The organism is Stenotrophomonas sp. CASM106 (assembly GCF_049384825.1).
Classification (GTDB): domain Bacteria; phylum Pseudomonadota; class Gammaproteobacteria; order Xanthomonadales; family Xanthomonadaceae; genus Stenotrophomonas; species Stenotrophomonas muris.
This window is the reverse complement of record NZ_JBMRFS010000005.1, coordinates 1-53,681: the sequence shown is the minus strand read 5'-3', so window position 1 is coordinate 53,681 and position 53,681 is coordinate 1. Positions and strand designations below refer to the sequence as shown.

Genomic DNA, 53,681 nt, shown 5'->3' with positions numbered 1-53,681 from the left:
GGGCACGTACTCGACCCCTGCCGGCGCGGAGACGAAACTCGGCTGCATCGCCGAGGACCATCCATCAAATTGTGTCTTGTGGCGCATCACGGGCGCAGCACTCCCTTGCTGGCACCGTATGGCGCCAGGTCAGCTGGTGGTGGAAGGGGAAATGGCGGTCAGGAGACGGGCGGGGCGCCGCATTCCTGCTGATTGCATTCGGTGGCTTCGATCCAGTCGATCTGCGCATCACCGAGTTCCTGGCGCCAGCGTTGCTGCAGCAACGAACGCTCATAGCCGGGCGTCGGCGGTAGCTCGCATGCCGGGGCATTGGGCAGGCCGCTGGGGCTGGCGATGCTGGTCAGTTCCGACATGCCCGTGTAAGTCGCGCCGCACATGGGGTTCTGGCACACGTACGCATCGGTCCGCAGGTGACGGTGCTGCAAGGCGCTGGTGCGCTTCGTCAACGGCGTGCCGCAGGCGTCGCAGGTGAAGACGGCGCGTTTTCCGACAGGCCCGCTCATGCCTTGGCCCTGCGCTTGGCTGCGGTCGCGACAGCCTTCGCCGTCGCCGAGGCCGTACCCCGCGCGGTCTTGGTGGTGCGAATCCGGGCGGATTTGGGCGATTCTGTGTGAGAATCAGGGGCGGCTTTCATGCCGAGGGCTACAGCGGCTGCGTGGGTCTTGCCGATCCGGCACTTGCTGTCGATGCGCAAGGCGTTGTTCACCGCATGGCGGCTCAACCCGTTGGCTTCTGCGAAGGCAGCAACCGACAGGCCGTTGTCGACAAGCCACTGGCGCGCCTGCTCAGCGGTGCGCAGCTTGGATGCGGTAGTCCGTCGTTTGGCGTTCATTCCGTTTCCCCTGTGTATTTCTGGGTGAAATGGTGGTGAAGTTAACTGCACCTGTCAAGGGGAATTTGCGTGTCTGTAGGTATTCGCCTGAAAGAAGAACGGAAGCGGCTGGGTCTGACCCAGGAGGCCATGGGATTGGCCTGCGGTGTTGCCAAGCGCACGCAGATCCTGTTCGAGCAAGATGCCCACCTGCCCGGTGGTGCCTACTTCGTCGCCGCTGATGAACTCGGCGTCGATGTGACCTATGTGCTGGTGGGCAGGCGCGAGCGTCTGGCCGAGGCTGATGCCGACCTGCTCGATGCGTGGCGCAGTGCGTCGGCTTCGGCACGTGCCGCCGTAATGGCCGCGCTGCGCGGCGTGGCGCCGGCGTCGACCACAAGCGCGCCTCGAACCTCCTTCGAGAACACCAGCATCGGCCAGCAGATCAGCGGCGATGTTGATCTGCGCGGGCAAAAGATCGTTGTCAAGGCTCCGAAAGGATCGAAGAAAGCCGCCCGCTGAGGCTCACCCCACATCGCATTCAGGCCGCTAACTCGCCCGTACAGGGCGCCGGTGGGGCGCGGTTTTCGATGTGAGGGAATATGGGTTGCAGCAGTGATGTGAAGCGTGGCGAGGTGGTGTGCGTGTGCGGCGGGCCCACCGTGTTCGAGGGGGCCGTGATTGGCCAGGTGTTTACCGGCGACGTGCAGATGCAGTGTCCCCATGCGCACCACCACGGCGCGCAAGCCAATGAACGCGAACGGGCGCCCACGGAGACGGGGCGCCCGTTGTCGACAGCGTTGATCGCGCTGGCGATCTGGCAGGCGACTTATCCGGCGGCAGCGGTTGCAGATGACTGCGGATCATCGCTCGCGCATGCAGCCATGTTCTTCGCCGCAGGCGCGCTCACGCGCTACTTCAAGCCGAGACTTCTGCGCTGGATTCGCCGCCGCGCTCAAGCTCCAGCGCGGTAACAAATCCGCCGCCGCCGTCGACGGTGTGCGTAGCCTTGGACACCAGCCAATCGGTGCCATCGATTTCCGGTTTGAAGCCGCTCACCGTCACCGTCTGTTCTGGATAGATATCGGCGCGGCCGAGCGCGAGGCGGTAGCTGAGCTGGGCGGTGCCGCGATCAAGCCGTTTGAACTCCGCCTCAGCATGCTGGCGCGCCTCCTCCGCAGTGGCATACGTGGGCTGCAGCTTCTTCTCGTTCTCTGACGTGCCCACCAGTACACCGGTGCGACGCGCTGCCTTGCGGTCGCCCCAGTAGGCCCGCACGCCCGTGTACTTCTCGCGGTCAGCGACGGTGTAGCGGTGTTGATCGCCGGATGCGCGAGTGATCTGGACACCGGGCAGCGGCTGGCCGCTGGCGGTAGTGCCGGCGCCGATAGGCGCGAAGATCAGCGCGCCGGCTTTCACCGTGGCCACCGCATCAAAACGCTTCCCCAAGCGCGTCAGGAGATTGATATCGCTCTCGTTGGCCTGGTCAAGATGGGGGATGCGGACGGACGCAAGGTTTGCGGCAATGGACGGGCGCAACGAATGCTCGGCGGCGATTGTGCCGAGAATGTCGCCCAGGGTGGCGTCATGCCAGCTGCGTTCGCGGCGGCTGCGGACAGCACCGGTCAGATCCGCCGAGCGCGCCCGGATGGAGACGATGTCGGGAGCGCCGCTGTGCTCCACGTCATCGACCACGAACGTGCCCTTATCGAACAATCCGCTCTCGCGCCAGCCGATGGCCACCTGCAGCGTGACGCCACGTCGCGGTAGCCCCACGCGCCCATCATGGTCGTGCAAGCGCAGGTTCAGTTCGTCGGCTTCGTCGCCCCGGCTCTCCGTCAGCGACAGGTCCAGCAGTCGCGGGGCGAGGCGGTCGGTCAGGTCCTGGCCGTCCAGCACCACGCGCCATGCGGGGATCGGGTACGGTGCCGCCCTCATGCGACCGCCTCGGTGGCGCCGTCGTCGTCGCGCTCCAACTGCATCTGAAATTCGATCAGGCGCGGCGTGCCGTCGGGAAAGAACTCCTTGCGCGTCTCGCTCAGGCTGACCAGCAGATAGGCGCCATATACGCGGCCACTGCCCTCGACCAGCGCCTGTGGCTTGCCCTGGTCGCCCAGCTCCCGCAGCGTGTCGAGTACCTGCAGATCGCCTACCAGCTCGGCGGCGATGGTGCCCTGCAGGGTGATGGTGTCGTCGCCGGGACCGACGTACTGACGGGCCGGCCGTGCGCCAAGCCGCTCGCTGCTGGCGTGGCGCCACGTCATCTGCCGTTGCAGCTGCTCGTAAGCAGCTGTTGAGAGGGAAAACACAAACGTGCCGTAGGTCATCATCATGGCGGTGGGCCTCAATCGCTCAGGCGGGAGCCACGGCGGCTGGCCCGCTCGCGCTCGATGGTTTCAATGGTCTGGCGGACCAGGTCGGCGATGGCCTGGCCGTCGCTGCCCGGTGCCGCTGTGATCTGGATCGTGTAGCTGTTGCCGCCTGCGGCACCCGTGGCGGCCTGCGCGGCACCCGGCGCCACTACCGGGCCGGCACTGGCCATGACGGGCAGCGCAGCGGCGCCCAGGGCGATCCCTGCGCCTGCCTGCTTCATCCGGTCGCCCAGGGTGGCCACCTGCGACAGCGGCTCGCCCTGGCTGCGGTCGAGACCCCCGGCCAGGCCCTGCATGGTGAAGTCACCGAACTGCGCGAACACCCGCGATGGGCTGTGGATGCCGAGCATGCCCTTGAACTTGCCCACCACGCCCGAGGCGACGCCGGCGACGGCATCCATGGCCGCGCTGCCTTTGGACACGATGCCGTTGACCAGGCCCTGCACCATGTCGATGCCGGCCTGCATCATCTGCGCCGGCCAGCCGAGCAGGATCTGATTGACGCCTGCCCACATCGCGCTCAGGCCAGAGCGGATCTTGTCGCCGTTGCCGGTAAACAGGCCCACGATCAGATTCCACGCGCCCTGCAGGTACGTCCACGCACCGCCTACAGCGTTCTGGATCACCGGCAGGATGGTGGTAAAGGCGCTGACCAGCCAGCCGATGGCCTTCACCGCCATGCGCAGGTTCACCGTCAGCACGGTGCCCAGGATCTGGCCGAACCCGCGCCCGGCATCGGTGGCGCCCTGCAGCTGCTCGCTGGTGGCCTCGAACGGGGCGAACAGCTTCATCACCCAGCCCCACGCCTGGCTCATCGCCGAGGACACCATGTCCCACACCGGGCCGAGCGGTTCGAGCGCGGTGGCCAGCTCCGCCATGATCGGATTGACCACGTCGACAATGCCCTGCCAGGTGCCGATCATGAATGCCTTGATCGGCTCCCAGTATTTCCACACCAGCGCTGCCACCACGCCGATGGCGGCGCCAATGGCCAGCACCGGCAGGCTGATGCCCCCGAGCAGCGGCAGCAGCATGCGGCCAACATTGAACAGCATCGGGAACGCCCGGCCGCCCAAGGAAAACACCTGGCCCACCAGCTTGCCCAAGCCGCCGCCACCGCTGAGCAGCATCACGGCCTTGTGGATCTGCGTCAGCGCCATCGCGCCGACCCCACCTGCGACAACCAAACCGCCGAGCGCAGCAGCCAGCGCGGTGCCGCCGATGGCCAGCTTGGCGATGGTGGCGACCATCTGAGGGTTGCTCTTGACCCACTCGGCCATGCGGTCGGCGACCTTGGCCACGCGCGCAGCCAGTTCCTTCACCGTGGGCAACAGGGTCTTGCCGATGCGCTGGGACAGCACGATGGCGCTGTTCTTGAGCAGGATCAGGCCATTCTCGGCCGTGCCGACACGGGCGGCGTACTCGGCGTTCATCGAACCGCCGTACTTCTGCTCATCGGCGACCTTGCCAAAGTTCTCCTTCAGCAAATCGAGGTTGGTCAGCAGCGGCGCGATCGCGCCGATGGACTCGCGACCAAACAGCTGCGTCATGGTCGCAGCCTGCTCGGCCTTGGGCAGCTTCTTGAGCTTCTCCAACACATCCAGAATGGCGCCGCCGGCGTCCTTCTGCATGGCTTGGGCCAGATCGCCAGAGCTGAGGCCCAGCTTTTTGAACGACTCCACCTGCCGCTTCGTTGCAGCATCGCCCGAGGACAGGGTGAGCAGCATGTTCTTGATGCCGGTGGCAGACACCTCCGACTCGATGCCCATGCCGGCGACGGTGGCGCCCAGCGCCGCCAGCGGGCCGCTACCGAGGCCGGCGACCTCGCCGAGGGCACCGATGCGGTTCACCACCTCGCTGATCTTCTGGACGCTGGCCGGGCCAGTGTTGCCCAGGTAGTTGATCTTGTCGGCCAGCACGACAACGTCATCCTGGCCCATGCGGAACGCGGTGCGCCAAGTCGCCATCGTCTGGCCAGCGTCTTCGGCGGTGGTGTCGAACGCCACACCCATCTTCGCCGCGTCCTCGGCGAAACGGGTCAGCTCGTTGCTGGCGATGCCGGCCTGACCGGCAGCGGCGACGATCTTGGCAATGTCGGTGGGCACCATTGGCAGGCGCCGCGACAGCTCCTGAATATCGTTGCCCATCTTCTCGAAGCCGTCCGGCGTATCGAAGTCCACTACCTTCTTCACGTCGGCCATTGCCGACTCGAAGTCCATGGCCTGAGCGATGGGCAGCACCTGGGCGCGCAGCGCGCCAAATGCGGCCAGTGCGACACCCGCACCGTGGGCTGCTGCGTTCATGCCGGCGCTGTGGATCTTCTGGCTTCGGGCCTTTGCTGCGTCCAGCGCGGTCAGGCGAGCGCGCTGCTGCTCCATCTGCTGCGACGCTGCGGCGATATCCGTGCGCAGCTTGCGCTCATGCGCACCGAGCTGGCGCGTGCTGATGCCGGCCCGATCCAGTCCCGAGCGCAGCCGCTGCAGCTCCACCTGCTGCTGTTTCTGCTGGGCGCTCAGCTGGGCGGCGGCCGTCTTGGCCTGGCCGAACTCGCGGCTCAGCTTGCGGGTGGGGGTGCCAGCCTCCTTCATCTGGCGGGCCAGCGCCGCCACGCGCGCCTGCGCCTGTTGGTAGCTCTGCTCGGTACCACGCAGCGCCTGCTGCTGCTGGCGGTAAGCGCTCACATCGCGCTGGGCGTTGTTCAGGCGCCGGAGGGTGGCCTGCTGCGCCTGCAGGGCCGAAGCAAGCCCCTTGCTGCCGGCCATGACTTTGCGGAAGGGAGCGGTGGCCTGATCGAGAGCCTGCAGCACCACCTGCAGGCGAAGGTTGCCGCCGCTCATGCGACGACAACCGCTGTGCCGGCTACGGCTACGCCGAGGGCGTGTCGGTCGGTGAGGACACCAGCGCCGCCAGCAGGCGGCACAGCGCGCTCAATGCCCAGACCAGCAACCCGCCGACCGAAGCCAGCAGGAGCAGCGCAACAGCGATGGCGATCAAGGTGGCCATGGGCGAAAGGTATCACGGCTCGGCTCCACTTCTTACACGGGCGCGCTCGCGCCATTCGATCAGTTCAAACAGCGAGAGGGCCGATAGCTCGGTGAGGGTGAATGGAAAGATCACCGCGATATCGGCCATGAAGTCCTCTACGCGCTGAGGAATTCCCGCTGCGCCTTCGGCACAAAAAAACCAGCGGCGAGGGTGCCGATGGCGACCAGGTCGGCAGGGTCCAGCTTGTTCACGTCGGCAGCCGTCAGCGTCGGCTCGGTGATGCGCGGCAGCAGCGCGGCCACCGCGCTCACGTCGATCTGCAGCAGGTCCACCAGCTTGATGCCGCGCAGCTCCCCGGCGTTGGGCTTGCGCAGCTTGATGGTGGCGATGACCTGCTCGCCGCGCTGGATTGGGTAGTCGAGGGTGACCGTGTTGGCGTCGATGGCTTCGGCGCCGGCGGTGGTGGTGGCTTTGTCAGTCATGTCGTGGGTCTCTCAGGGCAGAGGTGGGCCGGGCCGCTGAGGCAGCCCGGTGATGTGGGTCAGGCGCCGATGGCGCGTCGCTGGCCGGCAAGCTGGTCCACGCCGTTGACGATGAACACCATGCCGACCATGTCGATTTCGATCTCGGTACGGCCGTTGATGCTCAGCTTGTAGTAGCTGGCGGTGGTCTTCACGCTGAACTCGGTGTCGTCACCGACCTTGCCGGTGCCGGGGTCAATCTCGCTGTGGCGGCCGCGGATGACGATCTCCACCGCATCCACGTCGGCGCTGTCTTCGCGCTGGTATGCGCCAGCGAAGCGCAGCTGCACGGCGTTGTGGGCGATGGCGCCGTACTGGCGCAGCACGTCGCGCATCAGTCCGCCGCACTTCCATTCCAGTTCGATCTTTTCCTGGCCGAGGTCGATATCGATGGGGCCGAGCATGCCGCCGGCGCGGTATTCCTCCATCTTGCGGGTCAAGGTCGGCAGCTTGACCTCGGTGACCTGGCCCAGGTAGCTGAGGCCGTCATTGAACAGGTTGAGATTCTTGAGCTTGCTGGGCATGGACATGGGAATGGTTCCTCAGTACGGCATCAGCCGTTGATACGGGCCGGGAAGTCGGCGAAGTAGCGGTCGGTGATGCGCTGGTTCAGTACCAGGTTCTCCAGCGGCGGTACCGGCGTGTAGTCGTAATCGATGGTCACCCGGCCGGCCTTCAGCTGGCTGGGCTCGTTGGCGGCTTCGTCGTACCAGGCCGATGCACCCAGCACATAGCCCGCGTTCACCAGCTCGCGAAATTTGGCATTGATGCTCTCCAGCATGTCGCGGATGAGCGACGGATGCTCGGGCTTGTCGATGTAGACCATCTGCGCCTCTGCAATGGTGTCGGCCAGGATCTGCGCGGTGCGCGTGGCCGTCTCGAAGGCGAACAGCGGGTCGTCGCTGCAGGTTCGCGAACCCCAGAACTTGTAGCCGTTGGAGTTGATGAGGGTGGTGATGTCGGCGGCGTTCAGCAGACCAGCGTCGGTCGCCGGATCTTGCAGGTCCCAGTGCACGTCGCGGCTGATGCCGGTCACGCCGGCGACGGCCACATTGGAGATCGACTTGTGCCAGCCCTGCTGCTCATCGATCATCGCGCGCAGGCCCAGGGCGCGGGCGGTCGCGAACGCCATGCTGGTGGTGGCGTCGGCAGTGTTGAACGCGACGAAGTCGGGATAGATCAGCATCAGCTCGCGCTGGCTGAACTGCTCGCGATAGGCGATGGCTTCGCTGACCGAGGCACTGGCGGCACAGCTCACGTAGGCCATCGCGCGCAGCTTCTTGGCGATGACCGCCAGCGCGGCCGAAACCGGCTGGGTGTCCAGACCGGGTGCGCCCAGGATGCGCGGACGCACGCCTACCTGCGCCTCAGCCACCAGCAGCGCCTGCATGCCGGTGAAGGTGGCGCCGTCCTTCTTGCCGATCACGTTGGCGGTGGTGGCGCTATCGTCGGAACCTTCGGCGACGCGCACCACCACGGTAATGGCGTTGGCCTGGTCGGCAATGGCCTGCAGCGTGGCGCGCAGCGTGCCGCTGGTGCCGGCCTTACCGACGGCGCCCAGCACGTCGGTCAGCAGCACCGGTCGGTCGAGGGGGAACAGCGTGGCGTCAGCGTCCTGCGCGGTGCAGACGACGCCGACAACAGCGGTGGCAACAGTGCGGATCGGACGCACGCCGCCGTTGATTTCGATGACGCGTACGCCGTGGTGGTAGTCGGTGGCCATGAGGGAACTCCTGCGGTTATGGGGTGCGGAAGCGAAGCGGGACAGAGAGACGGGTGGTGCTGGAGGCGCCGGCGGGCACCGTGCGCTGGCCATCCAGATCCAGTACGAACGTGCCTGGCTCCTGACCACGCGAGAGGGTGATGCGGCTGAGGCGCAGGCGTGGCTCCCAACGCATCAGCGCCGTTGCAGTAGCGCCATACAGGCGCAACCGCGTGGCTTCGTTGAACGGCTGGTCGATCAGCTCCGGCAGCAGCGAGCCGTAATCGCGGCGCTGGATGCGCGAGCCGATTGGAGTGGTGAGAATGTCGGCAATGGACTGCCGCAGATGCGCGGTGTCGTCTTTGAATGTGCCCGCCTGACCGTCCATGCCGATCATGCCGGCGGTCCCGACGTGCCGCTGCCCGGCTGTACCGCGCCGTGCTTATGCTGCTTGAGGCTGATGCCGCCGCCCACAACGTCCTCGGACGCCTCAGCCTTGCCGTTGATGGTGACCTGGCCGGTGATGCTGGTATCGCCGTTGATGGTGACCGGCCCGTTGATCGTGACGCCACCATCTGCGGTGATTGTGGCAATGCCACCGCTGGGCAGGATGGCTGCGAGCGCATGTGATGCGCTGTCGTAGCTGACGACCGCGCCATCGCTGAACTTGACCATGACCAGATCCGCATTGTCGGACGGGGCGGGGTACTGATCGCAGTACAGGCCGCGCAGGACGACCGCATTGGCCAGGTCTCCGTCGCTGCACACCAGCGTCACCTGCTCGCCGACGCCCGGCGGCGCCCACACCGCGAGGGTGCCGGCGGCGGATGCCAGCCACGGGATGTAGTCGGTATGGGCCTCGCCCGTGCGGACACGACACAGCGCACGCGAATGATCGACCGTCGTCACCACTCCCTGGCGCAGCAGGTTGTTGATCTGTTGGGGCTGGGCGCTATCCATGCGCCCATGTTGTGCCGTGCCCCTCGCGCGCGCACGTAATGGCACGCGTAGATCGACGCGCTACAAAGCTGCGGTTACCACCAGCCGGCTGCGCCTACGCTGGCCACCATGATGGAACGGCTGACGTTCCCGCCGGCCCTTCGCATGAGGCAGTGGAACTCCACATCCGCGCGCACGTTCTGGCCCGAAGCGCTGGGAACGCTGACCTGGGCCGAGCACGACTGCGAAGCGCTGGCATTGCGCCAGTCCGGCGCCGTACTGCCAACGTTCGCCGCGCCGGCGTTTGCGAACTCAAAGCGCACGTCGTACTCGCCAGCGCCGCCGTTACGCAGCCACATCCCGCGCTCAGCCACGCGGCTGGAGTTATTGCCGCCGCCGTTGGTCGACACCCAGACCTCGTAGGCGCCATCGGCGTTGATGCGCAGCTCCACCTGCGCCGAGGTGTTGCCCTGCGCGTTGGTGTCGGACTGGTTGTGCGCGGAGAAGCCCTTGCCGTGAAACGGCAGCACGTAGGTTGCTGTGCCCTTTGCAGCCCACAGGTTCGATACGTCGACGCCGCCGGAGCGATAGCCCACATCGCCGCGCTTCTGCCCGTACTGGATGTGGGCATAGCGCAAAGGCTGCCCGCTCTGCCGGTATCCGCTGGCAGTCGGGCCATCGCCCATCACATCGGCGTCGAACAGGTCGTCGAAGTCCACGCCGGCGCTTCGATATCCGCTCGCCATGTCAGCAGCCCTCCTTCAGCGCGGCGACTTCCGCGAGCAGTTGGTCCACCAGGTCGGCGAGTTGAGCAATGGCCCGGTATGCCGGTGGCATCACCTGATCCAGCTTCATGGATGCAACTCGCTCGCCACCGAACTCGATGCTCTCAGCATCAACAGCTTCCGGCATGACGGTGGCGAACTGCTCTGCGTCGAAGAACAGACGTTTGCGCCCGTCTGGGTTGTACTCCGACTTGTATCGGCCAATCAGGGTCGCAATGCGACGGACTTCCGCAAGGCCATAGGGCATCGGGCCGTCAACGTCTTTGAGTTTGCGCGATGAGCCGAAGTCGAAGCCGCCGGCCGTCCACAGCGCTCCGTTGCGGCCAACACCCATCACGCGAGCAAGTCCGGCGCTTGCGCTAGGCCTGACGTAGAAGTGGTGCCCGCCAGTGCCGCCGCCATAGTTGCAGATGTACTCAGAGCAACCGTAACCGTTCGTTTCGCCAGCAGCGTTCCAGAAAATCTGCGTCCCTTGGGTGTTCTGGTCGCCACCGATGAAGGCTTGCTCCCCCGCAAAGAGACTGGCGTAGATCCCGCCGCTGCCATTGATAAGCACAACGCGATTGCCTGACGAATTGCGGAATTCGTGTGAAACAGCGCGGTAGTAGGCGGTGGCGTCGGGCAGCGCGCCATCATAGCTGCTGCGGCTGTCCCAGTAGACGACGCCGGCGGAACTGAAGACGCGGCAAACAGCGTTGCCGGGATAGCCGACACGAAGACCGACGGTGGTCAAGTCACCCGTCATCGTATCGCCGGCTTTGTTCAGCTTCTTGGCAGGATCAAAGTTGCCGCTGGTCCAGATGGTGCCGCCGGCCGAAAGGGTGGCGGTATACCCGCCCGCCGAGTTGGTGAAGTCGAAGTAGGCCCCGTTTTTAACGATGGAGGAGCCGGTATCACCCAGCACCAGCATTCCGTTACTGGCTACGCCGTTCCATCCGTAAGAACGCAGCATGGCCCCATTCACTGCCAGTGGCCCGGTGAAGGTGTCTCCGGCACGGTTGGCTTTGCCGTCGAGCGCGGGCTGAAGGCCGTCGACCTCGTCGATGGGATGCGTGTGGGGAGCCGGCGTGAACCTGTTCGGCACGCCGGTGAAGTTCTTCCAGTCCAGGTAGTAATCGCCGTGCGCGCCGTCGAGCAGGTCCGCGTTGAGGCCGTTCCCATGGCCCTCATCGCGCAGCGCAGCGGACTTCAGGCCCAGCTCGACGCGGAACATGGCAGCGGTGGCCAAGCCGAGCAGCGTCTTGACGAAGGTGGAAGGCGCCCCGGTTCCGAAGCGGTTGTTGATGTATCGGGCCAGGCCGCGCGGGGTGATCGCCGTGACGTGATCGCTGCCGGCGTCTGCCTCCTGCTCGGTGGCCAACCGCACTACACCCATCTGCGTGGTCGTCGCCGGCGGATTGATGAAGTCGATATCGCCGACCTCGATGCTGGTGGCGTTGATCTTGGCGAACCGAATGTCCGTGGCCAGCAACAGGGTTGCGGCCGCTGCCTTTTCCATGACGGGCGTGGACTGCGAATAGACGGCAAACAGCGTGCCGTCCTGCAGGTACAGGCCAAAGCCGCGCAGCGTGTAGGTGTCGGTACCGTCGTCGCGCACGTTCAGGTGCAGCGTGTCGTCGGCAACGGCCTTGCCACCGAAGGTGGTCAGGCGCTTGAACTCCGCCGGCACGGATGCGCCCACGGTGCCCACATCGAAGTGCTGAGCAGTCAAGCCGACCTGTGTGACCTTGACCGGCGCGGTACCCGTGTTCTCTGCGTTGACGATGGCGGCAAAGCCTGCCGGCGTAATGGTGATCTGGGGGATGGGCATGGGTATGTCCTACGGTTCGCTGGCGGCCAGCTGCAGGCGGGTAGAGGTAAGCACGCGGGCCACGCCCAGGACGCCGATGGCGCCCTCGGCGTTGATGCCCTGAGTGAAGGAGTAGTGCGAACGCACGGGCTTGGCGCGGTCCACCGCAGCCATCACTTGGTCGATAAAGTCGGCGGTGGCGTCTTGCCCACCTTGACCGCTGAGGGTCAGCAGCAGCTCGAAGGTGTGGGGCTGGCCAGGCGGGTCCATCTGCCACCACTCGCGCAGCTGCACCTGTCCGCCGAAGCTGGCCACCACGTCGGCAATGCTCTGCGCGGTGCCCTTGTGCCGTTGGATCTGGAACGAGCTGGCGATGCGCGCGCGCTTGATCTGTTCCGGCCACTCGCTGTCCCAGGTGTCCACCGACACCGTCCACGCCAGGAACGGCAGAAACTCCGCCGGGCACGTCCACGGGTTCCACAGCAGGTGGTGAACCATCGGGATGCCCATCAGCTGCGCATCGGCGCCCTCCACGGCCCGTTCCAGCGTGGTGGCATTGGGGGGCAGCAGGGTGCGCACCTCAGTCATTGGTGCCCACGTGTTCGATCACCACAGCGGTGCAGTACGCCGCGCTCTGCGGACTGACCGTGATATCTGCGGCGGGACTGTCCAGCTGCACGCGCTGCACGCCCTCGACATGCAGGGCCGAATACAGCGCCGAGAGAGGAACGTCACGGCCCAGCCGCTGCGACTGGCTCAGGAAAAGCCGCATGCGGCGGTTGGCCTCGGCAATGACCAGGGCGCTGTCAGGTCCGTTGAAGGTGGTCAGCTGCGCGCGGACTTCGTACGGCTCAATGGTGGCTGCCGCCACAGTCACGTGGTCGGTGAGGGGGCGCACGTTCCCGTTGAGCAGGGCCGATTCCACCGCAGCCAGCAGCTGCGCGGAGGGCGTGCCATCGCCCTCCCGCGAAAGCACGGTCACCACGACTTCACCGGGCGAAGGGCTGGCCACGCTGGCGTCGAGTACGGCCACGTCGGCCGAAAGGGTGTGGAAGATGTAGGCACCTTCGGGGCCGGCAACCGATAGACCCTCCGGTGCCAGCTGGATGCGGCGCCGGAAATCGGAATCGCTCTCGTAGACCGCCGGTGTGCCCGTCTCGGGATCGGCGGGGGTCAGCAGCTTTCGCTGAACCCCGTACGGCACAGCCAGGTTGTCGAGGTCGCCGCGCTGGGCGTACGGAAGAAGGAGGCCGCGAGCGCGCTGGTTGAACTGCTCGCGCAGCAGCACCTCTCGGTACGCACTGGCCTGCAGGATCTTCACCACCGGATCGGATTCGACCACGGCGGTGTACTCCGGGCAAAGACGGCGGAACTCAGCCAGACGCTCGGCGTAGATCGACTCGAACGAGCGCTGCTCGAAGATGTCGGGCGCCGGCAGCTTGTCGACTTCGATGGCGGTAAATGTGGACACGACAGCGCCGATTCGGGGATGCGTTTCAGCATCCCATCGCGCGCGCGCGTGCCTATCGGCTACGCCATGTAGGGGGGGCGATTACGCTACAGACCTTCCAGATGGTCGAGGATCAGATCGCGCACAAGCCGTTCGTCGGCTGGCGAGAAGCCCAGCAGGCGCCGACGTGCATAGGTAACGCGGGGACCGCCCTTGCTGACCGCATCGCTGCGGCCCTCCTGATGGATCAGTGCAATGCGCGATACACGGCCGGTGAAGCCGACGGCCACCTCATTTGGGGTCACGCGTACGCGAAGGTGCCGCGCCTGCCGGATCTTGGCGAACATTGCGCCGCGCTTGATGCGCCCGGCCTTGGCCCGACGCAGGGGCGCGGCACGGCGCGCCGCGTACGGCGTGCCATCCGGGTTCTTCTGCGTTGCGATGCGCTGCTGTTGTGCCCGGCGCAGCGCGGTACCGACCTTGCGCGCCAGCTTGCCGCGTTCGGCCGGCTGCAGACGCCGCAGCAGGGGCGCGGCCCAGGCTTCCAGTCGCTGTAGATCCTCGCTCACTGCGTAATCGTCGGCAGGGTGGCGATCTGGACACCGTCTGCGACCAGGGCGCCGCCGGCCAGCGTGTCGGCGTGGGCATCCTCTGCAGGCGGCTCGGGCAGGTGCTGCAGCTGCACGCTGCCATCAGCGGCGCGGGTGACCAACACCCGTTCGGTGAGCGGCATCTTGATGGCCAGATCCACCAGGCTGTCGCCCAGCACGTCCACCTCAAAGGTCAGCTTCTCACGATTGGCAGGGTTGGCCAGTAGTTCGGGCTGGTGACGGGTCAGCCATTGCAGCAGAGGCACCATGACAGCCTCGGGTGCGCTGCCAAAGTCGGTCAGCACCAGGTCCAGGGTGTAGCGGTACTCGAACGCCAGGCCCGGCCGGTAGGTACCGGCCAGGCCGCCACCGTCGACAAAGATCAGCAGCTTGTCGGGGTCGCTGGCCAGTGCCGGGACGGCGGCGACCAAGTGGTCGCGCAGCAGCTGCGGCTTCTTCATGGCGTACCTGCCTGCCGTTCAAGCTCGGCGTGCAGCTCGCGGGCCAGTTCCTGCAAGGCCACTACCTGCTCGGCGGTTGCGTGGCAGGTGGCGTAGTTGCTGGCGACGGTTTCGGCGACCGCAGAGAGCGGAGTGGCGGCGGCGGGCGCATCAGGATTTCCGGCAGGGCCGGCGGTGGGGCTGCCGCTCGCGGCGGTGTCGTGGAGCTGCACGAAGCCAGCAGGAACAACACAGGCAGCATCAGCGTTCGCGGTGACATAGATGGGAACCTCTTTGACGATGGTGTCGCCGCGCTCGTGCACCAGCTGTACGCGGTCCACGTACTCGGTCACGACGCGGGTGGTACCTTCGGCCAGCTTGAGGCTGCTGGCCAGGGCGGCGTTGTCGGCGACCGCCTTGGCCAAGGCCGCGTTGGCCTTGTCCAGCGCGATGGTGGCGCGGCTGACGCGCGACTGCTGGCAGCTGAAGAGGCCGGCTGTGGCCAGCACCAGGGCCGCCAGTGCGAGGGCGCGGTAGAGCATCAGCGTGCCCCCAGCGCGGCCAGGGCGCGCATGGTGCGGGCGGTACGGTCTGCCATGCCATTGGGCGTGGCGCGGCTGCGGGCGTTACCCAGGTTGATGACGCGGCTGACGGTCAGCACGTCGCGCTGATCGGCGTAGGAGTTGAGGCCGTTCTCTTTCCAGAACGCAGCCGCCGCCATGGCGCCGATCTCCGGCTCGATCAGCAGGCCCGGCTGTTCTTCCAGCGGCTGGCCGATCAGCTGCCCCATGCGGCGGTAATTGCCCCGGCCGGTATGCTGCAGCGGGCCACGGCCGCGGAACAGATAGCCGTCGCCGCTGGCCTCGCTACCGTTGCCGTTGCGGTTGGCGTAGACGCGGTTGCCGAGCTTTGCCGGCTGATGAACGAACCCGGCGGCCTCGGCCGGCGAGATGTACCGGCCGAACACTTCGAGCAGGCGTTCGCGGCTGTAGCTGAGCGACTCTTCGACACGCGACAGGCTCAGGCTCTCGTGGCCGATCTGTGCCAGGAAGTAGGCCGCGCGCACCGGCGTGTTGATGCCGAAGCGCCTCATGGCCGCGTTCAGCGCCTCGGCCCAGCGCTGTGCGCGCTGCAGCGGGCACTGCATGATCTGAGCGAGCAGAGCAGGGGTCAGCATGTCAGTTGCTCCCGAACAGGTGGGCCACGTTCCCACGCGCCCGATAGACCGCCACCAGCAGCACCACCAACAGTGCCAGCTGCCAAGCGGTGACGCGGGCGCCGGCGCCCTGCAGGATGATCTGCAGGGCCTGCCCACCAGTGCTGGCAATCAGCAGCCAGGCGCACCAGGCGATGCCGTGGCGATGGTTGGCGTTGGGCGCCGGCCGGTAGGTCAGCAGGCGCACGCAGATGGCCACGCAGCACAGCAGCGTGGCGGTGGTCAGTAGTTCAGCCATCGGAGCCTCCGCGCGGCAGGCGGCTCGGATCGGCGCTGCGGCTGCGCTCGATCAGTGCCAGGGTAAGGGTGATGATGGTGGCCGCACACAGGAACGCGGCCAGGCCGCTGGACGCCACGTCAAACCGGCGCATGACCTCCGTGCCGCCCATGTAGCCGGCCACCACGCTGATGGCCAAGTAGATCAGCCGCTTCCAGAGCGACAGATCCTTGGCCGATACGACGAACAGTGTGGCACCGGCGAACGCGCCGATGAATGCGTCCGTCTCGATGCCCGGCAGCAGCGAGGCGAGGCCGACGCCGGTGGCCAGTGCGGCCATGCTGCCGGTGGAAGTTGGTTCGGTCATCTTCAATCCCATAGCTGGACAAGGGGACGCATCACTGCGCCGGTTGAGGGTGTCGGTACGTCCGGCAGTTCCACCACGGTGCCCATGGGCAGGACAGGGCCATGCAGGCTGATTCCATAGTTCAGCGCCATCACCCTCTCGACCATGCCGGCGGTGGTTCCGAGGTGCCGATGACACAGCGCGTCGATGGTGTCGCCCTGTAGTGAGCGGACGCGCATCAGATCAACTCCACCGTGACCCGGCGCAGCCCTTGCAGATCGCTGATGGCGTTGCGGTGATCGCGCCGCAGTTCATCAATGGTCGGGGTCAGATCGTCGGCGCGTTGATTGCCCTGGGCGGTAGCGTCATAGGACCGGTAGCGCTCGTGCAGCTCCACGGCGGTGCAGCACTGCACTGCGCGCCGGTACAGCTGCAGCAGCACCGACTCTCCGTCGATCTGCTGCGCCGGTATGTCTGCCAGCGCAGCAAAGCCGTCCGCTTCCTTGCGGGCCTGCCACAACGCCAGCTCCCGCGTCACTGAGGCCACGGCCACCACCACGGTGTTGCGCAGCCGCGCCGCCAGCACATCACCCGGCACCCGGATGGCTTCGCGCAGCGCCTCCACGTCGATCTCCGGCCAGAATGCACCGGCGGTGACGGGGGCGAGCTTGGGTGCAGGCGATGCGTTGGCGGTGAATGCGCTCATGGTGTGTCCGTAGGTCGCCGGTGGTCGGGGCGTCACACCAAGGGAGAGAGGTCTTGGTGATCGGCCCCGAGCCGGCGGGGTCGCGGGGTACGCTCGGTGTGAGGTCAGTCGTTGGACTGGCTGTCCTCGAACTTCTTCTTCAGGCGCTCGGCGCGCTTGAGGTCTTCCTTGCCGCCGCAGCTGTCATGCAGCTGGATGGCGGTGCGCAGGTCCTCGATGGCCTGGGCGACTGCGTCGGCGCTCAGCGGCGCAGCCTCGGTATCGGTGGCCAGCAGGCTGCGTCCACGCGCCAGCAGCAGACGGGCGCGCACTTCGTCGGGCATGTCCTGGCCGTCGGTGAGCGTGGCCGCCCGGTCGATCACATTCAGGTCGAACGGGGCGCTGGTCTTGAGCGCGTTCAGCGCGGCCAACCCGATCTCCTCAGCCACCACGCAGGCCGCTGTGCGCTTGTGGGTGTCCGGCATATCCAGACCGTGGGTCAGGACGTACCGCGCAATGTCGAGGCCGGCATCGAACAGCCCGGCATCGAAGTGCCACAGCATCAGCGTAGAGACGATATCGTCCTTGCCGCCGGCGTCCGCCGAAAGCACACCCTGCAGATATGGGGCATAGGACGGCAGCAGTGCAGCCTTGAGCTGAGCCTTGCCCTGCGTGGACTGGATCTGTTTCAGGCGGGCGCGGTCGGAAGCCAGGCGCACCTGCATCTGCTGGTAGATCGTGGTCCCTTCCATCAGGTTGCTGCCGGCGGTGCGCGCCGCCTCCTTCGAGGCGAGCGCACGCTTTACATGGCGGCTGGCGGGGGTGTCGGCCATTGTCAGATCCCGAACTCGATGTTCTCGGCCACCGCGCCCAGGCCGTAGTCCTCCACCACGTAGTCATCGTTGGACGACTCGAAGTTGGCGACGCGGTTCTTGTTCGGCTGCTCGATGATGTGACGGCGGCGCGAGGCAATCTGCCAGTACAGCGACAGGTTGCTCAGGCTGGTCACCATCAGCGACTTGGCCGGGAAGAACGGCACGATGACCGGCTGCAGGCCACCGATGCGCTTGGCGCCCAGGATCAGTTCGGCCGCGACCTTCTCGGTGGGGGCGTTGTCACGGTTGATGATCGGGAAATACTTGTCGTGCACCAGCTGGCGGCCGCAGATCACCACCAGGCTCGGATCTTCCTGATGCCACGGGTCGATCATGTTGGCGACCAGGTCCATCACCAGGGCATCGATGTTGCCGTAGTCAGCGTCGGTACCGCCCACCTTGATCTTGCCACTGCCATCAACGCCTTCGGTCATGACGCGCTCGGGCGCATGCTCGCGGTACTTCTGCAGCCAGCCCTTGTTCACATCCTGCAGCATCGGATTGGCGACGCGGTTGGTGTTGATGGCAATGCTGGTGCCGTGCCAACCGATCATGATCCGGTCCAGTGCCTGGCGCTGGATGATCGCGTCCCGGATCAGGGTCTGGAATTCGGGGCGATGTGCCCAGGCGTCCAGACGGGCATAGGGCAGGGCGGTGTCAAAGTCGGTCTTCTGGCACTCGTAGGTGTTGGACACCAGCGAGGTCGGATCGGACGGGTTGCGCTCGCCATCGCCGCTGGTGTCAGTGCGGCCGGCAATGGTGCCGGTGATGCCAACGCCAACCTTCTGGCCCTTCAGTTCGTTCACGCCGACCATGTTGATCGCCTGCAGGAAGGAACTGCTTTCCTGCATGCGGGCTTCGAGGCTCTGCTGCACGGTCGGCTCGACAGAGAAGGTGTTGGCCACACCGCTGACGTTGTTCAGCGTGGCAACCTGCTGGGTGTAGCCCTCGAACAGGCGGCGGGTTTCGGTACGCATGGGGTAGCTCCGGAATGGTGAGAGAGGGTCCGATCAGCAATCGGTGATGTTGGCGGCGTCCACATCCTTGCCACCCGGAACAACCGGACGCTGGGTGAATGCCTGCGGGGTGTCGTCCAGCCTCTTGCGCAGGCCAGCAACCTGAGTGGACAGCGCCTGCACCTGCTCGCGCAGTGCGCGGTTGTCCTGGCCGAGCTTGGCCATGGCCGCATCCTGTTCACCCACCGCGCCGAGCAGCTGATCGGCGAACTCGGCCACGTTGAACTCGGGATCTTCCTTGGCAGGCGCCGGCGCGGCCTTCTTGCCCAGGCCGAGGCTCGAAAGGAGCGCGGCGACCGGGCCGGGGCGACCCTCCGGCTCATCCTCGGCGGTGAACTTGATGACCGTCTCGGTGGCCTCGGTGAACAGGTTCTCCGGGGCCTGCTTGCGGTCCTTGAGCGGGCTGCTCTCCGGGTGCTGGGCCGAGAACGCGAGCATGCTGGTGCCCAGGCTGGCGGGGGAGTCCGTCACGGCCAAGCCGAACAGGTATGCCTTGCCGCTGTCGGCGAACTCCGGGGAAATCTCGATGCTGGTAAAGACCTTTTGCTTACGGTTGTTGACGATCTCCACCAGGTCGTCAGTTGGCTCCACCTGCGCAAACAGGGCGAGCTTCTTCTTGCCGGCGATATCGACCTCCTCGGCCTTGACTGCCAGCACGTCACCGTAGGCGCGGAAGGGACTATCCGGCAGCGAGCTGCGGATATGCTCCATCCAGATCCGGGCGCCATAGACCTCCGGGTTGTACGTCTCGGCGATCTCGGCAATCTGCTGCCGCTCGATCACGCGGCCATCGGTGGTGGCGCCTTCGACGGCAACACGAAAGAACTCGGAACGCTTCTTGGTTTTGCTGGCCATCTCGCCCTCTGCTGGTGTCGTTGCGCATCGGTTCTCGATGCGATGACCCATGGTCGAATGAGGGCGCTGTAGCGGCAACGCGGTCAGTTTGTAAGCCGCTGTTCTACGTGGGTTTTTCGTGTCGCGCGCGCGTGGCGGCGGGCAACCTGTTCACGTGACCAGCGTAGCCGAAAAACTCCACGTCGATCCACGACGCCAAGCCAAGTTCCTGTACTGGATGGGTTGGCGCGTGTGCGATATCGCCTCGCTGATCGGCGAAAAGGAAAAGACGGTCCACAGCTGGAAGGCGCGAGACGAATGGGACCGCGCAGACACCGTCGAGCGCATCGGCGGCGCATTGGAGGCACGCCTGGCCATCCTGATCCACAAGGAAGGCAAGACCGGCGGTGACTTCAAAGAGATTGATCTGCTGCACCGCCAGTTGGAACGGCAGGCGCGCATTCAACGGTACCAGGGCGGTGGCAACGAGGCTGACCTCAATCCGGCGGTGGCCAACCGCAACGCGGCTCCCAAGAAGAAGGCGCGCAAGAACGAGTTCAGCGAGGAAGAGATCGAGCGCCTGCAGGCGGCATTCGTGGATGGCTGTTTCGACTACCAGCGCGATTGGTACCGGGCGGGGAACGAACGCACACGCATCATCCTGAAGTCGCGCCAGATCGGTGCCACCTACTACTTCGCCCGCGAGGCGCTGATCGACGCGCTGACCACCGGCCGCAATCAGATTTTCCTGAGCGCATCCAAGAGCCAGGCGCACATCTTCCTCGGCTACATGCGGGGCTTCGTGCGTGAGGTGCTGGACCGTGACCTGACCGGCGACCCGATCACCCTGGCTAATGGCGCCGAGCTGTTCTTCCTGGGCACCAACGCCCGCACCGCACAGGGCTACCACGGCAATTTCTACTTTGACGAGTTCTTCTGGACCTACGGTTTCAACCAGCTGAACAAGGTCGCCAGCGGCATGGCGATGCACAAGAAGTGGCGCAAGACCTACTTCAGCACGCCGTCCACCATGGCGCATGAAGCCTTCGATTTCTGGACCGGCGAGCGCTTCAACAAGGGACGCTCGGTGTCCCAGCAGATCCAGCTGGATGTGAGCCACGCGCGCCTGATGGGTGGCCGGCGTTGTGAGGACGCGATCTGGCGCCAGATCGTGACCGTTCTCGATGCGGCGGGCCGTGGCTGTGACCTGTTCGACATCGAGGAACTACGCCGCGACTACAGCGCCGAGGAATTCGCCAATCTGCTGATGTGCGAGTTCGTGGATGACAGCGCCAGCGTGTTCCCGCTAACCATGCTGCAGCCCTGCCAGGTCGATAGCTGGGTCGAGTGGGCGGACGACTACAAGCCGTTTGCCGTCCGTCCCTACGGCGACCGCGCCGTGTGGATCGGCTACGACCCGGCCGAGACCGGCGACAGCGCGGGCATTGTGGTGGTGGCCCCGCCGCTGATGTCCGGGGGCAAGTTCCGCGTGCTGGAACGGCACCAGTTCAAGGGCATGGAGTTCAAGGACCAAGCCGCGTTCATCGAGCAGATCACCAAGCGCTATTGGGTGACCTACATCGGCGTTGATGCGACCGGCATGGGCACCGGCGTTGCACAGCTGGTGCGCCAGTTCTTCCCCGGCGTGACCGTCTTCAACTACTCGCCCGAGGTGAAAACGCGGCTGGTGCTGAAAGCCTACGACGTAATCAATGACGAACGGCTGGAGTACGACGCCGGCTGGACCGACCTCACGCAGTCGCTGCTGGCGATCCAGAAAACCATCACCCCGAGCGGGCGCCAGGTGACCTACACCGCCGGGCGCTCGCGTACCACTGGCCATGCCGACTTGGCCTGGGCACTCATGCACGCGCTGCAGAATGAACCGCTGGAAGGCGGACAGGCTGCGCGCGGCACCATGGAGATTTTCTGATGACCGACACTGACCACGGCGCACCCAGCGCGCCGCCGGCGAGTATCGAGGCGTTCACCTTTGGCGAGGCCAGCCCGGTGCTGGAATCGCGTGGCTTCCTTGACTACCTCGAATGCTGGCGCAATGGCCGCTACTTCGAGCCGCCGGTGGATCTGCAAGGGCTGTCGCGCACCACGCGCTCCAACCCGTACCTGCACAGTGGCCTGACGTTCAAACGCAACATGCTGGTGCGCACGTTCCGGCCGCACCGGCTGCTGACCCGCGAGGCGTTCTCGCAGCTGGCGCTGGATTACACCACCTTCGGCATGGGGTATGTCGAGCGGCGCCGCGCCATGTCTGGTGCGGCACACAGCCTGGCCGTGCCGCTGGCGCAGTACGTGCGCCGTGGCGTGCAGCCCGGTGAGTTCTTTCAGGTGCGCGCCGGGCGGGTAGAGCATGAGTTTCCAGCCGGTGAGGTGTTCCAGCTGCGGGAGGCGGATGCCGATCAGGAAATCTACGGCCTGCCGGAATGGATGCCGGCCGTGCAGGCCGCGCTGCTCAACGAGTCGGCCACGCTGTTCCGGCGGAAGTATTACAACAACGGCTCGCACGCCGGCTACATCCTCTACATGACCGACCCCCAGCCCGAGGGCATGGACGTGGATGCGCTGCGGGACGCGCTTCGGCAGTCGCGCGGGCCGGGCAACTTCAAAAACCTGTTCGTGCACTCGCCCAACGGCAAGAAGGACGGCCTGCAGGTGATCCCGGTCAGCGAGGTCGCGGCCAGGGATGAGTTCACCGGTATCAAGAGCGTGACCCGTGACGACATGCTGGCCGCGCTACGGGTACCGCCGCAGCTGCTCGGTATCGTCCCGCAGAACAGCGGCGGCTTTGGCTCGATCCGGGACGCAGCGGCGGTGTGGGCGGCGATGGAACTTGCCCCACTGCAGACGCGCATGACCGCGATCAACGAGTGGCTCGGGCAGGAGGTGATCCGCTTCGACGCCTTCGAGCTGGGAGCGGCAGCAGCATGAATCAAGCCCGACAGAACCTGCGCTGCGGCGCCTGTGCGCGCCTGTTGGCCAAAGCGGCTGGCGATTACGACCTACAGATGAAGTGCCCCCGGTGTGGGGACATGAACCACATGAAGGCCCAGAGCCTCTCCATGGATCGCCGCGAGCGACACCACGAAGAAGGCTCTACCCATGAAGAACGAACTGATCCACGGCGATGCGCTGACCGTCCTGCCGACCCTGCCGGCCAACAGCTTCGACGCCCTCATCACTGATCCGCCATACGCCAGCGGCGGCACGCATGCCTCCGCCCGTCAGCGCAGTCCGAACGAGAAGTACATGCAGAGCGGTGGCCCGCACCTGCATGCCGACTTCCCCAGCGACGAACGCGACCAGCGTTCGCACCTGGCGTGGATGCACCTGTGGCTGGCGCAGTGCCACCGCGTTCTGCGGGATGGCGCGCCCGTGTTGCTCTTCACCGACTGGCGGCAGCTACCCCTGACCACCGACGCGCTGCAATGCGCCGGCTTCACATGGCGCGGTGTGGCGGTGTGGGACAAGACGGGTGGCGTGCGACCGCAGCGTGGCCGCTTCTCCAATCAGGCCGAGTACGTTGTGTGGGGCAGCAAGGGCGGAATGCCGCTGGGCCGGGCGGCACCCACGCTGCCGGGTGTGTTCCGCGAGGCCGTGCGTAGAGCCGACAAGCACCACCTCACGGGCAAGCCGACCGATCTCATGCGCCAGCTTGTGCGCATCTGTGAGCAGGGCGGCCGCATCCTCGACCCGTTCGCCGGTTCTGGCACCACCCTGGTGGCCGCGGATGCCGAGGGGTACAACTGGACCGGCATTGAGATGACGGCGCACTATCTCGATGTAGCCAGGTCGCGCCTGGCCGCACGGTAAGCCATCCGCACCACAGCCCACCACAAGCCGCCTTCGGGCGGCTTTCTTCATTGCCTACGCCAACCTATCCCGCTGGATTTGAGGCCATCGTGCTTGGAATGAGCGGACTCGTTCGGTAAGGCTGGCTTGGAGGGGCTCAATCTCCGCGCGCCTGCCTTCGTCTACGGATAGGTTCAGGCCGACCAGCCCGATCAGGCACGCGACGACTGCGACCCGGTTAACTATGACCGCCATGTCGTCTGGGCCGACCTGCGATTGAAGCGTGTCCCCGCCGTCATACAGGTCAACAACGATGTTGCCGCCATGCACGAGGCCGTGCCAGTCCTTCACCTCAGCGCCCAGGTCATTCAGCAAGTCCGGTTCGTCCGGGCAGATCGTCGGGCCGACAAGACCCGCGATCAGTCGCGGGCTGAAATCTCTTGGGTCTTTCGGATTGCGCCGAGGAAGCTTCCCCTTTTGGAGGAACGCCGCTACCTCGTCGTCGGTCGCTTCCAATGCGAAGAATGCCGCACGCAGCCAGACCTCCAGCAAAGGGCGCCACAGGGTGAGCACCACGATGTGCGTGCGCACCGGGTCCGTGCGCAGCAGGTGACAGGCCGACCATGCGATGTCCAGAGCGTAAACCAGCAGGCCACCGGCAGCCATGCGCCGCTCCGTCCGAGGGCCGCCAGCACCATCTGCCATTGCCGCGCGGGTGGCGTCGATGACCTGCTGGGCATCGGAAGCCAAGGCAATCAACGATTCGCGGGGAAGGGAGCGTCGCTGCGAGTCCTGGCGGCGCATCTCTGCGAGCGCGCGGTCCATTGCGTCCTTGAGTAGATCCACGTGCCTTGCTCCTGATAGGGGGCAGCAGCATAGCGCCGGGCGGGCGCGACACCGGCTGCCCCAACCCACCTACCGCCGCTGACCTGGGCGCGCGCACTCGTCTCCCCGCCACGCCTGCGCACTTCGTAGGGTGCTTTTTCTGCACTCCCCGCAGCAAAGCCCAGCCCCGGCCCTGTATGGCGTTCTCCGGGGTTTCCAGCCAATGCCCGGCCCTGCGGTTCCCTGCGCGAGAGGGGCGTCTGCGAGGCCCTCTGCGGGCGTTTCCTGGCCCTTCTCGACAGGCCCGATTTTTCAGGTGACCACGGGAAGGAGGTAACCAGGTAACACGCAGCCTCGGACAGGGCCTAAGCCTTTGATTGCAAAAGCATAAAGGTGGTTACCTTTTGAGGTGATGGGAGGTAATTTTCTGCCTCCTACAAAGTAATGTCATTGATTCATAAGGAATTTTTCCCCTGCCGATGTTACCTCCCCAAAAGGTAATCGGGTTACTCGAAGGTTACCCTATTGTTACCTTCATAAAGATCGTATAAGTAATTGATTTTAAACGTTAAGGCGCCGAATTCGAGGGGCTGATTACCTTTGTTACCTCTTTCCCGTGGTCACCTCAAAAATTGCTCTCTATCGCGCGTAAGGGGGCCATCCGCTTCCCTGCCGCCGCACGCGTTCACGCCTGCAGCCCGCGCCCTTGTCGCAGCGTTTGCGACGCCCAGCCGTATCCTGCCGGCCATGCCGCTGCCCCCCGACTTCTACTGGACGACGCGCTCTGCCAGCCTCCCGGACGATGCCCCCACGGTCATCGCTTGCAGCGGCGTGTGGGTGGTCGTACTGATGCAACGGGTGAACGACGGGATCTGGATCGCCAGTCTCGACCGGCACCGGCATGGTCCCGGCGGGCCGTTCCGCTGGTGTACCAGCTACGAGCAGGGGCGGGCCGGCGCCGAGATGTGGGTGACCAGGCACGAGACCCGCCTGCGCGAGGATGTGGCCAAGATCGAGGCCTATCGAGAGGCGGTGCGGGCGAACAGGCTGAAGAAGCTGCACATCAAGCCACCCTTCGGATGGGAGGGGTAGACGCCTGCCGGCATACGCTCAGGCTACGGGCTGCAGGAGCTGCTCGGTGTTGTTGCGTGGGGTGTTCACAGCCCGGCTCACGCGGTAAGCCTGCATAGCGGGCGGCTCGGAAGCCAGCAGCATCGCCATCGCTTCCTCCGGCTCAGCCGTGAGCCACGCGTCGAGCTGGCCAGGGTCGATCCAGACAGGCATCCGGTCGTGGATATCGGCCGACACGCCGCTGCTGTCGCCGGTGATGATGGTGAAGGTGCCCAGGTTGCCGTCAGGCAGCAACGGGCTGGTGTCCTCCCACAGCCCTGCAGCCCAAAGTGGGCCGGCTGCGTGGATGAACCAGGGGTCTTTCTTGCCGTCCACCTCGCTGATCGACCACTCGTAGTAGCCGGCCATCGGCACTAGGCATCTGCGCTTCTTGAACGCGGCCCGGAAGCTGTTCTTGGTGGCCACCGTCTCGATGCGTGCATTGATGGTCGAACCCTGCAGGTTCTTGGCCTTGGCCCAGAACGGCAACAGGCCCCACGCTAGCCGAGACAGCTGCCTGCCTGTTCCTCGATCGAGGATGACCGACGCCCGCTGGGTGGGCGCAGGTTGTAGCTCGGCGGGATCTCGGCCAACGCCGGCGCGAGGTCGACCAGCGACGGCATGCCGAAGTCTAGAACCGGGCGTTGGACGAAGCGGCCGCACATGGGGCACAGCCTAGCCGTTGCTGCCGTGCGCGGAGCGTGTAAGCGGTGCCTGCAGCTCCGGGACACCCCCTAAGCCACCGGGAAAATTCAACCATGCGACCACGAACCACAGGCGTTCCACGAACCGCCACCGGGAAAAAGACGGCACATAAGTGGATGATTTCATTGGTTAATCCAACTATCTTGTAAACAGTAGGTCATCCGTTCGATTCGGATAAGCGGCACCATCCCCATGAGTCAGTGCCTCTTTGCGCTGCTCCAGGTACTCGCCCAGTGGTTCGAAAGGCGGTACACCCGGTGCCTCGGCAGTACTACCTTGAGAATGATGGTCCGTCCTGCGCATGGACCTGCTGCGCTGACTGCTGTTCAAGATTTGCTGCCAATGAATCAGCGCGATGAAGTGACTCTGCTTCAGGCGCGCGGAGCGCGTCCATCGTATTCATGGTTCCACGGCGTTGGGCAGGATCGTCCATCGCTCCCTCGACGATGAATACTCTCTCGCCACGTGCAAGGGACTCTGTCGGGTTGTTCACTACAACGTGGTCAACTCTTGAAAGCCCTTGCTCCTTCGCGAGCACCAGCAAACTCGCGGACATGCGTTGACTCGACTCATCCCACTGCTTCCCGCTCTCGGCATCCAGGCGTTCCACACCCGCTCTTATCTGCTTATAGAGAGAACGGTCAGCATCGCAGAGTTCAGCTACTGAGAAGGTAGCTCGTTGCAGCGAAAGTGAGTCGTCGGCGACCACGGCGACTCTTTCCGCAGCCGAAGTGCGCTCGGCGTCAAGTTCTGGCTCGGGCCTACGTCGACGCTGCGTGGGTCCTATGTGCTGATCATAGTGCGCGCCATAGTAAAGCTCGTATGTCGCATGAGGACCAACAGAAGGAGCCTCTGTTTTGAACACTTCAGCGATCTGTCCAAGCGCTTGGTTTCGATTGATCCGCCCGGCCTGGAGTTCAACGGCAATAGCTCCATACTGTTGTGGACGATTACCCGTGCCGGACACACCAATGTCCGGCCCACCAGCTGCAATGAGTTCACGCTGGACCTGGACATTACTGAGCGTCGCAGCTGCTTCTCCGCGTAGCAGGGTGTTTACATAGGATTGCTTGGACGTCGGATCGGGACGTTCAGTGAAGAGATGGTGCCCCACTTCATGGGAAAGAGAGCGCGCGATTCTGGGGCCTTGCCCAACGGCGTTCTCGTCAATAACGATCTTCTCACCGGGAACAAGATAGGTGCCCCTACCGGCTTGTCCCCAGACAACATCCACATCGTCGCGCTCGGCCTGTGCGAGACCCGCCCGAAGTGTTGGGGATTTCGCCAGAAGCGGCGCCAACGAAGGGTCAGCCAACGGGGACTCCGGCCGACGTACGGGTCCTGGGCGAGGCCCCTCCTGCGGCTGCGGCAGTTCAGAGTCTTCAGTACGTTCCATGTTCGAGCTCCTGCCCAGGGGGTCAACGCTGACTGATCAATACGTGGGTCAATGTCGCATTGTCAGGGGCCAGAGTGAGTACAACCTCAGCACCGTTGACCGGCGCGGTCCAGTAAGGGAGGGAGTCAGGGGCATCAGGCCGAGGTGGATACTGCGCCGTTCCCTCCCAGATGACTTCTTTGAGCGCGACGCTCGGTGGCGCGACATCGAAGGTCAGCTTCGCCTGCGCAGGATTATCGACAGCACTTCTCAGTGTGATGTTCCGAACTTCAAGGCCGCCCAACATTCCACGTTCTGCGGTTCGCTCGTCTCTCAGGCCCTGCCGAGCCGGTTTTCCAAGATGCGTGTGAAGCTGTTCGTTCAATGCATCGATATCGCCAAAACGCACATTGGACAATCGCTCGATGCTGTTCTTGAATCGCTCCATACCAGCTTCACTCCCTGATTTGATGGCCTGTCTTTGATTCACATGATCTGATGGGGGCGACGTCGCGGCGCTCGAACATGCTGTCAGCACAAGCGCCGGAATAACGATCGCGAGGCGACGACGCGCTGCGATCCAGAGGCGGCGCCGACGTCCGCGTTTTGATGAAGAATCGCATTTCTCGACCCACGCATCCATGAAAGCATCTCTCGCGCCAATGTCACGCTCTTGAATCTAGCACAGCGTTTTGTGAGTACGGATCGGGTTCCCGTGAAAAATGAGCTACTGAAAACGCACCCGGTTCCACTTTCCAGTTTGAAAAACGGGGCGTCAGCTGCGAGGGAGGAAACATCAGACGGAAGGCCGAGCACACCTCCATGCGGGCAATCCGATAGTTGAAAGACTGTAGCCGGTAGGCTACAGTCCTCCATGAAGATCCAGCGTACCCGTCAGTTCGCGACATGGATTGACGCTCTCAAGGACGTAACTGCACGCGCTCGCATCCTGGCTCGCATCGGTCGGCTCGCCGAAGGCCAGCCGGGTGATCACCGCTATCTGGGGGACGGTATTTCCGAACTGCGTATCGATGCAGGGCCGGGCTACCGCCTGTACTACACCCAGCGCGGCAGGCAGTTGCTGATTCTTTTGGTCGGAGGTGACAAAAGCTCACAGCAACGCGATATCGAAAAGGCCAGGGAGATTGCATTTGCCCTGTGAGCTTCGAACCGGCTGTAGTCGAAACGAATCAATACCGAAGTACTGGAGCTGTTCCATCATGGCCACTAAGAAAAAAGTCGAACTCAAAGCATTTGATGTGGCCGAACATCTTCGGACACCCGAAGAAATGGCCGCCTATCTCGACGCCTGCATCGACGAAAGCGACGGCGATTCCGCGTTCATCGCCAAGGCGCTCGGCGACATCGCGCGCGCTCAGGGCATGAGCAAGGTTGCGCGTGCGGCAGGCCTGTCGCGCGAGAGTCTGTATCGCGCACTGTCCGGCGAGCGCAGCCCTGATTTCGCGACCATCCTGAAAGTGACCCGGGCCCTGGGTGTGCGATTGCACGCCAGCGCAGCATAAGCGCATGCGCCGATCATGATGCGTCGGCACCGCGTCGGTCGAAGGCGGTGGAACGAAAATGAAGGAACCGCCTTTCGCCAGTTTTCTCGCCCCAACCCGCTGAGCCAGCTCAATGCATGACGTGGGCAAATCCATCGATCAACGCCGCACAGACACTGCGACCGCCGCAGCCTCAGCTACGCACCTGCAACGCCACATACTCCGCCAGCCCCCGGCAGGCCAGCATCAGTCCTTCGCGCGTGCCATCGCCGATATCGTCCTTCTCTTCCCCGTCCACGCGCACGCGTTCGGCGGCGTGATACAGCTCCAACAACGACACCAGACCCACCGCAGCGCGATCCCGGCGTGCGGCGGCCACGGCCTGGCCGGGTGTGCTGGCGGGCCCCGTCCACGGCTGTCCATCGGCGGCATCACCGGCGCGGATGCGCTGCAGGCAGCTGGGAAGATTGATCGGCGCGGCTGCCTCGTTGGCGGCGGCGAAAGCGGCTTCCAACGGCTGCGCCAGTTCGGGCGGCAGGCGCAGGGCGGCCTCGCCCAGGGTGGCGGTCAGGTAGGGGTGGTGGGTTCTGGACATGCGGGCATCCTCGTCAGGAACAGAGGTGCCACCGGAGAAGGGTGGCGGGCGATACGTGGTTTCCAATCCCGGGACTGAATGAGCCGGTGGGCACGAGGCCCCCACGCACCGCCCGCCGTCGATCGGCGAACGGATTGCCAGCCGGCGCCGCTTTTGAGAAGTCGACGCCGGCTGGCAAGCGTATACAGCTTTCAGTCTTCGGGTTGGAAATCCCGGCCACCCCGCTGAAGGTGGCAATTCATCATGCGCATGCGAAATCACCGCCTGCCAGTCGTTTGTTTCGATGGCATCGGGTGATCTGAAAGGAAAAATGAATTATCGCGTTTGGCCTGTTTCGAGCAGTGCAATGCCAGAAGCGACAGTTCGCGCAGTGCCGCGAACCACGATACATCCGGCTGCGCCATTGCTGTCGCACGGCCCATCGCGGCCCACGACGTAAAGCTGGCTTAACCGCCCCGGCAGGGCTCCAGGAACACCGTATCAGACCTGAATCCCCGCGCGCGCCGCCGGGTTCTTGATAGTCCTCACGGACAGGCCGCAGCGCCCCACCGCATACTGCCGCTACACGCCCACCCTGGGCCCCTTCGGGATCCGCACATGCGTCGCCATGCCCTGTCGCTCACCGTCGCACTGGTGTCCACCGCTTTCGTGGCCCCGGCCATGGCCGCGGTGCCGTTCTTCAACGCCAGCTGCCCGGGCGGTATCGATGTGCACGCCGACGAAGCCGGCCCCGTTTACGTGCAGGGCCGCGAGGCGGCGCTGAAACGCTTCAACGACCGCTACGTCGAAGCGCGCGATGCCAGCAGTGGCATCACGTTGTCGATCAGCCGCAGCGACGATGGCACGCCGCAGATCAGCTATACCGGCCGTGGCGGCGCCAATGGCATCTGCCAGGTCACTGCCAGCGGAACGCCCGCGCCGGCAGAGCATCGCGACCGCCGTCGCCACGATGAAGACAACGATGCGGCGCTGCCACGCGAGGTGACCTGCGAATCCACCGGCCAGCAGCAGGTGTCGTGCGACATGGATACGCGCGGCAACGTGGAGATGGTGCGCCAGCTGAGCCACACCCGCTGCGAACAAGGGCAGAACTGGGGCCTGTCGCGGCACTCGGTATGGGTGAACGGCGGGTGCCGGGCGGTGTTCCACAATGTGTCCAAGGTGGCGTACAGCGCGCCGGCGGGCGATACCGCGCTGGGTTCCTGCAACATGCGCAAGGGCGCGCAGGGCACGCTGGTGACCCAGATGCCGGTGGGCAGCGATTACCAGGAACTGATCATCGATTATCCCGATGGCCGCTTCCTGTGCATGATGCGCAACAACGGCCAGGTGCAGAGCCTGACGCCGGTTCGTCGCCGCGGCGGTTGAGGTGCCGCGGCGGCAAACCCGCCGTCGGCCGCGTGTCTGAAGGGGGCAATGCGGCACGCGTTGCCCCCGTCCCGTTACTGCTGGTTTACCGGGTCATTTCCCTTCTTGTAGGTGTACCCGGTGACATCCCAGCCGCCGCCATGGCCGGACGAGGGTTCCACCCAGGTGAATTCCCACGTCTGCAGGGAGCCGTCGGGAAGCAGGTTCTCCACCCGGTAGATCTCACCGGGAATGCCCTGCTCCGGCAGCTTGCCGGGAATCGATTCATCCGAGCGTGCAGACGCGCGCCCTACGGAGAACGCACGCCGTTCCACCTGTACGTTGCCGTAGCCCTGTGGGGCGAACGACGGCTTTACCCGCTGCGCCACCCAGTCGAGCACCTGGCGTGCGCTCGCCGTCTGCATGGGATACGCGTCGGTGGTCACCGTATGCGTGATGCGTTGCGAGGAGGCATTGGCAGCTGCCGGAAACAGTCCGCCCAGGGCAATTGCCAGTACCGCAAATCCATTGAGTGCATGTTTCATGTGCGTCGTTCTCCAGGGTTGGGGAAATGAAGCCGCACCGTCCGGGTGCCGACGCAGGGTGGACACAAGGACCGCCGTGGGTAAGAGGCGATGCCGACTCGGGTGTGAAGTGGATCAAGGAAGGGCGGATTTCTGATCGCTCAGCGCTGGAATGCCTGACGGGGGCGCCTTTGTGCTCGCGGCGATCCGGGCATTGCCCTGCTGCACCGCCGCGAGTGGTGTCACACAGCTCTGGCTAGACTGTGCTTCTTTTTCCCCACCGCAGGAGGCACCCATGGCCCATCCCATCTCCGTATCCCTGATTGGCGTTCCCACCGACGTCGGTGCGGGCCATCGCGGTGCACGGCTGGGGCCGGAGGCGCTGCGCGTGGCGGGCCTGCCGGAGGCGCTGGAAGCGCGTGGTGTGGACGTGCGTGACGTGGGCAATCTGGATGGCCCGCGCAACCCGTGGACCGCGCCGGTGGAAGGCTACCGCCATCTGGATGAAGTGGTGGCGTGGAACCATGCACTGATGGAAGCCAGCTACGCCGAGCTGCAGGCCGGCCGCATGCCCATCATGCTCGGCGGCGACCACTGCCTGGGGATCGGTTCGATCACCGCCGTCGCGCGCTGGTGCCGCGAGCAGGGCAAGACCCTGCGCGTGCTGTGGCTGGATGCGCACTCGGATTTCAACACCAGCGATGTCACCCCGTCGGGCAACATCCACGGCATGCCGGTGGCCTGCCTGTGCGGCCTCGGCCCGGAGGCGCTGACCCACCTGGGCGGCAGCGCACCGGCGATCACCCCGGCGCAGATGCACCAGATCGGCATCCGCTCGGTGGACCCTGAGGAGAAGCGCCTGATCAAGACCCACAAGGTGGATGTGTACGACATGCGCTACATCGATGAGAACGGCATGAAGCGCGCGGTGGAGGCGGCGCTGGCCGGCATCGATGAGAACACTCACCTGCATGTCAGCTTCGATGTGGACTTCCTCGACCCGAGCATCGCGCCGGGCGTGGGCACCACGGTGCCGGGTGGGGTGAACTACCGCGAGGCGCAGCTGGTGATGGAGATGATCGCCGACACCGGGCGCATGGGATCGCTGGACATCGTCGAGCTCAACCCCTTGCTGGACAAGCAGAATGCCACCGCCGAACTGGCCGTGGACCTGGTCGAAAGCCTGTTCGGCAAGTCCACCCTGATGCGCGACTGAGGGCCTGGCCTGAACGGATCGCCGATCCGTTCACACCCGCTCCACGCCGCTGCCGCCAGATTGCACTTCACGCGGCGGCGGTGGCAGTGTGCCCTCCCGCCGAGCGACAGAACCCCATCCGCGAATGAAGCGGTGTAGCGGCGAACCCAAGGAGAAGCCCATGAAGCGCGTAGTTGCCCTGATGCTGTTGTCGATGTTCTCGGTGGCCCTGCTGGCCGGTTGCAATACCGTTGCCGGTGCCGGCAAGGACGTGCAGAAGGCCGGTGAAAAAGTTGAGGACGCCGCCAAGGGCAAGTGAGCCCGGCGCGGATTGGAAAGCGAAAAGGCCGGGAATCTTCCCGGCCTTTTTTGTGCGCGCTGTTTGCCGCGTGGCTGTCGAAGCGGAGTGAACCATTCAAGCAGGTGAGCATGTATTTCATTGCCGGTTGACCGGTACTCAACAGCCGCTGCGCGAAGCTGGAGCCACGGTAAGAACGCCGTTGCAACCAAGGACTCCCAGCAATGAACAAAGACATCATTTCCGGCAAGTGGTCGCAGCTGAAGGGCAAGGCCCAGGCCAAGTGGGGCGATCTGACCAACGACGACTTCGATGTGGCCGAAGGTAATGCCGAGTATCTGGCCGGTCGCCTGCAGGAACGTTATGGCTGGGCCAAGGACCGTGCGGAGAAGGAAGTGCGCGAGTTCCAGGACGCGGTGAGCAAGGACTACCCGGACTACAAGTAAGCGCTTCGGTTTCCCCCACAACACGACGCCCGCACCGTGAGGTTGCGGGCGTCGTGTTGTCTGCGCGGGACGATCAGCGCGTCGGCGGGTCCGGCACGTAGCGGTTGGGGAACGCCTGCGGTTCGCGCGGCAGGCGCGAGGGCGAATCCACCAGGATGCCGCGCGCACGCAGGTTGCGGGCGCTGTCGTAGCGCAGCTGCAATACCTGTGCGGGGCTGCGGCTGGCGCGCTCGAAGTCGGTATCGCGCACCGAGGACTGCTCGCGCGCACCGTGGCCGGTACCCAGCGCTGGGGCCTGCGACTTGCTGGCGTAGCCTTCGATGCGGCTGGCACTGGCACTGGCACTGGCATCGGCCGCCGCTTCGGCCGCCGGGGCCGGCAGCGGCAGGCCACGGCGCAGGATCGGCTCGGGGCGCCAGCGACGTGCCTCTTCGAACACCGCCACGCCCACAACGCCGATGTTGTCCGGGCGGCCGGTGCGGCTGGCATAGCTGCCGCTGGGGCTGCTGAACACGAACTGCGCCACTTCGTCCTGGCTCTTGCGCCAGCCGGTGATGTCGGCGCGCTGGCCGGGGCTGAGCACGTAGCCGGTCTGCGAGGGATCGGCATCCTCGCCGGAGATGGCGTTGACGCCGTCCACCGACAGCACCACCAGCACCCGGCGCGGGCTGTCGTTGTACAGGCGCACGGCGTAGCGGTGGCCGCGCTCGCCGGCCACCCAGCGCTGGCCCTCGGCGGGGTAGCTGCGCAGTTCGGTGCCACGGTCGCGGTCGACCAGGGTCATGCGCACCGGGCCGCCTTCGTAGGCCGGTGGCGGAGGTGGCGCCGGGCGGAAGCCGGCCAGGGGCAGGATCAGCAGCAGGGGCAGCAGGCGTTTCATCGGGCGTCTCCAGCGGGGTTGGGTGAATGAACGCGCCGCAGGCCCTGACGGGGTTGGTGGCGTGCAAGGTAAACTGGCCCCGTTCATCGAAGGTTACCCCACGCAGTCATGACGACCCGAGTCCTTACCGGCATCACCCCCTCCGGCACGCCCCACCTGGGCAACTACGTTGGCGCCATCCGTCCGGCCATCGCCGCCAGCCGCGCGCCGGGGATCGAGAGCTTCTTCTTCCTGGCCGACCTGCACAGCCTGATCAAGTCGCAGGACCCGCAGCGCACCCAGCGCGCGACCCTGGAGATCGCGGCCAGCTGGCTGGCCTGCGGCCTGGACCCGGAACATGTGTGGTTCTACCGCCAGAGCGACATCCGCGAGACCACCGAGCTGATGTGGTTCCTGACCGCCATCGCCAGCAAGGGCATCCTCAACCGGGCGCACGCCTACAAGGCGGCAGTGGACAAGAACCGCGAGGAAGGCGTGGACGAGGACGCAGGCGTCAGCGCCGGCCTGTTCATGTACCCAGTGCTGATGGCCGCCGATATCCTGATCTTCAAGGCCAACCAGGTGCCGGTGGGCCGTGACCAGATCCAACACATCGAGATGGCGCGCGATTTCGCCCAGCGCTTCAACCACGTGTACGGCAAGGAGTACTTCCCGCTGCCGGACGTGGTGATCGATGAGCAGGTGGCGACGCTGGCCGGCCTGGATGGCCGCAAGATGAGCAAGAGCTACCACAACACCATTCCGCTGTTCGTGCCGCGCGAGGAGCTGAAGAAGCTGGTGTTCTCGATCCTGACCGACTCGCGCGCACCGGGTGAGCCGAAGGACACCGAAGGCTCGGCGCTGTTCCAGATGTACCAGGCGTTCGCCACGCCGGAACAGACCGCAGAGTTCGCCAAGGCGTTCGCTGCCGGCATCAGCTGGGGCGACGCCAAGCAGCAGCTGTTCGAGCGCATCGACAGTGAACTGTCGCCGCTGCGCGAGCGCTACAACGCGCTGATGGCCGAGCCGGAGAAGATCGAAGCGCTGCTCAAGCGCCGTGGGCAGCAGCTGCGCGAGCAATTGGCGGCACCGCTGCTGGAAGAACTGCGCCACGCCGTGGGCCTGCGCGACCTGTCCACGGCGGGCAACATCGCCAGCGAAGATGCCGGCGTGGCCCGCGTGGCGCCGCCGCAGTTCAAGCAGTACCGCGAGAAGGACGGCCGGTTCTACTTCAAGCTGACCGCCGGCGACGGCACGCTGCTGATCCAGAGCGAAGGCTTCGATTCGCCGCGTGATGCCGGCCAGCTGATTGCCGTGATCAAGCAGGCCGAGCAGGGCGACCAGCTGCAGAGCGAGCTGTTCAAGCTGGACGCCGAGGTGGACGCCGTGCTGGCCGCGCTGGCCGTGTTGCGCGAAGCGGCCTGATCGCCGGGCCTGCCTGCCCTTTGTAGAGTCGAGCCATGCTCGACTTTGCTCCGCCCCTGTAGAGCCGAGCCCGTGCTCGGCTGGGTAGCAACGCAGCCGAGCATGGGCTCGGCTCTACAGGGACGCCCCCGCCGGCACGACCGTGGCACAGCACCCATGGCATGATGTCCACGCGCCGCCGGCGCGATGACATGGAGTCTGCGATGGCCTGGTTGTCGATGCTGCTGTTCCTGCCCTGGTTCCTGCTGCTGGGCAGCCTGTACTGGCTGTTCCCGCGCCAGCCGCGTAGCGCGCGGCGGCGCCTGTTCGATGGCACCACCCTGGTACTGGCGTTCGCGCTGAGCATTGTGTCGATGCTGTGGGGCTACCGCATCGGCGTGGTGCAACCCGGCGCCGGCCCGATCTGGCCGCAGGTGCTGGCGGTGCTGTACGCCTACGGCGCGTTCCTGGCGGTGCTGGTGCTGGCGTTGCTGCTGCGACCGCGCTGGCTGGACCGGTAGTGCCGGCGATGCTGCAGGCGCTGGCGGATGCCGGCCTGGGCGTGGAAGCGGTGGACTGGTTGCTGCTCACGCACGTGCACCTGGACCACGCCGGCGGCGCCGGCCTGCTGATGCAGCAGCTGCCCAACGCAAAGGCGGTGCTGCACCCGCGCGGTGCGCCGCACATGATCGACCCGACCCGGCTGATCGCCGGTGCCACGGCGGTGTATGGCGCCGACGAGATCGCGCGCAGCTATGGCCGCATCGAGGCGATTCCGGAGTCGCGCGTGGTGGTGGCCGAAGACGGCCACCGCATCGATCTGGCCGGCCGCGAGCTGGTGCTGCTGCACACGCCGGGTCACGCGCTGCATCACTATTGCGTATGGGATGCGCGCAGCCGCAGCTGGTTCACCGGCGATACCTTCGGTATCTCCTACCGCGAGCTGGACAGCGTGCAGGGCGCTTTCATCTTCCCGACCTCCTCGCCGGTGCAGTTCGACCCGGAGGCGATGAAGGCCTCGATCCAGCGCATGCTGGGCTACGGCCCGCAGGCGATGTACCTGACCCACTACGGTCGTGTGGAACAGGCGGAGAAACTGGCCGGCGACCTGTTCGAGCAGATCGATGCGATGGCCGCCATCGGCCGCCAGTGCGACGGTCGACCGGACCGCCATCGTTGCCTGTTGGCCGCGTTGCAGGCGCTGTATCTGGAACGTGCACAGCTGCATGGCTGTGCGCTGGACGATGCGGCAGTGACCACCGTGCTGGCGATGGATATCGAGCTCAACGCACAGGGCCTGGCCTGCTGGCTGGATCGCATCAGCAGGTAGATCCACGCCCTGCGTGGATGACGCGGGCCCAAGCCGCGCCGTGATGTCACGACCACGTTACACTCTGGTGACTTCCAAGCTAGCCGTGGTACTGCCGTGAATCCGATGCGCGTGTTGCTGCTGTCGTCCTGCCTGTTCGTCGGTGGCCTTGCCCATGCGGCCAACGACCTGCCGGGTGGCGGCATCGATCCGCAGGCGCTGTCGCGCCATGTGCGCGTTCTGGCGTCGGATGAATTCGAGGGCCGCGCGCCGGCCACCGAGGGTGAAGAGCGCACGGTGCAGTACCTGATCGAGCAGTTCCGCAGCTACGGCCTGCAGCCCGGCGGCGTGGATGGCAGCTGGGTGCAGCCGGTCCCGTTGGTGCGCGCGCAGCTGGACGGCCCGGCCAAGGCCAGCCTGTCGCTGAAGCAGGGCAAGCGTGCGCTGGCCAATGGCGTGGACGTGACCCTGCAGAGCCTGCAGCCGCGCAAGCGCGTGCAGATCAGGAATGCGCCGCTGGTGTTCGTCGGCTATGGCATCGATGCGCCGGAACGCCAGTGGAACGACTACAAGGACGTGGACCTGCACGGCAAGATCGCCGTGGTACTGATCAACGATGCCGATTTCGAAGCCGATGCACCGGGCGCATTCGACGGCAAGGCGGTGACCTACTACGGCCGCTGGACCTACAAGTTCGAGGAAGCCGCACGCCGTGGTGCCGAAGGCGTGCTGATCGTGCACGAGACCGCGCCGGCCGCCTACGGCTGGGCCACGGTGAAGAGCTCGGGCACATCGCCGCTGTTCGACATCGAGCGCGGCCAGGACGAGGCGATGGCGCAGCACACGCCGCTGCGTGGCTGGATGCAGCGCGAGCTGGCCGAGGCGATCTTCGCCGACGCCGGCCTCGACTTCGATGCCGAGAAGCGCAAGGCGATGCGCGCCGACTTCCGTCCTGTGGCACTGGACAACGCCAAGCTGAGCGTGGACTTCGCGCTGAAGCGCGAGCAGGTGGTGACCCGCAACGTGGTGGCCAAGCTGCCCGGTGGCGAGCATGGCGACGAGGCGGTGATCTTCTCTGCGCACTGGGATGCGTTCGGCATCGGCCAGCCCGACGCCAAGGGGGACCGCATCCGCCGCGGTGCGATCGACAACGCCACCGGCGTGGCCACGGTGCTGGAACTGGGCCGGGTGTTCGCCGCCGGCCCGCAGCCGCAGCGCACGCTGTACTTCGTGGCGCTGACCGCCGAAGAGAAGGGCCTGCTGGGCGCCAGCTACTACGCCGCGCACCCGCTGGCGCCGCTGGACAAGACCGCCGCGGTGCTGAACATCGAAATGTTCAGCCCGGATGGCCCGACCCGCGACATCGCGTCGTGGGGCAACGGCCGGGTCTCGCTGGAAGGCGACCTGGAACGCGTGGCCAAGGCCCGCGGCCGCAGCTACAGCCCGGACCCGAACCTGGAAGCGGGCTTCTTCTACCGCGCTGACCACTTCGCCTTCGCCCGCCTGGGCGTGCCGGCAATCACCATCGGCCCGGGCCTGGACAAGCTGGACGGTGGGGTTGAAGCCGGCCGCGCGCTGCGCGAGAAGTACTTCGCCGATTGCTACCACCAGGCCTGCGATGCCTGGACGCCGAGCTGGGACCCGAGCGGCCACGCTGCCGATACCCTGCTGGTCTACGATCTGGGCGCGGAGCTGGCCAACAGCCGCCGCTGGCCGACGTGGGAAAAGGAATCGGAGTTCCGCGGCGCGCGCGACAAGAGCGAAGCGGCCCGCCGCTGAGGTAGTGCCGGCCGCTGGCCGGCAACTGCCTGCTATTTCCGGAGGTTCATGAGGTTGCCGGCCAGCGGCCGGCACTACCGAAAGAAGGTGGCGTTGCCGGCCAGCGGCCGGCACTACCAAAGGAATGTTGAGTTGCCGGCCAGCGGCCGGCACGACCGAAAGAATGTGGAGGTGTCGGCCAGCGGGCGGCACGACCGGGTGTTCGTCAGCGCCGGCGCAGCAGCTTCCACGCGCCCCAGCCGCTGGCGGCGAGCGCTGCCAGATAGCACGCCACCATCGTGCGCAGGCCGACCAGCGATCCGCCGTTGACGCCGCGATGCAGGCGCAGTTGCAGCGAGCTGTGGCCGCTGCCCAGGTCCACTGCCAGCTGCAGCGCCAGTGCGGCGCAGAACAGCAGCAGGGCGATCCCGAAACCGATGCGTGGCCATGCGGCCTGTGCGCTGGGGCGGCGCAGCAGCCAGGCCAGTGCCGTGGCTGCGGCCAGCGTCACCGCGATCCACATCAGTGGAGGAGCGGGAGACGCAGCGGCCACCGGCATTGCACCGGTGGCCGCGATCAGGGCAACGCGCTTACTTGCGGGTGCCGTCGAGCCAGTTCGGGCCCTTGTTGGTGAGGAAGAACACATAGACCACCAACGATACCGCGATCGTGGCAGTCACGTAGAGGGCGAACCAATCGACGTGGCCGGTCTTCAGCGCGCCCTGGTACAGCAGCGGGGCGGTGCCGCCGAACAGCGAGTTGGCCAGCGCATAGCCCAGGCCCACGCCCAGTGCACGCACATGGGTGGGGAACAGTTCGGCCTTTACCACCGCATTGATGGAGGTGTAGCCGGTGAGGATGACGAACGCCAGCGCCAGGGTCAGGAAGGCCAGGGTGGCGTCATGCTGGTGCGGCAGCTGGGTGATCAGGTACCAGCTGTACAGCACGCCGCCGACGCCGAAGAACACCAGCAGGGTTTTGCGGCCGATGATGTCCGACAGCCAGCCACCGACCGGCTGCAGCACCATCAGGAAGGCCAGCACGCCCAGGTTGATCAGGGTGCCGGTCATCGGATCGTTGCCGGCGAAGGCGCTCTGGATCATCTTCGGGCCGTTCACCGAGTAGGTGTAGAAGGCCACGGTGCCGCCGGCGGTGATCAGGAAGCACAGCAGCAGCGGTCGCCACTGGTGCACGAACAGCTCGTACATCGAGCCGGACTTCTGCGCCTTGCCCTCGCGCGCGGCCTCGATGGACGACTCCGACAGCGACTCGTCCATGCCACGGCGCAGCCAGAACACCACCACCGCGGCGATGCCGCCGATGCCGAAGGCGATGCGCCAGCCCCACTCGGAGATTTCCGGCTTGCCCCAGAAGGTCAGCATCAGCAGCAGGGTCAGCTGGGCCAGCACGTGGCCGCCAACCAGGGTGACGTAGTGGAAGGACGACAGGAAGCCGCGGCGGCCGGGAATGGCGGCTTCGGACATGTAGGTGGCGCTGGCGCCGTACTCGCCACCGGTGGCGAAGCCCTGCAGCAGCCGTGCGAACAGCAGGATGACCGCGGCCCAGATGCCGATGCTGGCGGCGGTGGGGGTGATGGCGATCAGGAACGAGCACAGCGCCATCAACGTGACCGAGACGGTCAGCGCCAGGCGGCGGCCATGGCGGTCGGCGAAGCGGCCGAAGAACCAGGCGCCGATCGGGCGCATCAGGAAGGTCGCGGCGAAGATCGCCCACACGTACATCGTGGAGTTCTTGTCGTCGGGCGAGAAGAACTGCGATTCGAAGTACACGGCGAACACCGAGTACACGTAGACGTCGTACCACTCCACCAGGTTGCCGGCGGAGCCTTTGAGGGTGTTGGAGATCGACCGCCGCAGGGCGGCGCGGTCGTTCGCGGGGACAGCAGGTTGGGGCGTGGTGCTCATCTGGGTGGGAATCCTCGATGCGGCGCGTCCGTGCGCAGGGAAAACGGCGCCCGGCCTTGGGGCGGCGCGGCCGGGCAGCCCTCTTGGTACTGCATCGACCGTCAACACGGGGTAGCAGACCAGAGCAGGGTGCATGGATGGATGACAGCGTGCCACCGCATGGGGTCCCGGACCATACTCAAAACGTCCTAGAATCCGCCTTCCCCCGGCTCCCTGGTGTGTCATGTCGGCTCCCCCCTCTTCGTCTGCGGCTGCCCCCCGGGGTGGCCTTGTCGCGCTGGCACTGCTGCTGGTCTACGTGGTCTGGGGCTCGACCTACCTGGGCATCGCCAAGGCCCTGCACGGCGGCGCACTGCCGCTGACGATGGTCTCCGGCAGCCGCTTCATCATTGCCGGCGGCCTGATGTTCCTGGCGCTGCGCCTGTTCTGGAAGCTGCCGAACCCGACCCTGCGGCAATGGCGCAACCTGGTCATCATGGGCGTGACCATGCTGGTGCTGGGCAACGGCATGGTGGTGCTGGCCGAGCGCGAGGTGTCCTCGGGCCTGGCCGCCACCGCGGTGGCCTCGGTGCCGCTGTGGATGGCGCTGTTCTCGGCGCTGCGCGGGCAGCATGCCAGCCGCGGTGAGTGGCTGGGCATCGCCATCGGCTTCCTCGGTGTGGTCTGGCTCAATGCCGGCAGCAGCCTGACCGCCTCGCCGACCGGGCTGGTGCTGCTGCTGATCGCGCCGATCGGCTGGGCGTTCGGTTCGGTGTGGGCACGCGGGCTGGACCTGCCGGGCCCGTTCATGACCGCGGCCGGGCAGATGATCTGCGGTGGCGTGCTGCTGGTGCTGATCGGCCTGGCGGTCGGCGAGCGCCCGAGCACGCTGCCCGATACCGGTGGCCTGCTGGCGATGGCCTACCTGTGCGTGTTCGGCTCCATCGTCGCGTTCACTGCCTACGTGTGGCTGCTGCAGAACGTGCGCCCGGCGCTGGCCGGCAGCTATGCGTACGTCAATCCGGTGATCGCGGTGCTGCTCGGCGCGCTGCTCAACGGTGAGCGCTTCGGCTGGCGCGACCTGCTGGCGATGGCGGTGATTCTCCTGGGTGTGGTGGTACTGACGATGGCAAGGACGCGAAAGAGATGAGCATGGACGAGAAAGAACAACGCCGGGGCCTGCTGGTCACCGCGTCCACCTTCGTGATCTGGGGCCTGGTGCCGGTGTACTGGCACCTGCTCAACGAGGTGCCTTCGTTCCAGATCATCGCCCACCGCATCATCTGGAGCACCGTGCTGGTGCTGGGCTGGCTGCTGATCAGCTCGCGCCTGGGCTGGTGGCAGAAGATCGCCGCGCAGCCGCGCGCGCTGCCGATCCTGCTGGTGTCGAGCCTGACCATCGCCTTCAACTGGGGCCTGTACATCTGGGCGGTCAACGCCGGTCATGTCATCGAGACCAGCCTGGGCTACTTCATCAACCCGCTGGTGAACGTGCTGCTGGGCGTGCTGGTGCTGAAGGAACGCCTGCGCCGCCTGCAATGGGTGGCGGTGGCGATGGCGGCGGTGGGCGTGGCCTGGCTGACCATCGACGCCGGCACACCGCCGTGGATCGCGCTCGGCCTGGCTTGTTCGTTCGGCCTGTATGGGCTGTTGCGCAAGCTGGTCTCGGTCGACCCGGTGGCCGGCCTGGGCGTGGAAAGCATGTACCTGTTCCTGCCGGCGCTGGCCTTCGCGATCTGGGCGGAAAACGGCCATGGCGGTGCGTTCTTCCATGGCTGGGGCTGGCGCAACGACCTGCTGCTGATCTTCGGTGGCGCAGTCACCGCCGTACCGCTGATCGGCTTTGCCTACGGAGTGAAGCGCATTCCGCTGTCGCTGGTCGGCATCCTGCAGTACATCGCACCGAGCCTGCAGCTGCTGCTGGGCGTGTTCTTCTTCCACGAAGCGTTCGATACCGCCAAGGCGATCGGCTTTGCCGCGATCTGGGCCGGCCTGATCCTGTTCGTCGGCGACAACATCCGCACGATGCGCGCCAAGCGCTAGCGCCGGCGGGGCTGCGGGGTCGGATCCCTCCGCAACGCGGAGGGCTCTGACCCTGTTCTATCCGTCGCCTGGGGTCAGAGCCCTTCGCAGGGCGAAGGGATCCGACCCGCTTCCACCCAAAAAAGAACGGCGCCCCGAGGGGCGCCGTTCTGCTTCCGTCCACGGCCAGGAGAGAGGGATGGCCGTGGCGGGAACGCGGTTGCAGGCTTAGAAGCGCTGCTGGTACTTCATGTACATGAAGCGGCCGATGTCGAAGCCACCGTAGTAGGTGAAGCTGCTGTTCGGCTGGCTGTACATGATCGGACCCTGGTGGTTGAACACGTTGTTCACGCCCAGCGACACGGTGCCATCCCACGGCAGGCTGTAACGCACCTGCAGGTCGTGGAAGGTGTTGGAGCCCACCTTGTTGGTCGGCGACGCGCTGGTGTACGACGAGTTGAAGCCCGGCAGGTTGCACTCATCCATGTACGAGCACTTCTCCTTCATGCTGGAGTAGTAGCGCGCGGTCCAGCCGATGCCGAGGTCGCCGTACTGCCAATCCAGGTTGAAGGTGGAGCGCACGCGGAAGTCGCCGGCCCAACCGGTACGCTGTTCCACCGGGGTGGTGGCGGCGCTGTCGTTGCGCTGCTCCAGGTAGTCGGTGTAGGTGGTGTTCCAGTTGACGGCGAACTTGCCGAACGCGGTTTCCGGCAGGCGGTAGCGCACGTTGATGTCATAGCCGGCGGTTTCGCGGTAGCCCGCGTTGACCAGCGAGCGGTCCAGCGAGTTGACCTGGCCGTTGCTGCCACGGGTGAAGCGGCCGCAGGCGGCATCCGAACCCTGCACGTAGCACTGTTCCAGGATGTTGGTGGCCGACTCACCGACGATGGCGTTGTCGATGCGGATCTTCCACCAGTCCAGGCTGACGTCCAGGCCCTGCACGAAGTCCGGGCTGTAGACCAGGCCGACGGTCCAGGTCTTGGCGGTTTCCGGCTTCAGGCCCGGGTTGGAGCCCGAGCTGAAATCGGTGGTGGCCTGCTGGCCGGGCTTGGTGGCCACGCTGCCATCGCTGTTGAGCTGGCGGAAGTTGGCCGGCACCTTCAGCGCCTGGCAGCGGGCAGCAACGGTCGGGCTGGTGGCGGCGGTACCGAAGGAGGTATCGCACGGATCGGTGAACGAGTCGCGGCTGCTGACGGTGCCGCCGTACAGGTCATCCACGGTCGGCGCACGGAAGCCGGTGCCGTAGGTGGCGCGCACCAGCAGGCTGTCGATCGGCTTCCACTTCAGGCCGAACTTGCTGTTGGTGGTCGAACCGAAGTTGTTGTAGTCCGAGTAGCGACCGGCCATGTCCAGCGACAGTTCGCGGGCGAACGGCAGGTCGGCCAGCAGCGGCACCTGCAGCTCCAGGTAGACCTCGTTGAGCGAGTAGTTGCCGCGGGTCGGCTGGCCGCTGGTGCCGGCGATCTCGCCCTTCTGCACCATCGTGTCCGGAGTGTAGCTGGCTTCTTCGCTGCGGTGCTCGAAGCCCATCGCGGCCAGGATGTCGCCGGCCGGCAGGGTGAACAGCGAGCCGGAGATGTTGCCGCTGGCGACCTTGGTGGTGCTCTGCATCTTGTCGACGAAGCGGGTGAACAAGTAGTCCTGCACGTCCTGGTTGCTCAGCGAGCCGGGGCCGGTGTAACCCATCGGGGCGGCCGGGTTCCACGGCACGCAGCCGGCGATCACCGCGCCCGGCGCACCGCAGCGGGCCACGTTGCCGTCCATGAAGGACGGGCCGACGGCCAGGTTGACGTGCGGCTGGTACATGCTGCCGGTACCGATGCGCTCGCCTTCGTTGCGGTTGTACATGTAGTTGACGTTCCAGTCCCAGTACCGCGAACCGGTTTCGAAGCTGCCTTCCAGACCAATGCTGGCGCGCTTGGTTTCCAGGTTGTTCTCGGTGCCGCGCGGCAGTTCCTCGGTACGGTGCGCGAACAGCGCATCCTGGCCCCACAGGTTGAACGCGCTGTCCTTGGACAGGGCGGCACGGCTGCCATTGCGGGCCTGTGCGGCGCTGACCGAGTACGGGTAACCGGCCAGGTGCTTGGTCGACTCGCGCTTGCTGTACAACGCGTCGGCGACGATGCGCAGGTTGTCGGTGATCGAGAAGCCACCGTTGGCGAACACCGAGGTGCGTTCCAGGCCTGTCAGCAGGCTCATGTTCGACTTGGTGTTGGCACCATCAGCCGGGTCCGGCGCATGGAAGTTGCCGGCCTTGCCCGGGTCGCCGCCCGGGCCTACCGTCAGGTTCTTGCCACCGACGGTGACGTAGCCCCACGGGGTGTTGCCATTGAGGCCATCGTTGGGGTGGCGCGGGCCGTTGGTGTAACGGCTGAACGCGCGGTCCTTGCCCAGCACCTCATCTTCCTTGGTGCGCTCGGCACCCACGCTGAACCAGCCGCGCTCGAAGGTCTTGCCGAAGGTCGCGCTGTAGGCGCGCTTCTGGCCGTCACCCTGGCCGTACTGGCCGACATAGACGCTGGCTTCGCCACCATCGAAATTCTTGCGGGTGATGATGTTGACCACGCCGGCGATGGCATCGGAGCCGTACAGCGCGGAGGCGCCGTCGGTCAGCACTTCCACGCGCTCGACGATGGACGACGGGATCGAGGCCAGGTCGGAGTAACCGCCGGCGCTGATGCCCATGCGGCGGCCGTCGATGAGCACCAGGCTGCGTTCCGGGCCCAGGTTGCGCAGGCTGACGTACATGCCGCCGAAGTCGCGCGAGGAGGTCAGCGACGAGGCGCGGCTCATGCTCGGCGCACCGGCGGCAGGAATGTCCTGCAGGATGTCAGCGACGTTGACGTAGCCCTTCTTCTCGATCTCGGCGCGGTTGAGCGCGACCACCGGCTGTGCGGTTTCGACACTGGCCTGGCGGATGCGCGAGCCGGTGATTTCGATGCGGTCGAGGTTGGTCGGGGTATCGCCGGCGCTCTGTGCGAAGGCGGGGGTGGTGCAGCTGGCGGCCAGCGCGATGACGATCGCGTTGCGCAGCGGATTGGTTTTCAGGGACATCCGTGAAATCTCGTGTTTCAGTAAAAACAAGCGCCCGTTCTATGGGCGCGTGGGGTGCTGCAAACCAACGTGGGGGGCGCGATTCTAGAATGTTTCCATTCGTAACTGTTTGTCTCGGCGCCGCTGGAAGTGCGCGAAAATGAATCGCAACCAACAATCCACAGATGCGCTGTGCGCAGCGTCACGCGCGCTGCGTTTGCGATGGGCAGAGGCATCGATAGCGGCACGAAGCTGGCACGCTTGAGTGGTTGCGACAACGCGTCGCAATACGCGCTTGTATGCAGGCGCGCAGCCGTTGTGATGCACCTGCCCGCATGAAATGCTCTTCGCATTGTCATCGAAGGCAGGAGACGAAGGAATGATCCAGCTTGAAGAAGCACGCCGTCGCGTGGAGGCTGCACTTGCCAGCGACGATGAGCCGGTTGCCATCACGCATGAGCACGAAGTGGTCGAAGGCTGGCTGTTCTGCTTCCAGTCGCTGCGCTACCTGCAATCCGGCGAAATCTCGGATGCATTGGCCGGCAATGGGCCGATCTTCGTCGACCGGCACACAGGCGAGCAGCACGCGCTGGGCACGGCGTATCCGCCCGAGGAGGTCCTTCGCCAGCATCTGGCCGCGCGCGGCCCCGCCGTCTGATGCTGCGGCGGCGGATTTCTGAGTTCGGCAACGTGAAAGGGACGGAGCCTTCGCTCCGTCCCCTTGCGTGATGCGCAGTCCACCGCTGCGCGATGCTCAGGTTTCGCGCAGCGCCGTGGTGATCGGCAAACGTGCCGCGCGCAGGGCCGGGAACAGGCCGCCGACCAGGCCGATGCCCAGTGCCCATTTCAGGCCGGTCCACAGCAGTTCCGGCGACACATGGAACTTGAACACCACTGCGCTGAAGTTGCTGCCGATGGTGGACACGCTGTAGCCATTGAACAGCAGCCACGCCACCGCACAGCCGAGCAGGCCACCGAGCAGCGCCAGCAGCATCGTCTCCAGCATCACTGCCGTCACCACCGGCAGGCCGCGGAAGCCGATCGCACGCATGGTGGCGATTTCGCGGGCGCGCGTGGCGACGGCCGCATACATGGTGTTGAGCGCGCCAAACACCGCACCGACCGCCATGATCGTGCCGATCACCTTGCCAAGGATGTCGATCAACTTGGTCAGCCCGCCGCCCTGCTTGCTGTAGTACACGCGGGTGGTTTCCACGTCCAGTTTCAGGCGCGGGTCGGCGGCGACGGCGGCCTTGAACTGATCGAAGCCTGCCTTGCCCTCGGTGCGCACGCTGATCGACTGCCAGGCGCTGCGCTGGTAGGTGGTGGCCAGCGTATCGGCGTCGGTCCACAGTTCCGAATCATGCGCATCGCCGGTGGCGAACACACCCACTACGGTCCAGGTCTGGTTGCCCAGGGTCAGTGTCCTGCCCACCTCCATGTCGCGGAACTGGCCCTTGGCGCCCTGGCCGACCACGATCTCGCGCAGGCCAGTGGCGAACTTGCGGCCCTCGACGATCCTGACTTTGTCATGCACCGCCCACGCCTGCGGGCCCACGCCGCGGAACTGCGCATTGACGTCGGTGCCATCGGACTTCGACACCAGGTTGACCACCTGCGACAGCTCCGGCGACAGCAGCGGTCGGCCCTGCGCATCGCGGCTGATGCCGGGCAGGGTGCACAGCATCGGTACCTGCTCGCGGGTGATCACCGAGTTGGTCTCGGCCTGCGAGCCACCGCGCAGCACGATGGCGGTGGTGTCATCGCCGGTGTTGTTGAGCGTGGCCTGGAAGCCTTCGCCCATCGCCAGCATTGCCACCAGCACGCCGACCACGCCGGCGATGCCGACCACGATCACCGAAGACGCGCCCCAGCGCTGCGGCAGGCTGGCCACGCCGATGCGGGTGGCGGCCAGCGCCAGTCGCCCCCCGCGGGTCAGCAGCAGCCACAGGGCCACCAGCACCGCCACGGCCAGCACGCCGGTCCACGGCAGGCTGATCCACAGCGCCAGGCCGACCGCCAGCAGCAGCACTGTTACGCCGTTGCCCAGCCACTTCTTGAGTTTGCTCTTGAACATGTCTGTGTTCTCCTCAGCGACCGGCCAGTGCGTCGACGATCTTCAGGCGCTTGGCACGCAGCGCCGGCAACAGGCCGACGATGATGCCGATCACCACGATCAGGCCCAGCCCCATCAGCCAGGTTGGCGTCGGCACGTGCGGCGGCAGCATGCCCATGCTCTTCGGGCCGATGGCCGGCAGGATCAGGGCGGCCAGGCCCATGCCGATCAGGCCGCCCAGGCCGATCAGCAGCACCGATTCCACCATCACCAGGGTCAGCACGGTGCTGTCCTTGAAGCCCAGCGTTTTCAGCGTGGCCAGCTCCGGCACGCGCTCGCGCACGGCCTGCGCCATGGTGTTGCCTGTCAACAGCAGCAGGGTGAAGAACACCGCGCCCATGATCGAGGTGACGATCATGCCGATATCCGCGAACTGCTTGACGAAGGCCTGCTGGAACGCCGATTCGGTCTGGGTCTTGGTCTCGTGGTCGGAGTTGGCCGAGATCGCGTCGATCGCCTGCGCCACCCGCGAAGAGTGGTCCGGGTTGTCCAGCGTTACCGTGTACCAGCTCACCTGGTTCTTGATGTAGTCGTTGGATTCATCGAAATACTTCCAGTTCATCATCAACTGGCGTTCTTCGTTGGCGGCCAGCGCACGGTCCTTGGAACGGTAGATGCCCTTGAGCAGCAGCGGCCAGTCGTTGCTGCCGCCACGCGGGAAGATCGTGGCCTGCAGCGGGATGGTGTCGCCGATCTTCCAGCCGAACTGCTTGGCCAGGGTTTCGCCGACGATGGCGCCGGTACGGGTCTGCTTCCAGTCTTCCAGCTGTGCCGGGTCGATCTGCAGCTCGCGGTAGACATCGAAGTAGTTGGGGGACACCGAGAAGTTCGGGAAGAAGTTCTTCGGGTCCTGGTAGATGCCGCCGAACCACATGCCATAGGCCACGTCGCGCACGCCGGCCACCTGCCGCACCTGGGCTTCCAGGCGGATCGGCAGCGACTGGGTGATCGACAGCCGCGATGCGACCACCAAGCGGTTGGCGCCTTCCACGCTGCCGCCGGAGGTGAATGCCACGCGCACCGAATCGAGCATGCCGAACAGCAGGAACGCGGCCACCACGGAGAGCAGGGTCAGCAACGTGCGGGTACGGCTGCGGAACAGCTGCGCCCACACCAACGAGAAGTATTTCATCGCCGTGGCCTCCGTCAGTGGGCCAGCGGCGCGTCGGCCAGCTCGCCCTTGTCCAGGTGCACCGTGTGCGTGGCGTACTCGGCGGCCTTCGGGTCATGGGTGACCATGATGATGGTCTTGCCATGCTCGCGGTTGAGCTGCTGCAGCAGGCCGAGGATCTCCTCGGCGGACTGGCGGTCGAGGTCGCCGGTCGGTTCGTCGCAGATCAGGAAGGTCGGGTCGGATACGATCGCCCGGGCGATTGCCACGCGCTGCTGCTGGCCGCCGGACAGTTCATTCGGGCGGTGGCTGCGGCGGTCGGCCAGGCCGACCAGGGTCAGCGCGATCTCGGCATTGCGGCGGCGCTGCGCCGCATTGAGGTGGGTCAGCAGCAGCGGCAGTTCCACGTTCTTCTGCGCGGTCAGCATCGGCATCAGGTTGTAGAACTGGAACACGAAGCCGACGTGGTGGCTGCGCCAGGTCGACAGCTGGCCGCCGCTCATCTGGTCGATGCGCTCGCCCTCGATGCTGATCTCGCCGCCGCTGGGGTTGTCCAGGCCGCCGATCAGGTTGAGCAGGGTGGTCTTGCCCGAGCCGGACGGGCCCATCAGCGCGACGAAGTCGCCGCTGGCGATGTCCAGGTCGATGCCGTGCAGCACCTGCACTTTCTCGGGGCCACGCTGGTAGGTCTTGGTGATGTTGCGCAGTGAAACCAGGGTCGACATGGGTGGTTCTCCACGGAAGGCGGGAAACGGGGAAGCGCCACGGCAGGGGGCCGCAGGCGTGCGTCGAGCGGTGCTGCCGGCGGCGCCCGTGGGCGCCAGGCCGCTACTGCGCTTGTTTCTGTTGCACCTTGGCGCCATCGCGCAGGGTGTCCGGCGGGTTCAGCACCACCGATTCACCTGCGCTCACGCCCTTGAGGATCTGGCGGTCCTTGCCCATCGCCTGGCCGGCCTCGACCGTGCGCTGCTGCACGCGGCTTTCGTCACCCAGCACGAAGGCAACCGAGGCGCCCTCGCGCTGGACCACGGCGCCCGCCGGCACGCGCACGCCCTGCGGTTTGGCGGCCGCCTGCGGCTGCGCCTGTTCCAGGAAGCTGACGCGCACGCCCATCTCCGGCACGATGCGCGGGTCCTTCACCTTCAGCGCCACGCGCACCTTCACCGTGGCCTTGCCGCGGTCGGCGGTGGGGATGATGGCGATCACCTCGCCCGGAATCTTCCACTCCGGATAGGCGTTGAGCGTGGCTTCCACCGGCATCTTCGGCTGCACGCGGCCGATGAAGGCCTCGCCGACCTCGACTTCGATCTCCAGCGAGTCCATGTCGACGATGGTGCCGATGCCGGTACGGGTGAACCCACCGCCCGCTGACAGCGGCGAGACGATTTCGCCGGGCTGCGCGGCCTTGGCAGTGACCACGCCGGAGAACGGCGCGCGCACGATGTTGTTGTCCACGCCCAGATCGGCGATGGCCAGCTGGTCGTTGGCCACCCTGACGTTGCGCTGTGCGGTGTCCAGCTGTGCACGCAGGCTGTCACGCTGGGCCACCGCCTGGTCGTACTGCGAGCGCGACACCAGCTGCTGGCCGACCAGTGCCTGCAGGCGGCTGGCTTCAGCGGCCGCCTGCCTCTGCTGCGCTTCCAGCCCGGCCACCTGGCTGCGTGCGGCCTGCAGCTGCGAGGCATACAGGCTGCGCTGCGCGTCGGCATCGATCGGGTCCAGGGTGGCCATGATCTGGCCCTGTTCCACGCGCATGCCTTCCTCGATCATCACCTCGCGCACCTTGCCGGTGATCTTGGCCGATACCGTGGCCATGCGCCGGGCGACCACGTAGCCACTGGCATCGAGCACCGAACTGCTGGCGCTGCCCTGCTGGATGGCCACGGCGGGGGCGGTTTCCACGTCCACTGCCGGCGTACGCCCGAACAGGGCGAAGCCGACAGCGGCCAGCAACAACACGACCACGATGATCGCGATCCACAGCCAGCGGCGGCCACCGCCACTGCCGCCGGAGGCGGGCGGCGGCGATTTGCGGTCGATACGGAGTTCCTTCAACAGCTCGGCAGAAGCGTTCATTCGTTCCATCACAGGCGTTTGGGCGGGTGTGGCCGGAAGGGCGGGCGGCGGCGGTGCCGGCGGTGGAGCGTGCGGCACAGCATGCAGGCAGGCACAGCGATGACGGCAGTGACAGCTGTCACCCGATGACACTGACGGCGGCAACTGCGAAACGTGACCACGGCGGCACAGGATGGCAACGTCCCCGCTACCGGTACCGCCCATGGATCCGATCACCCCGTCGCTGGCCCGCCACAGCCGCGCCGCCAAGCGTACCGTGATCCGCGCTCGGTTGCGCCGGTGCCGCCCGGCCGGTGGTGGCGCCTGCGCGCAGGCGGCTGAACTGGCATGATCGGCGGCGATCGTCCCCGCCTGGAACCGCCCGTGCCGTCGACATGGCTTGCCTCGCTGCTGCGCCCCGCGCCGGACTCGGCGGTGGCCGATACGCTGCGCCGGGGAAAATCGCCCTGGAGCGAGGCAGTCCACCTGCTGTGGTCGGTGTGGATTTTCCTGACGCCCTTGCTTGGCCACGGCTTCACCCTGCGCTGGCTGCTGCTGACGCTGGCCAGCTATCCGGTGTTCCTGCTGCTGTACGCCAAGGTGATGGTGGCGCCGCGCCATCACGCTCCGCGCTATGCGCTGGGCCTGATCGCGATGTCGCTGGTGCTGCTGCCCTGGTATCCGTCCGGGCTGACCTACTTCGTGTTCGGCTGCGTGCTGCTGCGGGTGAGCGGACGCGGTGGCTGGTGGCAGTATCTGCTGCAGCTCACTGGCCTGAACCTTCTGTTCTGCAGCCTCGCGCTGCTGTTCCAGTACCCGTGGCAGAGCCTGGTCTGGATCCCGGCCGTGTCCTACATCGTGGGGCTGGTCGTGAACGTGGAAGCGCTCAACCAGCAGAAGGATGCGGCACTGCAGCTGTCGCAGGACGAGGTGCGGCGGCTGGCGGCCACTGCCGAGCGCGAACGCATCGGCCGCGACCTGCATGATCTGCTCGGCCACACCCTGTCGCTGATCACATTGAAGCTGGAGCTGGCGCGCAAGCTGCACGACCGCGGCGACGCGCGCGCGCGGCTGGAGATCGGCGAGGCCGAGGCCATCGCCCGCGAAGCGCTGGCACAGGTGCGCAGCGCGGTTACCGGCATCCGCGCCAGCGACCTGGCCGGTGAGCTGGCATCGGCGCGGCTGCTGCTGGAATGCCAGCAGGTCCACCTTCAATACGCACCACCACCGGCGATGCCGGTGGATGTCGAACGCGGGCTGGCGCTGGTGCTGCGCGAGGCCGCAACCAATATCGTGCGCCATGCACAGGCGACACAGGCACGGGTGGAGTTCATGCTGGAGGGACGCATGCTGGCGATGCAGATCCGCGACGATGGCCGTGGCGGCGTGCAGGCCGAGGGCAACGGGCTGAGCGGCATGCGCGAACGCGTGGCCGCCCTGGGGGGCAGCCTGCAGGTACAGTCCGCAAAGGGCGAGGGCACGCGACTGACCGTGCGCGTGCCACTGGCTGCCGCGACCACACCGTTGCCGCCGGGAGCGCCGCCGTCGCTGGCACAGGACGGTGCCGCATGATCCGCATCCTGCTGGCCGAGGATCAGGCGATGGTGCGCGGTGCACTGTCGGCGTTGCTGGGCCTGGAGCCGGATATCGAGGTGCTGGGCAGCGCCGCCGATGGCGAAACCGCGTGGCGGATGCTGCAGCAGCTGCAACCGGACATCCTGGTCACCGACATCGAGATGCCCGGCCTGTCCGGGCTCGAGCTTGCCCAGCGCATCGCGCGCCACGAGCTGCCGATCAAGGTGGTGATCGTGACCACCTTCGCCCGCGCCGGCTTCCTGCGCCGCGCGCTGGAAGCCGGCGTGCTGGGCTACCTGCTGAAGGATGCACCGGCCGAGAACCTGGCCGATGCCCTGCGCAAGGTGAAACAGGGCATCCGCGCGATCGACCCGCAGCTGGCACTGGATGCGTGGTCGCAGGCCGATCCGCTGACCGACCGCGAGCGCCGCGTACTGCGGCTGGCGGGCGAGGGCCGCACCGCCAGCGAGATCGCCGAGCAGCTGGGGTTGTCGCACGGTACGGTGCGCAATTACCTGTCCGAGTGCATCGGCAAGCTGGGCGTGGCCAACCGGATCGAGGCGTACCGGCTGGCGCGGCAGAAGGGGTGGTTGTAGCGGCGTGCGCCGACGCACTGGGAGCGCCGGGCGTTGCCCGGCGGATCATTTCCGCGACCGCGGGTGGGTGTCACTTTCTTTGCTCGTGCAAAGAAAGTAACCAAAGAAACACGCCGCCAGAGCGCGAGCCGGTGCTACGCACCGGTGCCCTGCGCTTCTCGGGGAATCAGGGGACGGCGCCGAACTCGCTACGCTCAAACACCGGCGCCTCTTCGCCCCTGATTCCCCTGCGATGCTCGGCTCGCTCAAGGCGGACCCAACGTCAAAAGCCACAGCTGCACCCAGTAGCAACTGTCTTGTCAGGGGCAGCCGAGGGCCACCTCGGCGTCTCGCTTACGGGCGTTGAGGATCACCAGCATTTTGCGCATGACCGCCACGAGCGCCACCTTGCTCGCTTTGCCTTTGGCCTTCAGGCCAGCGTAAAACGTGCGCAGTCTTGGCTCGTACCGGATGGCCGTCAGGGCCGCCATGTAAAGGGCTTCGCGTACCACCGCGCGCCCACCACTGATTCGCCGTTGGCCCTGCCAGGTGCCACTTTCGCGGTTCATCGGGGCCAGCCCCACCAGCGACGCTATGGCTTTGCTTCCCAAGCTGCCCAGTTCGGGCAACTCGCTGGCCAGTGTGCTGATCAGGATGG

General features: G+C 65.9%; 66 protein-coding genes (1 of these 66 running past the window's edge). 23 read left to right on the top strand and 43 right to left on the bottom strand.

Annotated features, from left to right (window positions below; genetic code table 11):
- The 3 genes from VG556_RS13410 to VG556_RS13400 form a co-directional block, all read right to left on the bottom strand.
- Positions 1-48: the 5' end (the start) of a hypothetical protein gene (locus tag VG556_RS13410; protein WP_423180012.1), read on the bottom strand. The gene continues 117 nt to the left of window position 1, outside the view; the window shows 48 of its 165 coding nt (coding positions 1-48); it begins with the start codon at positions 46-48; the stop codon falls past the left edge of the window.
- A gap of 110 nt (positions 49-158) precedes the next feature.
- Positions 159-503, bottom strand: a complete 345-nt coding sequence (locus tag VG556_RS13405) for an ogr/Delta-like zinc finger family protein (protein WP_041863741.1) — start codon at positions 501-503, stop codon at positions 159-161.
- The gene (locus VG556_RS13400; protein WP_111102158.1) at positions 500-832 is read right to left on the bottom strand and encodes a DNA-binding protein; all 333 of its coding nucleotides are present in this window, start codon (positions 830-832) and stop codon (positions 500-502) included. Before VG556_RS13400 ends, VG556_RS13405 begins: the two co-directional genes overlap by 4 nt.
- A 69-nt stretch (positions 833-901) precedes the next feature.
- Here VG556_RS13400 and VG556_RS13395 point away from each other — a divergent pair, with 69 nt between their 5' ends.
- On the top strand, positions 902-1,333 hold the full coding sequence (locus VG556_RS13395; RefSeq protein WP_239510497.1) for a helix-turn-helix domain-containing protein: 432 nt from the start codon (positions 902-904) through the stop codon (positions 1,331-1,333).
- A 98-nt stretch (positions 1,334-1,431) separates the two neighbouring features.
- The gene (locus VG556_RS13390; RefSeq protein WP_423180011.1) at positions 1,432-1,785 is read left to right on the top strand and encodes a hypothetical protein; all 354 of its coding nucleotides are present in this window, start codon (positions 1,432-1,434) and stop codon (positions 1,783-1,785) included.
- Here the strand turns inward: VG556_RS13390 and VG556_RS13385 are convergent.
- The 25 genes from VG556_RS13385 to VG556_RS13265 all read right to left on the bottom strand — a co-directional run bounded on the left by VG556_RS13385 (position 1,730) and on the right by VG556_RS13265 (position 19,594).
- Positions 1,730-2,749 carry a phage late control D family protein gene (locus tag VG556_RS13385; protein ID WP_423180010.1) on the bottom strand — a complete coding sequence of 340 codons (1,020 nt, stop codon included), beginning with the start codon at positions 2,747-2,749 and terminating at the stop codon, positions 1,730-1,732. The genes VG556_RS13390 and VG556_RS13385 overlap by 56 nt on opposite strands.
- Complete coding sequence (locus tag VG556_RS13380) at positions 2,746-3,144, bottom strand: phage tail protein (RefSeq protein WP_423180009.1); 399 nt, start codon at positions 3,142-3,144, stop codon at positions 2,746-2,748. The genes VG556_RS13385 and VG556_RS13380 overlap by 4 nt, the downstream gene beginning before the upstream one ends.
- A gap of 11 nt (positions 3,145-3,155) precedes the next feature.
- A complete protein-coding gene (locus VG556_RS13375; RefSeq protein WP_423180008.1) occupies positions 3,156-6,020 on the bottom strand; it encodes a phage tail tape measure protein in 2,865 nt (954 codons plus the stop codon).
- Between the two features lie 28 nt (positions 6,021-6,048).
- Positions 6,049-6,186, bottom strand: coding sequence for a hypothetical protein (locus VG556_RS13370; RefSeq protein ID WP_176746371.1), 138 nt, complete (start codon positions 6,184-6,186; stop codon positions 6,049-6,051).
- 12 nt (positions 6,187-6,198) lie between these two features.
- The gene (locus VG556_RS13365; protein ID WP_014648142.1) at positions 6,199-6,315 is read right to left on the bottom strand and encodes a GpE family phage tail protein; all 117 of its coding nucleotides are present in this window, start codon (positions 6,313-6,315) and stop codon (positions 6,199-6,201) included.
- Between the two features lie 8 nt (positions 6,316-6,323).
- Complete coding sequence (locus tag VG556_RS13360) at positions 6,324-6,650, bottom strand: phage tail assembly protein (RefSeq protein ID WP_061478809.1); 327 nt, start codon at positions 6,648-6,650, stop codon at positions 6,324-6,326.
- 59 nt (positions 6,651-6,709) lie between these two features.
- Positions 6,710-7,219, bottom strand: a complete 510-nt coding sequence (locus tag VG556_RS13355) for a phage major tail tube protein (protein WP_014648140.1) — start codon at positions 7,217-7,219, stop codon at positions 6,710-6,712.
- 23 nt (positions 7,220-7,242) lie between these two features.
- Positions 7,243-8,412, bottom strand: coding sequence for a phage tail sheath protein (locus VG556_RS13350; RefSeq protein ID WP_061478808.1), 1,170 nt, complete (start codon positions 8,410-8,412; stop codon positions 7,243-7,245).
- A 16-nt stretch (positions 8,413-8,428) separates the two neighbouring features.
- Positions 8,429-8,788 carry a GPW/gp25 family protein gene (locus VG556_RS13345; RefSeq protein WP_423180007.1) on the bottom strand — a complete coding sequence of 120 codons (360 nt, stop codon included), beginning with the start codon at positions 8,786-8,788 and terminating at the stop codon, positions 8,429-8,431.
- Positions 8,785-9,351: a phage baseplate assembly protein V gene (locus VG556_RS13340; RefSeq protein WP_423180006.1), complete on the bottom strand. Its 567-nt coding sequence runs from the start codon at positions 9,349-9,351 to the stop codon at positions 8,785-8,787. The genes VG556_RS13345 and VG556_RS13340 overlap by 4 nt, the downstream gene beginning before the upstream one ends.
- Before the next feature lie 74 nt (positions 9,352-9,425).
- Positions 9,426-10,076, bottom strand: a complete 651-nt coding sequence (locus tag VG556_RS13335; RefSeq protein WP_423180005.1) for a hypothetical protein — start codon at positions 10,074-10,076, stop codon at positions 9,426-9,428.
- A 1-nt stretch (position 10,077) separates the two neighbouring features.
- Positions 10,078-11,925, bottom strand: a complete 1,848-nt coding sequence (locus tag VG556_RS13330) for a hypothetical protein (protein ID WP_423180004.1) — start codon at positions 11,923-11,925, stop codon at positions 10,078-10,080.
- Between the two features lie 9 nt (positions 11,926-11,934).
- Entirely contained in the window at positions 11,935-12,492 is a 558-nt protein-coding gene (locus tag VG556_RS13325) for a phage tail protein I (protein WP_064237456.1), read from the bottom strand.
- Positions 12,485-13,375 carry a baseplate assembly protein gene (locus VG556_RS13320; protein ID WP_423180003.1) on the bottom strand — a complete coding sequence of 297 codons (891 nt, stop codon included), beginning with the start codon at positions 13,373-13,375 and terminating at the stop codon, positions 12,485-12,487. Before VG556_RS13320 ends, VG556_RS13325 begins: the two co-directional genes overlap by 8 nt.
- 86 nt (positions 13,376-13,461) lie before the next feature.
- Entirely contained in the window at positions 13,462-13,923 is a 462-nt protein-coding gene (locus tag VG556_RS13315) for a phage virion morphogenesis protein (protein ID WP_053461909.1), read from the bottom strand.
- Complete coding sequence (locus tag VG556_RS13310) at positions 13,920-14,405, bottom strand: phage tail protein (protein WP_423180002.1); 486 nt, start codon at positions 14,403-14,405, stop codon at positions 13,920-13,922. Before VG556_RS13310 ends, VG556_RS13315 begins: the two co-directional genes overlap by 4 nt.
- The gene (locus VG556_RS13305; RefSeq protein ID WP_053461911.1) at positions 14,402-14,926 is read right to left on the bottom strand and encodes a hypothetical protein; all 525 of its coding nucleotides are present in this window, start codon (positions 14,924-14,926) and stop codon (positions 14,402-14,404) included. Before VG556_RS13305 ends, VG556_RS13310 begins: the two co-directional genes overlap by 4 nt.
- Positions 14,926-15,561 (bottom strand): glycoside hydrolase family 19 protein, encoded by a 636-nt coding sequence (locus tag VG556_RS13300; protein WP_423180001.1) that lies wholly within the window; start codon positions 15,559-15,561, stop codon positions 14,926-14,928. Before VG556_RS13300 ends, VG556_RS13305 begins: the two co-directional genes overlap by 1 nt.
- Position 15,562: 1 nt before the next feature.
- Positions 15,563-15,838, bottom strand: a complete 276-nt coding sequence (locus VG556_RS13295; protein ID WP_014648128.1) for a phage holin family protein — start codon at positions 15,836-15,838, stop codon at positions 15,563-15,565.
- Positions 15,831-16,184: a putative holin gene (locus VG556_RS13290; RefSeq protein WP_049405104.1), complete on the bottom strand. Its 354-nt coding sequence runs from the start codon at positions 16,182-16,184 to the stop codon at positions 15,831-15,833. Before VG556_RS13290 ends, VG556_RS13295 begins: the two co-directional genes overlap by 8 nt.
- A 2-nt stretch (positions 16,185-16,186) precedes the next feature.
- Entirely contained in the window at positions 16,187-16,402 is a 216-nt protein-coding gene (locus VG556_RS13285; protein WP_014648126.1) for a tail protein X, read from the bottom strand.
- The gene (locus VG556_RS13280; protein ID WP_423180000.1) at positions 16,402-16,869 is read right to left on the bottom strand and encodes a head completion/stabilization protein; all 468 of its coding nucleotides are present in this window, start codon (positions 16,867-16,869) and stop codon (positions 16,402-16,404) included. The genes VG556_RS13285 and VG556_RS13280 overlap by 1 nt, the downstream gene beginning before the upstream one ends.
- A gap of 104 nt (positions 16,870-16,973) precedes the next feature.
- Positions 16,974-17,681 carry a phage terminase small subunit gene (gene gpM, locus VG556_RS13275; protein ID WP_423179999.1) on the bottom strand — a complete coding sequence of 236 codons (708 nt, stop codon included), beginning with the start codon at positions 17,679-17,681 and terminating at the stop codon, positions 16,974-16,976.
- Between the two features lie 2 nt (positions 17,682-17,683).
- The gene (locus tag VG556_RS13270) at positions 17,684-18,700 is read right to left on the bottom strand and encodes a phage major capsid protein, P2 family (protein ID WP_423179998.1); all 1,017 of its coding nucleotides are present in this window, start codon (positions 18,698-18,700) and stop codon (positions 17,684-17,686) included.
- A gap of 33 nt (positions 18,701-18,733) precedes the next feature.
- Positions 18,734-19,594 (bottom strand): GPO family capsid scaffolding protein, encoded by an 861-nt coding sequence (locus VG556_RS13265; RefSeq protein WP_423179997.1) that lies wholly within the window; start codon positions 19,592-19,594, stop codon positions 18,734-18,736.
- 154 nt (positions 19,595-19,748) lie between these two features.
- On the opposite strand from VG556_RS13265, the gene VG556_RS13260 reads away from it, so the two are divergent.
- Genes VG556_RS13260 through VG556_RS13245 form a run of 4 tightly spaced genes read left to right on the top strand, consistent with a single transcriptional unit; the run spans position 19,749 to position 23,401 of the window.
- Entirely contained in the window at positions 19,749-21,506 is a 1,758-nt protein-coding gene (locus VG556_RS13260) for a terminase ATPase subunit family protein (RefSeq protein WP_423179996.1), read from the top strand.
- Positions 21,506-22,519 carry a phage portal protein gene (locus VG556_RS13255; RefSeq protein WP_423179995.1) on the top strand — a complete coding sequence of 338 codons (1,014 nt, stop codon included), beginning with the start codon at positions 21,506-21,508 and terminating at the stop codon, positions 22,517-22,519. Before VG556_RS13260 ends, VG556_RS13255 begins: the two co-directional genes overlap by 1 nt.
- A complete protein-coding gene (locus tag VG556_RS13250; RefSeq protein ID WP_081307635.1) occupies positions 22,516-22,773 on the top strand; it encodes a Com family DNA-binding transcriptional regulator in 258 nt (85 codons plus the stop codon). Before VG556_RS13255 ends, VG556_RS13250 begins: the two co-directional genes overlap by 4 nt.
- Positions 22,691-23,401, top strand: coding sequence for a DNA-methyltransferase (locus VG556_RS13245; protein WP_142235549.1), 711 nt, complete (start codon positions 22,691-22,693; stop codon positions 23,399-23,401). The genes VG556_RS13250 and VG556_RS13245 overlap by 83 nt, the downstream gene beginning before the upstream one ends.
- Positions 23,402-23,455: 54 nt before the next feature.
- Here VG556_RS13245 and VG556_RS13240 read toward each other — a convergent pair whose 3' ends face one another.
- Entirely contained in the window at positions 23,456-24,226 is a 771-nt protein-coding gene (locus VG556_RS13240) for a hypothetical protein (protein ID WP_423179994.1), read from the bottom strand.
- A 726-nt stretch (positions 24,227-24,952) separates the two neighbouring features.
- On the opposite strand from VG556_RS13240, the gene VG556_RS13235 reads away from it, so the two are divergent.
- Positions 24,953-25,297, top strand: a complete 345-nt coding sequence (locus tag VG556_RS13235; protein ID WP_245003204.1) for a hypothetical protein — start codon at positions 24,953-24,955, stop codon at positions 25,295-25,297.
- Between the two features lie 18 nt (positions 25,298-25,315).
- On the opposite strand, the gene VG556_RS13230 is transcribed toward VG556_RS13235, so the two are convergent.
- The 3 genes from VG556_RS13230 to VG556_RS13220 all read right to left on the bottom strand — a co-directional run bounded on the left by VG556_RS13230 (position 25,316) and on the right by VG556_RS13220 (position 28,038).
- Positions 25,316-25,978: an SOS response-associated peptidase gene (locus VG556_RS13230; protein WP_423180027.1), complete on the bottom strand. Its 663-nt coding sequence runs from the start codon at positions 25,976-25,978 to the stop codon at positions 25,316-25,318.
- A 313-nt stretch (positions 25,979-26,291) separates the two neighbouring features.
- Positions 26,292-27,335, bottom strand: coding sequence for an XVIPCD domain-containing protein (locus VG556_RS13225; RefSeq protein WP_234413122.1), 1,044 nt, complete (start codon positions 27,333-27,335; stop codon positions 26,292-26,294).
- A gap of 103 nt (positions 27,336-27,438) precedes the next feature.
- Positions 27,439-28,038, bottom strand: coding sequence for a hypothetical protein (locus VG556_RS13220; RefSeq protein WP_141098883.1), 600 nt, complete (start codon positions 28,036-28,038; stop codon positions 27,439-27,441).
- Between the two features lie 231 nt (positions 28,039-28,269).
- On the opposite strand from VG556_RS13220, the gene VG556_RS13215 reads away from it, so the two are divergent.
- Both VG556_RS13215 and VG556_RS13210 read left to right on the top strand, forming a co-directional pair.
- Positions 28,270-28,557: a type II toxin-antitoxin system RelE/ParE family toxin gene (locus VG556_RS13215; protein WP_049403856.1), complete on the top strand. Its 288-nt coding sequence runs from the start codon at positions 28,270-28,272 to the stop codon at positions 28,555-28,557.
- A 58-nt stretch (positions 28,558-28,615) separates the two neighbouring features.
- Complete coding sequence (locus VG556_RS13210; protein WP_032956253.1) at positions 28,616-28,918, top strand: addiction module antidote protein; 303 nt, start codon at positions 28,616-28,618, stop codon at positions 28,916-28,918.
- A 172-nt stretch (positions 28,919-29,090) separates the two neighbouring features.
- Here the strand turns inward: VG556_RS13210 and VG556_RS13205 are convergent, their stop codons facing one another.
- On the bottom strand, positions 29,091-29,492 hold the full coding sequence (locus VG556_RS13205) for a hypothetical protein (protein WP_049403859.1): 402 nt from the start codon (positions 29,490-29,492) through the stop codon (positions 29,091-29,093).
- Between the two features lie 597 nt (positions 29,493-30,089).
- On the opposite strand from VG556_RS13205, the gene VG556_RS13200 reads away from it, so the two are divergent.
- On the top strand, positions 30,090-30,860 hold the full coding sequence (locus VG556_RS13200; RefSeq protein ID WP_100450912.1) for a DUF3011 domain-containing protein: 771 nt from the start codon (positions 30,090-30,092) through the stop codon (positions 30,858-30,860).
- Positions 30,861-30,934: 74 nt separating this feature from the next.
- On the opposite strand, the gene VG556_RS13195 is transcribed toward VG556_RS13200, so the two are convergent.
- Positions 30,935-31,384, bottom strand: a complete 450-nt coding sequence (locus tag VG556_RS13195) for a hypothetical protein (RefSeq protein WP_032956250.1) — start codon at positions 31,382-31,384, stop codon at positions 30,935-30,937.
- A gap of 274 nt (positions 31,385-31,658) precedes the next feature.
- Here VG556_RS13195 and rocF point away from each other — a divergent pair, with 274 nt between their 5' ends.
- The 3 genes from rocF to VG556_RS13180 all read left to right on the top strand — a co-directional run bounded on the left by rocF (position 31,659) and on the right by VG556_RS13180 (position 33,302).
- On the top strand, positions 31,659-32,579 hold the full coding sequence (rocF, locus tag VG556_RS13190; RefSeq protein WP_032956249.1) for an arginase: 921 nt from the start codon (positions 31,659-31,661) through the stop codon (positions 32,577-32,579).
- 160 nt (positions 32,580-32,739) lie between these two features.
- On the top strand, positions 32,740-32,877 hold the full coding sequence (locus VG556_RS13185) for an entericidin A/B family lipoprotein (protein ID WP_014035659.1): 138 nt from the start codon (positions 32,740-32,742) through the stop codon (positions 32,875-32,877).
- A 203-nt stretch (positions 32,878-33,080) separates the two neighbouring features.
- A complete protein-coding gene (locus tag VG556_RS13180; RefSeq protein WP_004153772.1) occupies positions 33,081-33,302 on the top strand; it encodes a CsbD family protein in 222 nt (73 codons plus the stop codon).
- 73 nt (positions 33,303-33,375) lie between these two features.
- Here the strand turns inward: VG556_RS13180 and VG556_RS13175 are convergent, their stop codons facing one another.
- Entirely contained in the window at positions 33,376-34,182 is an 807-nt protein-coding gene (locus VG556_RS13175; protein ID WP_049403869.1) for a hypothetical protein, read from the bottom strand.
- Between the two features lie 108 nt (positions 34,183-34,290).
- Between VG556_RS13175 and VG556_RS13170 the strand changes: the two genes are divergently transcribed.
- The 4 genes from VG556_RS13170 to VG556_RS13155 all read left to right on the top strand — a co-directional run bounded on the left by VG556_RS13170 (position 34,291) and on the right by VG556_RS13155 (position 38,653).
- The gene (locus VG556_RS13170) at positions 34,291-35,586 is read left to right on the top strand and encodes a tryptophan--tRNA ligase (protein ID WP_014645631.1); all 1,296 of its coding nucleotides are present in this window, start codon (positions 34,291-34,293) and stop codon (positions 35,584-35,586) included.
- Between the two features lie 203 nt (positions 35,587-35,789).
- Complete coding sequence (locus tag VG556_RS13165; protein WP_100450913.1) at positions 35,790-36,086, top strand: hypothetical protein; 297 nt, start codon at positions 35,790-35,792, stop codon at positions 36,084-36,086.
- A gap of 8 nt (positions 36,087-36,094) precedes the next feature.
- On the top strand, positions 36,095-36,895 hold the full coding sequence (locus tag VG556_RS13160; RefSeq protein ID WP_423180026.1) for an MBL fold metallo-hydrolase: 801 nt from the start codon (positions 36,095-36,097) through the stop codon (positions 36,893-36,895).
- A gap of 105 nt (positions 36,896-37,000) precedes the next feature.
- Positions 37,001-38,653, top strand: a complete 1,653-nt coding sequence (locus VG556_RS13155) for a M28 family metallopeptidase (RefSeq protein WP_049404009.1) — start codon at positions 37,001-37,003, stop codon at positions 38,651-38,653.
- A 205-nt stretch (positions 38,654-38,858) separates the two neighbouring features.
- Here VG556_RS13155 and VG556_RS13150 read toward each other — a convergent pair whose 3' ends face one another.
- Together VG556_RS13150 and VG556_RS13145 are read right to left on the bottom strand one after the other, a co-directional pair.
- On the bottom strand, positions 38,859-39,155 hold the full coding sequence (locus VG556_RS13150; RefSeq protein ID WP_014645635.1) for a hypothetical protein: 297 nt from the start codon (positions 39,153-39,155) through the stop codon (positions 38,859-38,861).
- A 67-nt stretch (positions 39,156-39,222) separates the two neighbouring features.
- Positions 39,223-40,557, bottom strand: coding sequence for an MFS transporter (locus tag VG556_RS13145; RefSeq protein WP_014645636.1), 1,335 nt, complete (start codon positions 40,555-40,557; stop codon positions 39,223-39,225).
- Between the two features lie 223 nt (positions 40,558-40,780).
- On the opposite strand from VG556_RS13145, the gene yedA reads away from it, so the two are divergent.
- Complete coding sequence (gene yedA / locus VG556_RS13140) at positions 40,781-41,686, top strand: drug/metabolite exporter YedA (RefSeq protein WP_049404006.1); 906 nt, start codon at positions 40,781-40,783, stop codon at positions 41,684-41,686.
- A complete protein-coding gene (gene rarD / locus VG556_RS13135) occupies positions 41,683-42,579 on the top strand; it encodes an EamA family transporter RarD (RefSeq protein ID WP_014645638.1) in 897 nt (298 codons plus the stop codon). Before yedA ends, rarD begins: the two co-directional genes overlap by 4 nt.
- Positions 42,580-42,786: 207 nt before the next feature.
- On the opposite strand, the gene VG556_RS13130 is transcribed toward rarD, so the two are convergent.
- Positions 42,787-45,612 carry a TonB-dependent receptor gene (locus VG556_RS13130; protein ID WP_100450914.1) on the bottom strand — a complete coding sequence of 942 codons (2,826 nt, stop codon included), beginning with the start codon at positions 45,610-45,612 and terminating at the stop codon, positions 42,787-42,789.
- A 358-nt stretch (positions 45,613-45,970) separates the two neighbouring features.
- Between VG556_RS13130 and VG556_RS13125 the strand changes: the two genes are divergently transcribed.
- The gene (locus VG556_RS13125) at positions 45,971-46,249 is read left to right on the top strand and encodes a YrhB domain-containing protein (RefSeq protein WP_019661820.1); all 279 of its coding nucleotides are present in this window, start codon (positions 45,971-45,973) and stop codon (positions 46,247-46,249) included.
- 96 nt (positions 46,250-46,345) lie between these two features.
- On the opposite strand, the gene VG556_RS13120 is transcribed toward VG556_RS13125, so the two are convergent.
- The 4 genes from VG556_RS13120 to VG556_RS13105 all read right to left on the bottom strand — a co-directional run bounded on the left by VG556_RS13120 (position 46,346) and on the right by VG556_RS13105 (position 50,894).
- A complete protein-coding gene (locus VG556_RS13120; protein WP_423179993.1) occupies positions 46,346-47,668 on the bottom strand; it encodes an ABC transporter permease in 1,323 nt (440 codons plus the stop codon).
- Positions 47,669-47,681: 13 nt separating this feature from the next.
- Positions 47,682-48,839, bottom strand: coding sequence for an ABC transporter permease (locus VG556_RS13115; RefSeq protein ID WP_100450916.1), 1,158 nt, complete (start codon positions 48,837-48,839; stop codon positions 47,682-47,684).
- A 14-nt stretch (positions 48,840-48,853) separates the two neighbouring features.
- On the bottom strand, positions 48,854-49,543 hold the full coding sequence (locus VG556_RS13110; protein ID WP_004137569.1) for an ABC transporter ATP-binding protein: 690 nt from the start codon (positions 49,541-49,543) through the stop codon (positions 48,854-48,856).
- 103 nt (positions 49,544-49,646) lie between these two features.
- Positions 49,647-50,894, bottom strand: a complete 1,248-nt coding sequence (locus VG556_RS13105) for an efflux RND transporter periplasmic adaptor subunit (RefSeq protein ID WP_100450917.1) — start codon at positions 50,892-50,894, stop codon at positions 49,647-49,649.
- Positions 50,895-51,096: 202 nt separating this feature from the next.
- Between VG556_RS13105 and VG556_RS13100 the strand changes: the two genes are divergently transcribed.
- From VG556_RS13100 to VG556_RS13090, 3 genes are read left to right on the top strand one after another with little or no spacing between them, the layout of a single operon-like run.
- On the top strand, positions 51,097-51,225 hold the full coding sequence (locus tag VG556_RS13100; RefSeq protein WP_257473236.1) for a hypothetical protein: 129 nt from the start codon (positions 51,097-51,099) through the stop codon (positions 51,223-51,225).
- Positions 51,222-52,445, top strand: coding sequence for a sensor histidine kinase (locus VG556_RS13095; protein WP_032956229.1), 1,224 nt, complete (start codon positions 51,222-51,224; stop codon positions 52,443-52,445). The genes VG556_RS13100 and VG556_RS13095 overlap by 4 nt, the downstream gene beginning before the upstream one ends.
- Complete coding sequence (locus VG556_RS13090) at positions 52,442-53,044, top strand: response regulator transcription factor (protein WP_014645643.1); 603 nt, start codon at positions 52,442-52,444, stop codon at positions 53,042-53,044. The genes VG556_RS13095 and VG556_RS13090 overlap by 4 nt, the downstream gene beginning before the upstream one ends.
- A gap of 299 nt (positions 53,045-53,343) precedes the next feature.
- Here the strand turns inward: VG556_RS13090 and VG556_RS13085 are convergent.
- A partial coding sequence (locus tag VG556_RS13085) for a transposase (RefSeq protein WP_157806065.1) occupies positions 53,344-53,681 on the bottom strand: 338 nt, incomplete at its 5' end.

Coding starts and splice junctions, on each gene's coding strand:
- VG556_RS13405 (WP_041863741.1), bottom strand. CDS start 503: ATGAGCGGGCCTGTCGGAAAACGCGCCGTCTTCACCTGCGACGCCTGC.
- VG556_RS13400 (WP_111102158.1), bottom strand. CDS start 832: ATGAACGCCAAACGACGGACTACCGCATCCAAGCTGCGCACCGCTGAG.
- VG556_RS13385 (WP_423180010.1), bottom strand. CDS start 2,749: ATGAGGGCGGCACCGTACCCGATCCCCGCATGGCGCGTGGTGCTGGAC.
- VG556_RS13380 (WP_423180009.1), bottom strand. CDS start 3,144: ATGATGATGACCTACGGCACGTTTGTGTTTTCCCTCTCAACAGCTGCT.
- VG556_RS13375 (WP_423180008.1), bottom strand. CDS start 6,020: ATGAGCGGCGGCAACCTTCGCCTGCAGGTGGTGCTGCAGGCTCTCGAT.
- VG556_RS13370 (WP_176746371.1), bottom strand. CDS start 6,186: ATGGCCACCTTGATCGCCATCGCTGTTGCGCTGCTCCTGCTGGCTTCG.
- VG556_RS13365 (WP_014648142.1), bottom strand. CDS start 6,315: ATGGCCGATATCGCGGTGATCTTTCCATTCACCCTCACCGAGCTATCG.
- VG556_RS13360 (WP_061478809.1), bottom strand. CDS start 6,650: ATGACTGACAAAGCCACCACCACCGCCGGCGCCGAAGCCATCGACGCC.
- VG556_RS13355 (WP_014648140.1), bottom strand. CDS start 7,219: ATGTCCATGCCCAGCAAGCTCAAGAATCTCAACCTGTTCAATGACGGC.
- VG556_RS13350 (WP_061478808.1), bottom strand. CDS start 8,412: ATGGCCACCGACTACCACCACGGCGTACGCGTCATCGAAATCAACGGC.
- VG556_RS13345 (WP_423180007.1), bottom strand. CDS start 8,788: ATGATCGGCATGGACGGTCAGGCGGGCACATTCAAAGACGACACCGCG.
- VG556_RS13340 (WP_423180006.1), bottom strand. CDS start 9,351: ATGGATAGCGCCCAGCCCCAACAGATCAACAACCTGCTGCGCCAGGGA.
- VG556_RS13335 (WP_423180005.1), bottom strand. CDS start 10,076: ATGGCGAGCGGATATCGAAGCGCCGGCGTGGACTTCGACGACCTGTTC.
- VG556_RS13330 (WP_423180004.1), bottom strand. CDS start 11,925: ATGCCCATCCCCCAGATCACCATTACGCCGGCAGGCTTTGCCGCCATC.
- VG556_RS13325 (WP_064237456.1), bottom strand. CDS start 12,492: ATGACTGAGGTGCGCACCCTGCTGCCCCCCAATGCCACCACGCTGGAA.
- VG556_RS13310 (WP_423180002.1), bottom strand. CDS start 14,405: ATGAAGAAGCCGCAGCTGCTGCGCGACCACTTGGTCGCCGCCGTCCCG.
- VG556_RS13305 (WP_053461911.1), bottom strand. CDS start 14,926: ATGCTCTACCGCGCCCTCGCACTGGCGGCCCTGGTGCTGGCCACAGCC.
- VG556_RS13300 (WP_423180001.1), bottom strand. CDS start 15,561: ATGCTGACCCCTGCTCTGCTCGCTCAGATCATGCAGTGCCCGCTGCAG.
- VG556_RS13295 (WP_014648128.1), bottom strand. CDS start 15,838: ATGGCTGAACTACTGACCACCGCCACGCTGCTGTGCTGCGTGGCCATC.
- VG556_RS13290 (WP_049405104.1), bottom strand. CDS start 16,184: ATGACCGAACCAACTTCCACCGGCAGCATGGCCGCACTGGCCACCGGC.
- VG556_RS13285 (WP_014648126.1), bottom strand. CDS start 16,402: ATGCGCGTCCGCTCACTACAGGGCGACACCATCGACGCGCTGTGTCAT.
- VG556_RS13280 (WP_423180000.1), bottom strand. CDS start 16,869: ATGAGCGCATTCACCGCCAACGCATCGCCTGCACCCAAGCTCGCCCCC.
- gpM (WP_423179999.1), bottom strand. CDS start 17,681: ATGGCCGACACCCCCGCCAGCCGCCATGTAAAGCGTGCGCTCGCCTCG.
- VG556_RS13270 (WP_423179998.1), bottom strand. CDS start 18,700: ATGCGTACCGAAACCCGCCGCCTGTTCGAGGGCTACACCCAGCAGGTT.
- VG556_RS13265 (WP_423179997.1), bottom strand. CDS start 19,594: ATGGCCAGCAAAACCAAGAAGCGTTCCGAGTTCTTTCGTGTTGCCGTC.
- VG556_RS13255 (WP_423179995.1), top strand. CDS start 21,506: ATGACCGACACTGACCACGGCGCACCCAGCGCGCCGCCGGCGAGTATC.
- VG556_RS13250 (WP_081307635.1), top strand. CDS start 22,516: ATGAATCAAGCCCGACAGAACCTGCGCTGCGGCGCCTGTGCGCGCCTG.
- VG556_RS13245 (WP_142235549.1), top strand. CDS start 22,691: ATGAAGAACGAACTGATCCACGGCGATGCGCTGACCGTCCTGCCGACC.
- VG556_RS13235 (WP_245003204.1), top strand. CDS start 24,953: ATGCCGCTGCCCCCCGACTTCTACTGGACGACGCGCTCTGCCAGCCTC.
- VG556_RS13220 (WP_141098883.1), bottom strand. CDS start 28,038: ATGGATGCGTGGGTCGAGAAATGCGATTCTTCATCAAAACGCGGACGT.
- VG556_RS13215 (WP_049403856.1), top strand. CDS start 28,270: ATGAAGATCCAGCGTACCCGTCAGTTCGCGACATGGATTGACGCTCTC.
- VG556_RS13210 (WP_032956253.1), top strand. CDS start 28,616: ATGGCCACTAAGAAAAAAGTCGAACTCAAAGCATTTGATGTGGCCGAA.
- VG556_RS13205 (WP_049403859.1), bottom strand. CDS start 29,492: ATGTCCAGAACCCACCACCCCTACCTGACCGCCACCCTGGGCGAGGCC.
- VG556_RS13200 (WP_100450912.1), top strand. CDS start 30,090: ATGCGTCGCCATGCCCTGTCGCTCACCGTCGCACTGGTGTCCACCGCT.
- VG556_RS13195 (WP_032956250.1), bottom strand. CDS start 31,384: ATGAAACATGCACTCAATGGATTTGCGGTACTGGCAATTGCCCTGGGC.
- rocF (WP_032956249.1), top strand. CDS start 31,659: ATGGCCCATCCCATCTCCGTATCCCTGATTGGCGTTCCCACCGACGTC.
- VG556_RS13185 (WP_014035659.1), top strand. CDS start 32,740: ATGAAGCGCGTAGTTGCCCTGATGCTGTTGTCGATGTTCTCGGTGGCC.
- VG556_RS13180 (WP_004153772.1), top strand. CDS start 33,081: ATGAACAAAGACATCATTTCCGGCAAGTGGTCGCAGCTGAAGGGCAAG.
- VG556_RS13175 (WP_049403869.1), bottom strand. CDS start 34,182: ATGAAACGCCTGCTGCCCCTGCTGCTGATCCTGCCCCTGGCCGGCTTC.
- VG556_RS13170 (WP_014645631.1), top strand. CDS start 34,291: ATGACGACCCGAGTCCTTACCGGCATCACCCCCTCCGGCACGCCCCAC.
- VG556_RS13165 (WP_100450913.1), top strand. CDS start 35,790: ATGGCCTGGTTGTCGATGCTGCTGTTCCTGCCCTGGTTCCTGCTGCTG.
- VG556_RS13160 (WP_423180026.1), top strand. CDS start 36,095: ATGCTGCAGGCGCTGGCGGATGCCGGCCTGGGCGTGGAAGCGGTGGAC.
- VG556_RS13155 (WP_049404009.1), top strand. CDS start 37,001: ATGCGCGTGTTGCTGCTGTCGTCCTGCCTGTTCGTCGGTGGCCTTGCC.
- VG556_RS13150 (WP_014645635.1), bottom strand. CDS start 39,155: ATGTGGATCGCGGTGACGCTGGCCGCAGCCACGGCACTGGCCTGGCTG.
- VG556_RS13145 (WP_014645636.1), bottom strand. CDS start 40,557: ATGAGCACCACGCCCCAACCTGCTGTCCCCGCGAACGACCGCGCCGCC.
- yedA (WP_049404006.1), top strand. CDS start 40,781: ATGTCGGCTCCCCCCTCTTCGTCTGCGGCTGCCCCCCGGGGTGGCCTT.
- rarD (WP_014645638.1), top strand. CDS start 41,683: ATGAGCATGGACGAGAAAGAACAACGCCGGGGCCTGCTGGTCACCGCG.
- VG556_RS13130 (WP_100450914.1), bottom strand. CDS start 45,612: ATGTCCCTGAAAACCAATCCGCTGCGCAACGCGATCGTCATCGCGCTG.
- VG556_RS13125 (WP_019661820.1), top strand. CDS start 45,971: ATGATCCAGCTTGAAGAAGCACGCCGTCGCGTGGAGGCTGCACTTGCC.
- VG556_RS13120 (WP_423179993.1), bottom strand. CDS start 47,668: ATGTTCAAGAGCAAACTCAAGAAGTGGCTGGGCAACGGCGTAACAGTG.
- VG556_RS13115 (WP_100450916.1), bottom strand. CDS start 48,839: ATGAAATACTTCTCGTTGGTGTGGGCGCAGCTGTTCCGCAGCCGTACC.
- VG556_RS13110 (WP_004137569.1), bottom strand. CDS start 49,543: ATGTCGACCCTGGTTTCACTGCGCAACATCACCAAGACCTACCAGCGT.
- VG556_RS13105 (WP_100450917.1), bottom strand. CDS start 50,894: ATGAACGCTTCTGCCGAGCTGTTGAAGGAACTCCGTATCGACCGCAAA.
- VG556_RS13100 (WP_257473236.1), top strand. CDS start 51,097: ATGGATCCGATCACCCCGTCGCTGGCCCGCCACAGCCGCGCCGCCAAG.
- VG556_RS13095 (WP_032956229.1), top strand. CDS start 51,222: ATGATCGGCGGCGATCGTCCCCGCCTGGAACCGCCCGTGCCGTCGACA.
- VG556_RS13090 (WP_014645643.1), top strand. CDS start 52,442: ATGATCCGCATCCTGCTGGCCGAGGATCAGGCGATGGTGCGCGGTGCA.